The 54,890-nt window shown below is 63.8% G+C and carries 58 protein-coding genes (2 of these 58 only partly in view); 31 read left to right on the top strand and 27 right to left on the bottom strand.

Annotation, left to right across the window (positions count from 1 at the left end):
* Both hemN and L6639_RS17135 read left to right on the top strand, forming a co-directional pair.
* Positions 1-1,333 carry the 3' portion of an oxygen-independent coproporphyrinogen III oxidase gene (gene hemN / locus L6639_RS17140; protein WP_237862906.1) on the top strand. The gene continues 20 nt to the left of window position 1, outside the view, so 1,333 of the gene's 1,353 nt are visible here — the last part of the coding sequence; the start codon falls outside the window, past its left edge; its stop codon occupies positions 1,331-1,333.
* A 73-nt stretch (positions 1,334-1,406) separates the two neighbouring features.
* Entirely contained in the window at positions 1,407-1,604 is a 198-nt protein-coding gene (locus L6639_RS17135; RefSeq protein ID WP_237862904.1) for a DUF1858 domain-containing protein, read from the top strand.
* Between the two features lie 84 nt (positions 1,605-1,688).
* Here the strand turns inward: L6639_RS17135 and L6639_RS17130 are convergent, their stop codons facing one another.
* The gene (locus tag L6639_RS17130; protein WP_237862903.1) at positions 1,689-2,399 is read right to left on the bottom strand and encodes a Crp/Fnr family transcriptional regulator; all 711 of its coding nucleotides are present in this window, start codon (positions 2,397-2,399) and stop codon (positions 1,689-1,691) included.
* Positions 2,400-2,528: 129 nt separating this feature from the next.
* Between L6639_RS17130 and L6639_RS17125 the strand changes: the two genes are divergently transcribed.
* Together L6639_RS17125 and L6639_RS17120 are read left to right on the top strand one after the other, a co-directional pair.
* Positions 2,529-3,740, top strand: coding sequence for an NnrS family protein (locus tag L6639_RS17125; RefSeq protein WP_237862902.1), 1,212 nt, complete (start codon positions 2,529-2,531; stop codon positions 3,738-3,740).
* A 106-nt stretch (positions 3,741-3,846) separates the two neighbouring features.
* Positions 3,847-4,164: an antibiotic biosynthesis monooxygenase family protein gene (locus L6639_RS17120; protein WP_041953739.1), complete on the top strand. Its 318-nt coding sequence runs from the start codon at positions 3,847-3,849 to the stop codon at positions 4,162-4,164.
* A gap of 13 nt (positions 4,165-4,177) precedes the next feature.
* On the opposite strand, the gene L6639_RS17115 is transcribed toward L6639_RS17120, so the two are convergent.
* Positions 4,178-5,215: an AraC family transcriptional regulator gene (locus L6639_RS17115; RefSeq protein ID WP_237862901.1), complete on the bottom strand. Its 1,038-nt coding sequence runs from the start codon at positions 5,213-5,215 to the stop codon at positions 4,178-4,180.
* Positions 5,216-5,415: 200 nt separating this feature from the next.
* Between L6639_RS17115 and L6639_RS17110 the strand changes: the two genes are divergently transcribed.
* Together L6639_RS17110 and L6639_RS17105 are read left to right on the top strand one after the other, a co-directional pair.
* Entirely contained in the window at positions 5,416-6,036 is a 621-nt protein-coding gene (locus L6639_RS17110; RefSeq protein WP_237862900.1) for a response regulator transcription factor, read from the top strand.
* 189 nt (positions 6,037-6,225) lie between these two features.
* Positions 6,226-7,905 (top strand): mucoidy inhibitor MuiA family protein, encoded by a 1,680-nt coding sequence (locus L6639_RS17105; protein ID WP_237862899.1) that lies wholly within the window; start codon positions 6,226-6,228, stop codon positions 7,903-7,905.
* Positions 7,906-8,150: 245 nt separating this feature from the next.
* Here L6639_RS17105 and L6639_RS17100 read toward each other — a convergent pair whose 3' ends face one another.
* From L6639_RS17100 to L6639_RS17080, 5 genes are all read right to left on the bottom strand, one after another.
* Positions 8,151-9,122 (bottom strand): MBL fold metallo-hydrolase, encoded by a 972-nt coding sequence (locus L6639_RS17100; protein WP_237862898.1) that lies wholly within the window; start codon positions 9,120-9,122, stop codon positions 8,151-8,153.
* Positions 9,123-9,253: 131 nt separating this feature from the next.
* Positions 9,254-10,096 (bottom strand): carbohydrate ABC transporter permease, encoded by an 843-nt coding sequence (locus L6639_RS17095; RefSeq protein ID WP_237863342.1) that lies wholly within the window; start codon positions 10,094-10,096, stop codon positions 9,254-9,256.
* Between the two features lie 52 nt (positions 10,097-10,148).
* Positions 10,149-11,105, bottom strand: a complete 957-nt coding sequence (locus tag L6639_RS17090; RefSeq protein WP_237862897.1) for a carbohydrate ABC transporter permease — start codon at positions 11,103-11,105, stop codon at positions 10,149-10,151.
* Between the two features lie 130 nt (positions 11,106-11,235).
* A complete protein-coding gene (locus L6639_RS17085; RefSeq protein ID WP_237862896.1) occupies positions 11,236-12,579 on the bottom strand; it encodes an ABC transporter substrate-binding protein in 1,344 nt (447 codons plus the stop codon).
* 89 nt (positions 12,580-12,668) lie between these two features.
* Entirely contained in the window at positions 12,669-13,712 is a 1,044-nt protein-coding gene (locus tag L6639_RS17080) for a C-terminal binding protein (RefSeq protein WP_237862895.1), read from the bottom strand.
* Positions 13,713-13,973: 261 nt separating this feature from the next.
* On the opposite strand from L6639_RS17080, the gene L6639_RS17075 reads away from it, so the two are divergent.
* Positions 13,974-15,659 carry a methyl-accepting chemotaxis protein gene (locus L6639_RS17075; RefSeq protein ID WP_237862894.1) on the top strand — a complete coding sequence of 562 codons (1,686 nt, stop codon included), beginning with the start codon at positions 13,974-13,976 and terminating at the stop codon, positions 15,657-15,659.
* A 76-nt stretch (positions 15,660-15,735) separates the two neighbouring features.
* Here L6639_RS17075 and L6639_RS17070 read toward each other — a convergent pair whose 3' ends face one another.
* Complete coding sequence (locus tag L6639_RS17070) at positions 15,736-16,671, bottom strand: DMT family transporter (protein ID WP_237862893.1); 936 nt, start codon at positions 16,669-16,671, stop codon at positions 15,736-15,738.
* 93 nt (positions 16,672-16,764) lie between these two features.
* On the opposite strand from L6639_RS17070, the gene L6639_RS17065 reads away from it, so the two are divergent.
* On the top strand, positions 16,765-17,166 hold the full coding sequence (locus L6639_RS17065; protein ID WP_237862892.1) for a DUF1330 domain-containing protein: 402 nt from the start codon (positions 16,765-16,767) through the stop codon (positions 17,164-17,166).
* Here L6639_RS17065 and L6639_RS17060 read toward each other — a convergent pair.
* Both L6639_RS17060 and mgtA read right to left on the bottom strand, forming a co-directional pair.
* Positions 17,153-18,094 carry a DMT family transporter gene (locus tag L6639_RS17060; protein WP_237862891.1) on the bottom strand — a complete coding sequence of 314 codons (942 nt, stop codon included), beginning with the start codon at positions 18,092-18,094 and terminating at the stop codon, positions 17,153-17,155. The two genes, L6639_RS17065 and L6639_RS17060, sit on opposite strands and share 14 nt — an antisense overlap.
* 130 nt (positions 18,095-18,224) lie before the next feature.
* Positions 18,225-20,723, bottom strand: coding sequence for a magnesium-translocating P-type ATPase (mgtA, locus tag L6639_RS17055; RefSeq protein WP_377807816.1), 2,499 nt, complete (start codon positions 20,721-20,723; stop codon positions 18,225-18,227).
* Positions 20,724-20,915: 192 nt separating this feature from the next.
* Between mgtA and L6639_RS17050 the strand changes: the two genes are divergently transcribed.
* The 5 genes from L6639_RS17050 to L6639_RS17030 all read left to right on the top strand — a co-directional run bounded on the left by L6639_RS17050 (position 20,916) and on the right by L6639_RS17030 (position 27,248).
* Positions 20,916-22,184, top strand: a complete 1,269-nt coding sequence (locus L6639_RS17050; RefSeq protein ID WP_237862890.1) for an efflux RND transporter periplasmic adaptor subunit — start codon at positions 20,916-20,918, stop codon at positions 22,182-22,184.
* On the top strand, positions 22,181-23,407 hold the full coding sequence (locus L6639_RS17045; protein WP_237862889.1) for an ABC transporter permease: 1,227 nt from the start codon (positions 22,181-22,183) through the stop codon (positions 23,405-23,407). Before L6639_RS17050 ends, L6639_RS17045 begins: the two co-directional genes overlap by 4 nt.
* Entirely contained in the window at positions 23,400-24,083 is a 684-nt protein-coding gene (locus L6639_RS17040; protein ID WP_237862888.1) for an ABC transporter ATP-binding protein, read from the top strand. The genes L6639_RS17045 and L6639_RS17040 overlap by 8 nt, the downstream gene beginning before the upstream one ends.
* Positions 24,084-24,337: 254 nt before the next feature.
* Positions 24,338-25,630 (top strand): adenylosuccinate synthase, encoded by a 1,293-nt coding sequence (locus L6639_RS17035; protein ID WP_237862887.1) that lies wholly within the window; start codon positions 24,338-24,340, stop codon positions 25,628-25,630.
* A gap of 37 nt (positions 25,631-25,667) precedes the next feature.
* Positions 25,668-27,248, top strand: a complete 1,581-nt coding sequence (locus L6639_RS17030; RefSeq protein ID WP_237862886.1) for a hypothetical protein — start codon at positions 25,668-25,670, stop codon at positions 27,246-27,248.
* Positions 27,249-27,324: 76 nt separating this feature from the next.
* Here L6639_RS17030 and L6639_RS17025 read toward each other — a convergent pair whose 3' ends face one another.
* Positions 27,325-27,597: a hypothetical protein gene (locus L6639_RS17025; protein ID WP_237862885.1), complete on the bottom strand. Its 273-nt coding sequence runs from the start codon at positions 27,595-27,597 to the stop codon at positions 27,325-27,327.
* Positions 27,598-27,867: 270 nt separating this feature from the next.
* Positions 27,868-28,104 carry a hypothetical protein gene (locus tag L6639_RS17020; RefSeq protein ID WP_237862884.1) on the bottom strand — a complete coding sequence of 79 codons (237 nt, stop codon included), beginning with the start codon at positions 28,102-28,104 and terminating at the stop codon, positions 27,868-27,870.
* Between the two features lie 144 nt (positions 28,105-28,248).
* Between L6639_RS17020 and L6639_RS17015 the strand changes: the two genes are divergently transcribed.
* The gene (locus L6639_RS17015) at positions 28,249-28,674 is read left to right on the top strand and encodes a DUF5413 family protein (protein ID WP_237862883.1); all 426 of its coding nucleotides are present in this window, start codon (positions 28,249-28,251) and stop codon (positions 28,672-28,674) included.
* A 60-nt stretch (positions 28,675-28,734) separates the two neighbouring features.
* Positions 28,735-29,274: a DUF4112 domain-containing protein gene (locus tag L6639_RS17010; RefSeq protein WP_237862882.1), complete on the top strand. Its 540-nt coding sequence runs from the start codon at positions 28,735-28,737 to the stop codon at positions 29,272-29,274.
* 118 nt (positions 29,275-29,392) lie between these two features.
* Here the strand turns inward: L6639_RS17010 and L6639_RS17005 are convergent, their stop codons facing one another.
* The 4 genes from L6639_RS17005 to msrA form a co-directional block, all read right to left on the bottom strand.
* Complete coding sequence (locus L6639_RS17005; protein WP_027560969.1) at positions 29,393-29,686, bottom strand: hypothetical protein; 294 nt, start codon at positions 29,684-29,686, stop codon at positions 29,393-29,395.
* 212 nt (positions 29,687-29,898) lie between these two features.
* Positions 29,899-30,063, bottom strand: a complete 165-nt coding sequence (locus L6639_RS17000; protein WP_035731827.1) for a DUF3309 family protein — start codon at positions 30,061-30,063, stop codon at positions 29,899-29,901.
* 105 nt (positions 30,064-30,168) lie between these two features.
* Positions 30,169-30,588: a peptide-methionine (R)-S-oxide reductase MsrB gene (gene msrB, locus L6639_RS16995; protein ID WP_237862881.1), complete on the bottom strand. Its 420-nt coding sequence runs from the start codon at positions 30,586-30,588 to the stop codon at positions 30,169-30,171.
* A 30-nt stretch (positions 30,589-30,618) separates the two neighbouring features.
* Positions 30,619-31,320, bottom strand: a complete 702-nt coding sequence (gene msrA / locus L6639_RS16990) for a peptide-methionine (S)-S-oxide reductase MsrA (RefSeq protein ID WP_237862880.1) — start codon at positions 31,318-31,320, stop codon at positions 30,619-30,621.
* Positions 31,321-31,566: 246 nt separating this feature from the next.
* On the opposite strand from msrA, the gene L6639_RS16985 reads away from it, so the two are divergent.
* Entirely contained in the window at positions 31,567-33,255 is a 1,689-nt protein-coding gene (locus L6639_RS16985; RefSeq protein WP_237862879.1) for a caspase family protein, read from the top strand.
* 135 nt (positions 33,256-33,390) lie between these two features.
* Here L6639_RS16985 and L6639_RS16980 read toward each other — a convergent pair whose 3' ends face one another.
* The 6 genes from L6639_RS16980 to napE all read right to left on the bottom strand — a co-directional run bounded on the left by L6639_RS16980 (position 33,391) and on the right by napE (position 38,771).
* Complete coding sequence (locus tag L6639_RS16980) at positions 33,391-34,506, bottom strand: ATP-dependent DNA helicase (RefSeq protein ID WP_220003245.1); 1,116 nt, start codon at positions 34,504-34,506, stop codon at positions 33,391-33,393.
* A gap of 100 nt (positions 34,507-34,606) precedes the next feature.
* A complete protein-coding gene (locus L6639_RS16975) occupies positions 34,607-35,248 on the bottom strand; it encodes a NapC/NirT family cytochrome c (protein ID WP_237862878.1) in 642 nt (213 codons plus the stop codon).
* Positions 35,245-35,715, bottom strand: a complete 471-nt coding sequence (locus L6639_RS16970) for a nitrate reductase cytochrome c-type subunit (protein WP_237862877.1) — start codon at positions 35,713-35,715, stop codon at positions 35,245-35,247. The genes L6639_RS16975 and L6639_RS16970 overlap by 4 nt, the downstream gene beginning before the upstream one ends.
* Positions 35,712-38,225 carry a nitrate reductase catalytic subunit NapA gene (gene napA / locus L6639_RS16965; protein WP_237862876.1) on the bottom strand — a complete coding sequence of 838 codons (2,514 nt, stop codon included), beginning with the start codon at positions 38,223-38,225 and terminating at the stop codon, positions 35,712-35,714. Before napA ends, L6639_RS16970 begins: the two co-directional genes overlap by 4 nt.
* A 19-nt stretch (positions 38,226-38,244) precedes the next feature.
* On the bottom strand, positions 38,245-38,559 hold the full coding sequence (locus L6639_RS16960) for a chaperone NapD (protein ID WP_237862875.1): 315 nt from the start codon (positions 38,557-38,559) through the stop codon (positions 38,245-38,247).
* A 26-nt stretch (positions 38,560-38,585) separates the two neighbouring features.
* Entirely contained in the window at positions 38,586-38,771 is a 186-nt protein-coding gene (gene napE, locus L6639_RS16955) for a periplasmic nitrate reductase, NapE protein (protein WP_027532529.1), read from the bottom strand.
* Between the two features lie 213 nt (positions 38,772-38,984).
* On the opposite strand from napE, the gene L6639_RS16950 reads away from it, so the two are divergent.
* The 5 genes from L6639_RS16950 to L6639_RS16930 all read left to right on the top strand — a co-directional run bounded on the left by L6639_RS16950 (position 38,985) and on the right by L6639_RS16930 (position 44,467).
* Entirely contained in the window at positions 38,985-40,094 is a 1,110-nt protein-coding gene (locus L6639_RS16950; RefSeq protein ID WP_237862874.1) for an AraC family transcriptional regulator, read from the top strand.
* A gap of 80 nt (positions 40,095-40,174) precedes the next feature.
* Positions 40,175-41,413 carry an acyltransferase family protein gene (locus L6639_RS16945; RefSeq protein WP_237862873.1) on the top strand — a complete coding sequence of 413 codons (1,239 nt, stop codon included), beginning with the start codon at positions 40,175-40,177 and terminating at the stop codon, positions 41,411-41,413.
* A gap of 69 nt (positions 41,414-41,482) precedes the next feature.
* Complete coding sequence (locus L6639_RS16940; RefSeq protein WP_237862872.1) at positions 41,483-42,688, top strand: LLM class flavin-dependent oxidoreductase; 1,206 nt, start codon at positions 41,483-41,485, stop codon at positions 42,686-42,688.
* Positions 42,689-42,771: 83 nt separating this feature from the next.
* Positions 42,772-43,554, top strand: a complete 783-nt coding sequence (locus L6639_RS16935; RefSeq protein ID WP_237862871.1) for a helix-turn-helix transcriptional regulator — start codon at positions 42,772-42,774, stop codon at positions 43,552-43,554.
* A gap of 202 nt (positions 43,555-43,756) precedes the next feature.
* On the top strand, positions 43,757-44,467 hold the full coding sequence (locus L6639_RS16930) for a hypothetical protein (protein WP_237862870.1): 711 nt from the start codon (positions 43,757-43,759) through the stop codon (positions 44,465-44,467).
* Between the two features lie 118 nt (positions 44,468-44,585).
* Here the strand turns inward: L6639_RS16930 and L6639_RS16925 are convergent, their stop codons facing one another.
* Both L6639_RS16925 and rpsU read right to left on the bottom strand, forming a co-directional pair.
* Complete coding sequence (locus tag L6639_RS16925) at positions 44,586-44,822, bottom strand: DUF6894 family protein (RefSeq protein WP_237862869.1); 237 nt, start codon at positions 44,820-44,822, stop codon at positions 44,586-44,588.
* 123 nt (positions 44,823-44,945) lie between these two features.
* Complete coding sequence (gene rpsU / locus L6639_RS16920) at positions 44,946-45,239, bottom strand: 30S ribosomal protein S21 (RefSeq protein ID WP_237862868.1); 294 nt, start codon at positions 45,237-45,239, stop codon at positions 44,946-44,948.
* 438 nt (positions 45,240-45,677) lie between these two features.
* On the opposite strand from rpsU, the gene L6639_RS16915 reads away from it, so the two are divergent.
* The 3 genes from L6639_RS16915 (at position 45,678) to L6639_RS16905 (ending at position 46,480) form a co-directional block, all read left to right on the top strand.
* Positions 45,678-45,887 carry a cold-shock protein gene (locus tag L6639_RS16915; protein ID WP_237862867.1) on the top strand — a complete coding sequence of 70 codons (210 nt, stop codon included), beginning with the start codon at positions 45,678-45,680 and terminating at the stop codon, positions 45,885-45,887.
* Positions 45,888-45,984: 97 nt separating this feature from the next.
* Positions 45,985-46,227: a transcriptional regulator gene (locus L6639_RS16910; protein WP_237862866.1), complete on the top strand. Its 243-nt coding sequence runs from the start codon at positions 45,985-45,987 to the stop codon at positions 46,225-46,227.
* A gap of 37 nt (positions 46,228-46,264) precedes the next feature.
* Positions 46,265-46,480, top strand: coding sequence for a hypothetical protein (locus L6639_RS16905; RefSeq protein WP_377803182.1), 216 nt, complete (start codon positions 46,265-46,267; stop codon positions 46,478-46,480).
* A 39-nt stretch (positions 46,481-46,519) separates the two neighbouring features.
* Here L6639_RS16905 and L6639_RS16900 read toward each other — a convergent pair whose 3' ends face one another.
* Both L6639_RS16900 and L6639_RS16895 read right to left on the bottom strand, forming a co-directional pair.
* The gene (locus L6639_RS16900; RefSeq protein WP_237862864.1) at positions 46,520-46,702 is read right to left on the bottom strand and encodes a hypothetical protein; all 183 of its coding nucleotides are present in this window, start codon (positions 46,700-46,702) and stop codon (positions 46,520-46,522) included.
* Complete coding sequence (locus L6639_RS16895; protein ID WP_237862863.1) at positions 46,699-46,944, bottom strand: hypothetical protein; 246 nt, start codon at positions 46,942-46,944, stop codon at positions 46,699-46,701. The genes L6639_RS16900 and L6639_RS16895 overlap by 4 nt, the downstream gene beginning before the upstream one ends.
* A gap of 847 nt (positions 46,945-47,791) precedes the next feature.
* On the opposite strand from L6639_RS16895, the gene L6639_RS16890 reads away from it, so the two are divergent.
* From L6639_RS16890 to L6639_RS16875, 4 genes are all read left to right on the top strand, one after another.
* Positions 47,792-47,965 carry a DUF3606 domain-containing protein gene (locus L6639_RS16890; protein WP_237862862.1) on the top strand — a complete coding sequence of 58 codons (174 nt, stop codon included), beginning with the start codon at positions 47,792-47,794 and terminating at the stop codon, positions 47,963-47,965.
* Positions 47,966-48,043: 78 nt separating this feature from the next.
* Positions 48,044-48,850: a transglutaminase-like domain-containing protein gene (locus L6639_RS16885; protein WP_237862861.1), complete on the top strand. Its 807-nt coding sequence runs from the start codon at positions 48,044-48,046 to the stop codon at positions 48,848-48,850.
* 1,484 nt (positions 48,851-50,334) lie between these two features.
* Entirely contained in the window at positions 50,335-50,535 is a 201-nt protein-coding gene (locus L6639_RS16880; protein ID WP_237862860.1) for a hypothetical protein, read from the top strand.
* Positions 50,536-50,975: 440 nt separating this feature from the next.
* Entirely contained in the window at positions 50,976-51,212 is a 237-nt protein-coding gene (locus L6639_RS16875) for a hypothetical protein (protein ID WP_237862859.1), read from the top strand.
* Positions 51,213-51,222: 10 nt separating this feature from the next.
* Here L6639_RS16875 and L6639_RS16870 read toward each other — a convergent pair whose 3' ends face one another.
* A complete protein-coding gene (locus L6639_RS16870) occupies positions 51,223-52,278 on the bottom strand; it encodes a LacI family DNA-binding transcriptional regulator (protein WP_237862858.1) in 1,056 nt (351 codons plus the stop codon).
* Positions 52,279-52,426: 148 nt separating this feature from the next.
* Between L6639_RS16870 and L6639_RS16865 the strand changes: the two genes are divergently transcribed.
* The 3 genes from L6639_RS16865 to L6639_RS16855 form a co-directional block, all read left to right on the top strand.
* The gene (locus L6639_RS16865; protein WP_237862857.1) at positions 52,427-53,668 is read left to right on the top strand and encodes an ABC transporter substrate-binding protein; all 1,242 of its coding nucleotides are present in this window, start codon (positions 52,427-52,429) and stop codon (positions 53,666-53,668) included.
* Between the two features lie 76 nt (positions 53,669-53,744).
* The gene (locus L6639_RS16860; protein ID WP_237862856.1) at positions 53,745-54,623 is read left to right on the top strand and encodes a carbohydrate ABC transporter permease; all 879 of its coding nucleotides are present in this window, start codon (positions 53,745-53,747) and stop codon (positions 54,621-54,623) included.
* Positions 54,620-54,890: the beginning of a carbohydrate ABC transporter permease gene (locus L6639_RS16855; protein ID WP_237862855.1), read on the top strand. Its footprint extends 614 nt past the window's final position; only the first 271 of its 885 coding nucleotides appear in the window; it begins with the start codon at positions 54,620-54,622; its stop codon lies beyond the right edge, outside the window. The genes L6639_RS16860 and L6639_RS16855 overlap by 4 nt, the downstream gene beginning before the upstream one ends.

Here is a 54,890-nt window from a genome sequence, read left to right as displayed (position 1 = left end):
GAGCTATGGCGAAGAGAGATTGCCGCGCTACACGAGCTATCCGACCGCCCCGCACTTCTCGCCGGAGATCGGTGCCGACACCTACTCACGCTGGCTGTCCGAGCTTCCCTCAGGCGCCAGTGCATCGCTCTATCTGCACGTGCCGTTCTGCCGCGAGATGTGCTGGTACTGCGGCTGCCATACCCAGATCGTCCGCCGCGATGAGCTTGTCGCTGCCTATCAGCGGACCCTCCTCAGCGAGGTCACGCTGGTCGCTGATACCATCGGCCGCCGCATCAAGGTCGAGCATATCCATTTCGGCGGCGGTACGCCGACGATCATGGCGCCGGAGGCCTTTGCGGAAGTGATGGCAGCGATGCGCCAAGCCTTCTTCGTGCTGCCCTCGGCTGAGATCGCGGTCGAGATCGACCCGCGCACATTGACCGCAGAGATGGTCGAGGCCATGCGGCTCTCCGGCGTCAACCGCGCCAGCCTCGGCGTGCAGAGTTTCGATCCCCTCGTGCAGCGCGCGATCAACCGTGTCCAAAGTTATGAGCAGACCGCCTCCGTCGTCGATATGCTCCGGCAGGCCGGTATCGGGGGAATCAATTTCGATCTGATCTACGGTCTGCCGCACCAGACCATCGCATCCTGCCTGGATACGGTGCGACGGTCGCTCGAGCTCGCGCCCGACCGATTCTCCGTGTTCGGCTACGCACATGTGCCAAGTTTCAAGCGGCACCAGCGCATGATCAACGAGGCCCATTTGCCGGACGGCCTCGCACGCCACGACCAGGCCTGCGCCATCGCCAACGCGCTGAAGGAGGCCGGCTACGTGCAGATCGGCCTCGACCATTTCGCAAGACCCGACGACGCTATGGCCGTGGCCTACGAGCAGGGGACGCTGCGGCGCAACTTCCAAGGCTATACCACCGACAAGGGCGAGGTCCTGCTCGGCTTCGGCGCCAGCGCCATCGGACATCTGCCGCAGGGCTATGTCCAGAACGAGGTGCAGATCGGCGCCTATCAGCAGAGCATCGCAGCAGGTCGCCTCGCCACCGCGAAAGGCTATGGGCTTACGGACGACGACCGGCTGCGCGCTGACATCATCGAGCGGATCATGTGCGAGTTCGGCGCCGATCTCGGCGACATCTGCGCGCGCCATGGCGCCGAGCCAAAGGAGATGCTGCAATCGGCGTCGCGGCTCAAGTCGCTGATCTCGGACGGCGTGGTGAGACTGGACGGCGACCGTCTTGCGGTCGCCAACGATTCGCGCTTCCTGGTCCGCAGCGTCGCCGCCGCATTCGACGCGCATCTGGATCCGGGCAAACAGCTGCACAGCCGGGCTGTGTAGTCGGCAGCAGCTTGCGCTTCAACAAAGAACCTCCGGCCAACCCCGCTATCTTCATGTCGGAACGGAGTTGTCCATGCCCTTCGGATCCGACGATTTGGTCGATGACATCATGCGCACGGCGCCGCACACGATTCGGGTGTTCCTCGCCTTCAGGATGGCCTGTGTCGGCTGTCCGATCGCGACCTTCCACACCGTGGACGACGCTTGCCGAGAGCATGGCATCGACCGCGACAAATTTCTGACCGCGCTGAGCGATTGTGTGCCGGCGTGAAGTGGGTCGAAATCTGCGCCGGGCGCGCGGATGTCGGGCGAGGCAGCGCTTTCGCCGTAAGCGGAAGCGCCCTCACTCCTATTGTCAGGCGGCGCCGCTGTCCGGGCTCCGCTCCGCCAGCACGACAATCTTGTGCGGCTCGCGCAGGATGATGCGCTGCCGGCCGCTCTCGACGAGACCCTGGCTCTCCCAGCCGCTGAGGATGCGGCTGACCGTATGCAACGTAGTGCCGGTCATCTGAGCAATGTCCTGGCGACTGATCGGGAAGTCGATCTCGATGCCATGGTCGAGCTTCTTGCCGGATTGATTGGCGAGCCGCAGCAGCGCATGTGCGACGCGTTGCTCGACCTGCTGGGTCGACATTTCCAGGATACGGGTGTGGCTCTCCTGCAGCCGCTTGCCGACGGTTTGCATTGTGTTGGCGGCAAGCGCGGGAAACCGCTCGACCAGACGCGGCCAGGCCGACGTGGGCCAGATCAGGACGACGCTGTCGTCGACCGCGAGCGCGGTTGCCGGATAATGCGCAGCTCCGATCGCCATCGCCAGCCCAAAGGTCTCGCCGGGCGCGACATAGCGCACCACGATCTGCTCGCCGGTCGGCGTGGTCTTGGCCGCGCGGACATGGCCGTGCAGCAGCAGGAAGATCGACTGTGCGTCTGCGCCCTGCTCGAATATGGCGGTGTTCCTGGGATAGCGCGCAGAGCGGGCCTCGCGCAGGATCTCGTCAAGGTCATCAGGCTTGACGCCCGCAAACATCGGCAAATGCGCAACCAGCGATGTGTCGACTTTGGCCATTCTGCCTCCTTGGCATCAGGGAGTGTGATGGCACCAGCAATCATCGGGCAGTTTGCGATAGCGCAAAAACGCGCCGGCTGCGCAGCAGTATTTTTCCAGATAACGGTCTAAATCTGCTGGAGTTGTCCCATGGCTGGCGCTCGATCCCGTAATTTCCAGGGCTTTCAGCTGTTTGCGAACAGCTTTCGGCCCTTCTTCCTGTTTGCCGCCATTCAGGCCGCGCTGTCGATACTGGTCTGGTTGCCCATGTTCTATGGCGAGCTGTCGGTGACGTCAGCCTTCGCGCCGCGGGACTGGCACGTCCATGAGATGCTCTATGGCTTCCTGCCGGCCGTCATCACCGGGTTCCTGTTCACCGCGATCCCGAACTGGACCGGGCGGCTGCCGATCCAGGGCACGTCGCTAGGCGCGTTGGTGGTGGTCTGGCTCGCCGGACGTGCGGCGGTCGTGCTGTCTGCCGAGATCGGCTGGGCGTTTGCGCTTGCCGTCGATGCCGCCTTCCTGGCGCTGGTCGTTGCGGCTGCAACGCGCGAGATCATCGCCGGCGGCAATTGGCGGAATCTGCCTGTCGTGGGACTCGTGATGGTGCTGCTGTCAGGCAATTTCGCCTTCCATCTCGAAGCGCATTTCAGGGGTGCGGCCGATATCAGCATCCGAATCGGCGTCAGTGTGGTCGTGCTGCTGATCTCGCTGATCGGCGGTCGCATCATTCCGAGCTTCACCCGCAACTGGCTGGTCAAGTTCAATCCCGGCCGCGTGCCGGTGCCGTTCGGACGGTTTGACGGCGTGGTGATCGGATTGAGCGCGCTGGCGCTGATGACGTGGATCGTGATGCCGCTGAACACGATAACAGGCGTAGTCATGGCGCTTGCCTGTATGCTGCATCTGGTACGGCTGGCGCGATGGGCCGGTGATCGCACCGCACGTGAACGGCTGCTTGTGATCCTGCATGTCGGCTACGCCTTCGTGCCATCGGGCTTCCTTCTCGGCGCCCTTGCCGGCTTTGGCGTGCTGCCGCCGAGCGCGGGCATTCACGCCTGGATGACGGGGGCGGCCGGAATCATGACCCTCGCGGTGATGACGCGCGCGAGCCTCGGCCATACCGGGCAGGCGCTGACGGCGTCGCCGGCAACACAAGTGATCTATGTCGCGATCATCGTCGCGGCACTGGCGCGCGTCGCTGCCGTGGTTCTGCCCGCACATGGCGACGCGTTGCTGCACATCGCTGCCTGCGGCTGGATCGTCGCCTTCCTGGGCTTTGCCATTGCGTTCGGCCCGCTGCTCGCCGGTGTTCCCCGGCGCGCACTGGCCATCATGGGCGCGGCCGCCCCGGCACGCTGAAATTTGCGCTGCGGCGTAACAAACGCCGTCGTCGATCCGAAGCTTTCATTCGAGTTGCGTCGGCTGTTAGGTTGGCGCGGAAACGCGATTGAGGGATGGACCGAAAATGATCGGCGAAGTCGTGGTGATTGGCGGCCTGAATCTGCGGGATGGCGTTCAGATCGAGGAGTATGATCGACTGGGCGAGCGCATGTACAATATTGTCAGCGGCCTTCCAGGCTTTCTGTCGGTCAAATCGTTCAAGGCCGACGACGGCGAGGAGCTGACCGTGTTTCGCTTTGCTTCGGAGGAGGCGCTTGAGGCCTGGCGCACGCATCCGGAACATATCGAGGCGATGAAACGAGGGCATGCCGAGTTCTACGCCAGCGGCCGCTTGCAGATTTGCAAGGTCATCCGCGAAGTCGGCCCCTTCGAGCATGCCTGATTTGAGTGTGGGCTTAGGCCGCGGACGCTGATGGTGCGTCGGCCGGCCCGGCCGGCGGCCGCATGCCCCTACGCCACTCGGTGATGGTGCAGCCGAAACGGCCGCGGAACCAGCGGGCCATGGCGCTCTGCGCGGAGAAGCCGAGTTGCGTGGCGATATCCGCCAGCGGCCGGCCGGGGTCCTCGATCAACTGGATCACGAGATCGGCGCGTTGCGCGTCGAGGATCGCCGAGAAGCTGGTGCCTGATGCGGCGAGGTGACGGTGGATGGTGCGGCGGGTGCAGGCCAGATGCTCGGCGACGCGTTCGACCGTGCACTCGCCGTTCGCGAGCAGGCTGCGCACGACCTCGTCGACCTTCTCCTCCCAGCTTGCGGGGCGGTTTTCGATCGCCTCGATTCGCTTGCGTAAGTAGCTTGCGATCAGGGGATGCGCGCTCGGAATCCGGCGCTCCATGTCGTACGCCGACATCAGGATCGCGTCCTCGTCCGCGTTGAAGATCACGCGGCAGCCGAAGAAGTCGCGGTAGCGCTTGCGGTCGTGCGGCGGCGGGTAGTGCAGGTGCACCTCCTGCGGCCGCCAATCGCTGCCGAACAGCGACTGGATGATGCTGTGGACGCTGCCGAGCGCCATGTCGATCGACTGGCGGGGCGCGGTCGGTTGCCGACCGCGCAGGTGCAAGATGATGGTCACGGTCTGCTTGTCTCGGACGATTTCGAGCTTCATGCCGTCGTGATGGACATGGATGAAGCGGGAGAAAGCCTCGATCGCCTCGCCGACCGTCGCCTGTTCGCGTACGATCAGGCCGACGGCGCCGAAATTGGTCAGGCCGCCGCGCTCGGCGAGCCGCAAGCCGAAATCTTCGGCACCGGACTCCGCTGCCGATATCTCAAGCAGACGACGTAGGGCCGGGACCGCAATGGGTGTATCGGGCTTGTCCAGGATGGCCAGCGGCAGCCTGACCTTGCGCATCATCTGCCTGGGGTCGAGCCCGACCGACCGGGCGACCTCCGGATAACAGCTCAAGCCTGCGCTGCGAATGAGGTCGGTCATGCGACCCGTTCCTGTCAGCCATTCCCGCAGATGTCCCGAATTGTAAAGTTTCTGTCCCGATCCGTCAAATCCGGGAACCGGGTGGAACATACATAAGGGAAAGCGAAGCACCGGCGTGAATGCCGTGCTGATGCGGCGGGGCGCGATGAGGCCCCCGGCCGTCGCTGACCATTTGACCAAGACATTGCTGGATCGGGACTATGCCGGGGAACATGCTTTCCAAGGGTGAGGTATTCGTCATTGAAACCGACGCCGCCTCTCGCGAACAATTGTCCAACGCACTTCAACAGAGTGCCTATGACGTGATCTGCTTCGCCGACGGCGCGTCGCTGCTGTCGGAAGCAAAGGAGCGGATGCCGGCCTGCGTGCTGCTGGAGATGCCGCCAGATCGCTCCGCGCTCGACGTGCTCAAGCGCCTGCGCGAGGAAAATTGCATGGCGCCGGTGCTGATGACCGCGGCGAACGGCAGCATCGCCATGGCGGTCGATGCCATCAAGAGCGGCGCGGCCGACTTCATCGAGAAGCCCTTCCGTACCCACGATATCGTCGGCCGGATTGACGCCGCGATCGACGAGTCCGCGCAGCCCGATCTGGGCCGGCAGCGTTGGTTGCCCGGGTGCGAACCTCTGACCGCACGCGAAGGCGACGTGCTTGCGCATCTTGCCGGCGGCCTCACCAACAAGGAGGTCGCGCGCCGCATGCATCTGAGCGCGCGCACGGTGGAGGGCTATCGCGCCAGCATTTTGAAGAAGGCGGGCGCCAAGAATGTGACTGATCTGCTTCGCCGCATCTTCGGCCAGGGTTCGCCCAGCCAGGTCTGAAGCTTAGTTCCTTAAGCGACGTTGTGCCGCGGCGCGGTGACGCGTTCCGCGGCCACGATGCCGCCGCAGCGGCGCCCAACGGAAACCCCAATCGAACCAGTTCCTTCCCTGCCGCGTCTCACCACGATGGCGTGGCATATTTTCGCGCGTCCGGCTGGCGACGCGGCGATATCGGCAGGGAGAATTGTGATGCGCATCACCGCAAAATGTTTGGCAACGACGAGCCTGGTCCTGGTGACCGCAGCGCTCGCCTCGCCCTCATGGGCCGCCGATGTGGACGCCACATCGGCCATCGACACCGTCACCGTCTATCCTGATGGCGCGACGGTCACGCGCGTGATCGCGCTCGACCTCGCCCCCGGCGACTCGACCCTGGTCGCCAAGGACTTTCCGCTTTCGCTCGATCCGTCCTCCCTCCGCGTCGAGGGCGAGGCTGACGCCAGGCTCACCATCGGCACCATCGACGCGCGGCCGCCGCGCGCGGCGCCGCCGGTCAATCTGTCCGAACTCGATAAGCGCATTGAGGCGCTCAAGGACGAACGTGCCGACCTGCAAGGTGCGATCGATGCGGCGGCCGCCCGGCGCAAATTTGCACAGCGCTTTGCCGAAGCCTCTCCCGCCGGCCTCGGCGAGAAAGGCGAGGCGCGCCCGATCACCGAATGGCGCGCGGCGTTCACTGCGGTCGCCGAGGAAGTCGCGGCCGCTGAAACGGCGATCCGTGATGCCGCGCGAAAGCAGCGCGAGATCGATCGTCAGATCGCGCAGCTCGAAGCCGACCGATCGGCCAAGCCGCCGAACAAGCTCGAGGTGCGCATCGACGTCGCCTCCGCTACTGCAACCAAGGCGACGTTGCGCGTGACTTACAACGTCCGCAATGCGCGCTGGCTGCCGCTCTATGATGCCCGGCTCGACACCGGCGCCAAGGACCGCAAGCCGCAGCTCGAGCTGGTCCGCCGCGCGGAAGTGACGCAGTCGACCGGCGAGGATTGGTCAAATGTGACGCTCGGCGTCTCCACCGTCCGTATTGCCCGCGGCGGCAGCGCACCGGAGCTGGGCTCGCTGGTGGCGCAATATCCGCAGGTGCCAAAGCCGCGCGCGCTGGGCTCGGTCGCGGATACCGCCATGCCCGCGGCGGCGCCGATGTTGAGGAAGATGGAGGCGGCACAAGACAAGGAGCAATTTGATCTGCCGGCCCAACGTGCCGACGAACAGCAAGCGGTTGCGGAGATCGGTGACTTCCAGGCGACCTTCAAAATCCCCGGCCGCGTCAGCCTTGGTGCTGCGGAAGGAGCCAAGAGCTTGCGCATCGCCTCGATGAGCGTGCCCGCTGATCTTGCGGTCCGCGCTGCACCGGTGCAGGACCCCACCGCCTTCCTCGAAGCGAGCTTCAAGCAAACCGACGATACGACGCTGTTGCCGGGTAAGGTCGCGATCTACCGTGACGGCATCTTCGTCGGCCGCGGCAAGCTTGCGGGCTCAGCCAAGGACGACATCGTGCGGCTGGGCTTCGGCGCCGATGACAAGGTCAAGGTCGAGCGCGCGGTGCTCAAGCGCAATGAAGGCTCGGCAGGCCTCCTGGTCACGACGTCGAAGACCGACGAGCGCGCGTTCAAGACCACGGTCCGCAACGGCCACGATTTCCCGATTCACGTCGCGATCGAGGACCAGCTGCCGGTCAGCGAGAATGACGAGATCGTGGTGGAGATGCTGCCCGCGACCACGCCGCCGACGGCAAAGGACATACGCGACAAGCGCGGCGTGCTGGAATGGTCGTTTGACGCCAAGCCCGGCGAAGTCCGCGACATCAACTTCGCCTGGCGCGTCCGCTGGCCGAAGGACAAGAGCATGGTGATTGTGCCGTCGGGCTAGGATCTCTTCACCTCGCCCCGCACTCTCATTTGTCACGCCCCGGCTTGATGTTTAGCCCGGAGACATGGCTGACACCTGTTCGGACACATCACTGACAGGTTGGCCATTGGTCAAGCCGGGCGATGACAGCGTGATTGTGCGACGGCTTTCTCACGTCGCCTTCAGGAAATCCGCGACCTCGAGCAGCATGAACTCGTCGTCATCAGCCTCGTTAGGATCGCGCAGGCGCAATCGCGCGCCGCGTCTCACACGCCTTCGTAGACCAAGCGGGTGAAGTAGCCGGGGTCGACGAGGAACTGGCCCCATCTCGCGTCAAACGCAGCCGTCGGCTTGGCGGCGACCGTCTCGTCGCGCGTCTTGCCCTGCTTCTTCAGATTGCCGACATTGTCCCGGATCGCGACGAGCATGTCGCGGAAGTCCTGGAGCTCGGCCTTGTTGCTGACGGGCTTGCCGTGACCGGGGATGATGATGGTTTCATTGTTGGCCATGGCGAGATTGGCATCGGACGCCGCGATCATGCCGTTGATGCTGCCGCCAGTCGAATAGTCGATGAAGGGATAGATGTTGTTCCAATAGGTGTCGCCGGCGTGGAGGACATTGGCTTCAGTGAACATCACCGAGATATCGCCGTCAGTGTGCGCGGGCCCGTAATATTTCAGGGCGATGGAAGCGCCGTTGACCTTGAGGTGATGATCTTTGGAAAAAACCTGGGCCGGGACAGCGTTGGCGGGCAGGGCGAGGAAATTGTAGTCCCAATCCTCGACCCGCTGGACGACGGACAGGTGCTTGCGGGTATTCTCGTGCGCGATGATGTTCGCGCCTGCCTTGTGCAGCCATTCATTGCCGTCGGCATGGTCGAAGTGCCAGTGCGTGTTGATCAGATGCTTGATCGGCTCGTTGCCGAGCTCGGTCAACGCTTTGCTAAGCCGAGGTTGAGAGACGCCGATGCCGGCATCGACCAGAAGCTTGCCGTCGGATCCGGTCAGGACGGCAATGTTGCCGCCGGATCCTTCGAGCACGCTGATATTGTTGCGCAGCTTGTAGGTTTTGATCGGTGACGTCGCCGCGCTGTCCTTGATCAGGCTGACCAGGCCGCGCGCTTCGGCGTAGGCCTGCCGCGGGCTGAGCCATCCCCCGGTTGCCGCGAACGCGGCGCCGCCGAGGCAGCACAGGCAAAAGCCGCGTCGGGACATTGAATGGAGCTTTGGCGATCCCATGCGATGCTCGCTTGCTTGTGCGACGATCTACGGTGCCAAAGATCGACCCCGCCGTATGCGCGGCAAGGTGCGACGAAAGACGTGAGTGGTCTATCAGGATTGCACGGTCGTACGCGATCGCCCGCTGCTCATCATTCCTTCACCGCGCCTGTCAGCGACGACACGTAATAGTCCACAAACAGCGAGTAGAAGATCGCAACCGGCAGGGAGCCGAGCAGCGAGCCCGCCATCAGCGCGCCCCACTGGTAGACGTCGCCGGTGACGAGCTCGGTGAGGATCGCGACTGGCACGGTCTTGTTGGCGCCGCTCTGGATGAAGGCGAGCGCATAGATGAACTCGTTCCAGGACAGCGTGAAGGAGAAGATGCCGGCGGAGATCAGCCCGGGCACGGCAAGCGGCAGCGTGATCCGTCGCAAGATCTGCAGCCGCGTCGCGCCGTCGACCAGCGCGCATTCCTCGAGCTCATAGGGGATCGATTTGAAATAGCCGATCAAGAGCCAGGTACAGAACGGCACCAGGAAGGTCGGATAGACCAGGATCAGCGCGAGCGGAGAATCGAACAGGCCGAACTGCACCACCACGGTGGCGAGCGGGATGAACAGGATCGACGGCGGCACCAGATAGGCGAGATAGATGCCGAGGCCGACATAGGGACTGCCGCGGAAGCGCAGCCGCTCGATCGCGTAGGCTGCCAGCGTGCTCGCGACCAGCGACAGCGTCGTCGCCCCGATCGCAACCATCATCGTGGTCCACAGCCAGCGCGGATAGGCGGTGTCGAACAAGAGATGCTTGACGTGAGCCAATGTCGGCGAGGAGATCCAGAACGGGTTGTGCTCCTTGTAGTTCATTAGCTCCGCGTTCGGTTTGAACGAGGTGATCGCCATCCAGTAGAACGGAAACAGCAGGATCAGCACGAAGCAGCCGAGCGGCAGGTAGATCATCATTAGTCGCCGCAGCCCGGAATCCCAGGCCATGGTCTCTGGGGCTGCTTTCGCGTCGGCGACGGAGGAGGCTGGGGCGACGGCGTCAGTCATTGGCCTCTCCCTGCTGCCATTTGCGGCGCGCCAGGCCGAAATAGGAAAACAGCGTCGCGAACACCAGGAACGGGATCATTGACACCGCGATCGCCGCGCCCTCGCCGAGCTCGCCGCCGGCGATGCCGCGCTGGAACGCCAGCGTCGCGAGCAGATGCGTCGAGTTGCCGGGGCCGCCGCGGGTGATGGCGTAGACCAGCTGGAAGTCGGTGAAGGTGAAGATGATCGAGAAGGTCATGACGATGGCGAGGATCGGCATCATCATCGGGAAGGTGATGTAGCGGAAGCGCTGCCAGGCGCTGGCGCCGTCGAGCATCGCGGCCTCATAGAGCGAGGGCGAGATGGTTTGCAAGCCCGCCAACAGCGAGATCGCGACGAAGGGAATGCCGCGCCAGATATTGGCGGCGATCAGCGAGAATCGCGCCGGCCAAGGCGAGCCGAGGAAGTCGATATTGCTGGTGCGCCAGTGCAGCACGTCGACCAGCAGATAGGAGATGATCGAGAATTGCGGATCGTAGATCCACCAGAACGCCAGCGCCGACAGCACCGTCGGCACGATCCAGGGCAACAGGATGATCGCGCGCAACAGGCTCTTGAACGGAAAATGGTTGTTGAGCAACAGCGCCAGCCAGAAGCCGAGCGCGAACTTCCCGAAGGTCGCAATGCCCGTATAGACCACGCTGTAGAACACCGCGTTCCACCACAGCGGATCGCTGAGCAGATACTGGAAATTATCGAGACCGACGAAGATGCCTTTCTGGCCGATCGTGGTGTCGGTGAAGGCGAGCCAGATGCCGAGGCCGAGCGGATAGGTCAGGAACACCGCAAGCAGCCCGATCGCGGGCGCGAGGCACATCACGATCAGGAACGGCTTGTAGTCGAACAGCCGCACCAGCCAGTTCGCCTGCCGCTGGGCCAGCACGGGAGAGGAGAGGGTGGTCACGGACATCAGGGCGTTGTCCTGTTCTTAGGAGTCACTCCGCCGTCATTGCGAGCGAAGCGAAGCAATCCAGTCTGTCTCCGCGGTGAAAGTCTGGATTGCTTCGCAATTTTGTCACGGGCTCCTCGCAATGACGGCCTTACCTCTGCCGCCTAAAATACCGCTTGCAGCGCTGCTCGGCCTCTGCGGCTGCGGCCTCCGGCGTAGCCGCGCCGGTCGCGACCGATGCACACATCTGGATCAGCACGTAGTCGGCGCTGACCGCACCTGTCGCCGTCGAAATCGGACCCGCATAGCCATCGTAATAAGTGCTGTTCATGGTGTCCTTGAAGATCTTCACCTTGGGGTCCTGCGACCACACGGCGGCGTCGGCATAGGCGGCGAGCGGCTGCGCCCAATAGCCTGAGTTGGCGTTGAGCCACGGCTCGTACTGATCCTTCTCCAGCATGTATTGCAGGAAGGCCTTCGCCGCATTGGGGTACTGGCTGTGCTTGAACACCATGGCGTTCAGCGTCAGGCCCGCCATTGGGGAGATCTTGGCAACGCCCTTCGGCAGCAATTGATGTTCGGTATCGTCGGCGATTGCCTTGCTCGCCGGATCGTTCTTCAGGGAGAAATAGAGCGAGACGCCGTTGGCGGTCAGCGCGATCTCCTGCGCGGCATAGGCACGGTTGTTGCTGACATCGTTCCACGACGTCGTGCCGGCGATGAAGGTGGGATAGAGCTGCTTGACCCAGTTCAGCGCGGCGATCGTCTCCTTGCTGTTGATGATGACGTTGCCCTCTTCGTCGAGCAGGGCGGCGTTGTGCGACCACAGCGCCCAGCTGGCAAAGCCGTTGCCGTCGCCCTTGGCGTTGCCGAGCGCGAAGCCCGCGGGCTTGCCGGCCTTTTGCAGCTTCTGGCAGAGATCGACGATGCCGGCATGGTCTTCCGGCACCTTGTCGAAGCCGACCGATTGCAGGATCGACTTGCGATAGACCAAGGGACCTGCGGTGGCGCCGAAGGGCAATCCGATCCAGGTGTCGCTCTTGTTCTTCTTGCCGTAACGCTGTGCCAGCGGCAGCCAGCCGCCATATTTCTTGCCGGCATAATCGGCGACGTCGGTCAGCTCGACCAGCTTGTCGATATAGATGTGCGGCGCGTCGGAGAAGCCAATGATGATGTCGGGGCCGGCTCCGGAATTGGCTGTGACCGCGGTCTGCTGGGCGATGTCCTCCCAGCCGACGAAATCGACCTTGACCTCGACGCCGGTCTCCTTGGTGAATTTGGCCGCATTGGCGCGGAACACGTCCTCGTCGGCCTGGACGAAGCGGACCGGCCGCAGCATGCGCAGGCTTGCGCCCTTCTCGATCGGCAGTTTCGGAGCGGGGATGTCCGCGGCCTTGATCGCGGATTGAGCGTGCGCTGCAACACCAGTGGCAGCGACCGTTGCAGCGGATAGGCCCAGCGCCAAGGCATCACGACGTGTGATGTCGTTCCTCATCAGTTCCTCCCTGTCATGTTTCGCTTCCCGGCGTTGATCGCCGGTGAAGGGCCGTTTCGGACTTTCGGCGCAATTTCGCGCCGGCCGTCTTAGCTGTTCGGTCCGCGATCCATGCCGACGGGTTGCCAGCGGCGGAGTTCGGTATCTTGCAGCACCGACGGATTGACACAGCTTACCGGCCACATGCCCTGAAGCACCAGTGACAATTCGTAGCCTACGCGGCGCTTGCGCGCCTCGTCGAACCGTGCCGAGGCCGAGGCGACGTGGGCGGTCAGGGTCACGTTCTCCATGCTCAGAATCGGGTTGTTGTGCGAAGGCGGTTCCCTCTCCAGCACGTCGAGGGCGGCGTGCGCGATCCAGCCCTCCTGCAGCGCCTTGATCAGGCTTTCCTCGTCGACCGTGGCGCCGCGCCCGGTGTTGATGAAGATCGAGCCCTTCTTCATCTGCCGGAAATGCTTCTCGGTCAGCATGTGATGCACTTCGGGCCGGGCGGGGGCGTGCATCGAGACGAAGTCGGATTGCGACAGCACCTCGTTCAGCGTCGCCGGGATGACGCCGTGGTCCCACATCAGGGTTTCCTGGATGAAAGGATCGTAAGCCATCATGCGCAGGCCGAACGGAGCTGCGCGCTTCGCAACCGCACGCGCGACGCGGCCGAACGAGATGAAGCCGAGCGTTTGGCCCATCAGTCGTGGAACCTTCAGCAGCGCGGGCCGGCCCTCGGCCCAGCGCCCGGAGCGCACCATCTTGTCCTGCTCGACCAGGCGGCGGAAACCTGACAGCAGCAGCATCATGGCGTGGTCGGCGACTTCCTCGATGAAGGTGTCGGGAATGTTGGTGACGGGAATGCCGCGGGCGGTCGCCGCCTTGACGTCAACGCTGTCGACGCCGACAGAGCCGAGCGTGATGACCTTGCAGCTCTCCAGCGCGTCGATGATGGTCTTGGTGATCGGCATGCCCTTCGCGTAGATCGCGTCGGCATTCTTCGCGGCGGCGATGAACTCGGCCTCGTTGGCCGGTGCCTCGACGATCTCGGCATCGATCGGATCGAGCGCCTCGCGCTCGTACGAATAGTCGCTGCCGGCGACCGTGAAGCTCGCGCCCTTCGGCGTCACCACCCTGTATTTCGGCATTTTCTGCTCCCGATTTTGTTTGTCGGTTCTTGTTGCGACCCGCACCTTCTGGGGGGGCCTTTGCGTCTTTTACGCGAAATCGACAGGAGTGCGTACAATTCCCGGTTGTCGCTCCAGCGATTATTTGCCGTTTTTGCCGGCGTCGTCCGGGCTTCTACGGAGGCCTGTAAGGAACTTGCTAAGGGGTCGCCCCCTAAAGATTGATTCAAATCGATCGATTCACTCGCGCGCCCGCATCCCTTTTTCTCCGGAGCCCATCCCGTGAAGTTGAGCAATTTGAAGATCGTCCCCAAGCTTGGCATCCTTGTCGGCGTCACCTTGTTCGGCCTGTGCATCTCCGGAGTCCTGGCCGGCTACCTGATGAAGCAGGAGATGGTGAGCGCCCGTATCGATCAGACCAAGGCGATCGTCGATCTCGGCCGCAACTACGCGGCTGCGCTGAAGAAGCGTGTCGACGCCGGCGAGTTGACGAAGGACGCGGCCATGGCCGAGCTCCGTCGCTACGGCAATGCGATGACCTACGATAACGGTTCGGGCTATCTGTTCGGTACGTCCTATGACGGCATCACCCAGCTCGCGCCCGATCCGAAGCAGATCGGCACCAACCGCATGGACGTCGTGACCAACGGCCGCAAGCTGTCGGTCGAGCTGATGGAGGGCGTCAAGGCCAACGGCTCGATCCTGCTGTACTATGAATATGTGAAGCCCGGCCAGCCAACGCCGATCCGCAAGATCGGCTACGCGGTGGCCGTTCCCGGCTTCGACATGTATCTCGGCACCGGCGCCTATCTTGAGGACATCGACGCCAAGATGGGCCCGGTCTACTGGCTGCTCGGCCTTGCCGTGCTCGGCATCGTCATCGTTGCCGGTAGCGTCGCCTGGTTGCTCGGTCGCAGCATCAGCCGTCCGCTCGCCTTGCTTGGTGCCCGCATGAAGGATCTCGCCGACGGCAAGCTTGACGGCGACATTCCCGGCGTCGGCCGCGGTGATGAGGTCGGCGCGATGGCTTCGACCGTCCAGATCTTCAAGGACAACGCAGTCCGCATCCGCGAGATCGAGAAGAGCGAGCAGGACGCCAAGGATCGCTCCGCGGCGGACCGTCGCCGCGCGATGGAAGATATCGCCAGCGACTTCGAACGCAGCGTCAACGGCATCGTCCGCTCGGTCTCCTCGGCCGCAGCCGGCATGCAGTCGACGGCGCAGTCGATGACCGCGACCGCCAGCGACGCCTCCTCGCGCGCCGCGACGGTCGGCGCCGCCTCGCAAAAGGCCTCCGGCAATGTCGGCACGGTCGCGGCCGCCGCCGAAGAGCTGTCGAGCTCGGTGACAGAAATCTCCCGCCAGGTGACGCGCTCGACCGAGGTCGCGAGCCGCGCCGTCAGCGACGCCGAGCGCACCAATGCCACGGTGCAGGAGCTCTCGACCGGCGCCGAAAAGATCGGTGAGGTCGTCAAACTCATTCACTCGATCGCTGCGCAGACCAACCTGCTTGCGCTCAACGCCACCATCGAGGCGGCGCGCGCCGGCGAATCCGGCCGCGGCTTCGCCGTCGTCGCCTCCGAGGTGAAGGCGCTGGCCAACCAGACCGCCAAGGCGACCGAGGAAATCTCCGCCCAGGTCGCGGCGATGCAGACCTCTACCAGCGATGCGGTCGCGGCGATCGGCGGCATCACCCAGACCATCGCCGAGATGAGCGAAATCACCGCCGGCATTTCGGCCTCGATCGAGCAGCAGGGCGAAGCGACCCGCGAGATCGCGCGCAACATCCAGTCGGTCGCGGCCGGCTCGAGCGAGATCAACGCCCATATCGGCAGCGTCACCTCGGCCGCGGAAGCGACCGGCACCGCCGCCGGCGACGTGCTGACCAACGCCCGCGAGCTGGATCACCAGTCCGGCGCGCTGCGCAGCGCGGTGGACGGTTTCCTCGCCAAGGTTCGCGCGGCGTAAGCTTTTCGCGTTGGGTTGTGTTGGGTGGGCAAAGACGCGAAGCGTCGTGCCCACCTTTTCCTTTTGAGGCGCGAAATTACTTCACCGCCGAACCCTGGCGCGAGGCGATGACGACGCCGGCGAGCACCAGCGCGTAGCCGATCAGGTGAAACGGCTGGAGCTTTTCGCCGAGCAGCAGGATCGCCATCGCCGAGCCGAACACCGGCACCAGATGGAAGAACGGCGCGGCGCGGTTCGGCCCGATCAATGCGACGCCGCGGTTGAAGAAGAGATAGGCGAGCGTCGAGGGGAAGATCAGGATCCAGCCGAGCGTCATCAGCGTCACGGTGTCGAACTGCAGCACCCGGCCGCCCCATCCCTCCCAGATCGCCGTCGGCAGCAGTATGAAAGCGCCGCAGCAGGTGGTGAATGACAGGAAAGAGAGCTGATGAACCTTCGGCCGCCGCGGGATGAAGGCGGAGTAGAGCCCGAACGCGACCAGCGAAGAGGCGAACATGATGTCGCCCCGGTTGAACGAGATGCTCGCCAGCGCCGCCAGATCGCCGCGCAGGATGATGATGAGCACGCCGGCCAGCGAGATCGCGATGCCGGCGAGTTGCCCAGCCGTCAGCCGCACGCCAAACAACACCAGCGACCACAGCGCCACGAACAGGGGACCTGCCGACTGGATCAGCAGCGCGTTCAGCGCCTCGGTATATTGCAGCGCCCAGTACGAGATCGCGTTGTTGAAGGCGAAGCCGACCAGCGACAGGAACAGCATCAGCGGCAGGCTCTTGCGCAACGCCGGCCAGTCGCGCTTCAGATGCGGCCAGGAGAACGGCAGCAGGAGAAGGAACACGCCGAACCAGCGGATCGTCGTCACCGTCAGTGGCGGCACATGCGCGCCGACATGGCGGGCGATCACGATGTTGCCGGCCCAGAACAGCGAGCTCAGGCTGAGCAGCAGATAAGGCTGGTTGTTGAGCCAGCTGGCCGGATTGGCGGCGGTTGGCGCGGGCGATGCAATCGTCATTGGCGTCACGCACAACCATGCGCCGGATGGTCGTCATGACACAAGGCCCGCCGCCGCAATGCTACAATGCAGTCAAATCCTGAGGAGGTGCCATTGGCGGTCAATATGTTGAACATCCAGGGCCTGGAAGGGCTCGACCAGCACGCGCCGGTGGTGATGCTGAATCTGATGCGTTTCCACGCCCGTTCGCGCGATGGCGACGGGTCCGGCTGGGATGCCTATTTGCGCTACAGCGCGATCACCGTGCCCATGATCAAGGCGCGAGGCGGCACGCTGCTGTGGACCGGCGAGGCCAAGGCGATCGCGCTCGGCCCGCACGCGGGCAACAAATGGGATTTCGTCGCGCTGGTCTCCTATCCGTCCGTCGCGGCGTTCCTCGACATGATGACGTCGCAAGCCTACGAGCGTGATGCCGATCCGCATCGCGTCAACGGCTGTGCCGAGCATGTGATCATCGCCACGAGCGAGGCGTACAGCAAGTTCAAGGTGAGCTAGTCGCCTGCTTCCGCGATGCCACGAAAACGCCGGACAGCACCAGCGCGAAGCCGATGAAGTGGAAGGCCTGCGGCAGTTCACCGAGGAAGACCATGGCCATGATCGAGCCGAACACCGGCACGACATGGAAGAACGGCGCGGCGCGGTTGGCGCCGATCAGGCGGACGCCGCGGTTGAAGCAGAGATAGGCGAGCGTCGAGGGAAACACCGAGACGTAGAACAGCGTGAGCAGGTTCGGCCCGTCGAGCTTCATGACCGGGCGCGCGGACAATTCCCAGATCTCCAGCGGAATGAGACACGCGGCACCGGCGCCGAAAGTGAAGGCGAGGAACGACAGCCCGTGGATCGGCGGCCGCTTGAGGGTCAGCACCGAATAGAGCGCGAAGATGATCAGCGCGACGATGAAGATCAGGTCCCCCTTGTTGAAGGCGATGTTCGACAGCGTGGTGAGATCGCCGTGCAGCAGGATGATCAGCACGCCGCACATCGAGAGCAGCACGCCGAAGGCCTGCGCGCCCGTGAGCCTGATTCCGAGGATGACCAGCGACCAGAGCGCCACGATCAGGGGTGCAGCTGACTGCAACAGAAGTGTATTGAGCGCCTGGGTATGCTCCAGCGCCCAATATTGCAAGGTATTGAAGGCGCCGATGCCGGTGATCGACAGCACGATCATCAGACCGAGCTTGTCGCGGATGGCCGGCCAGTCCTGGGCGAGGTGCTTCCAGGCGAACGGCAGCACCAGCAGGAAGGCGAAGCTCCAGCGCAGGAAGGACAGTGTCACCGGCGGGATGTGGCCGGCGGCGAGCCGCCCCACAACCGCATTGCCCGCCCAGCACATCGCGGTGATGCTGAGCAGGAGATAAGGCTGGTTGGCGATCCAGCTGTGGCCCGATGATTCGGCGCTCCTGGTCTGGCCGGTAGCGGACATTGTAATTGTTATGGCCCCGCGTCATGCACCGAGGCTCCCGGCCCGGCCCTGCCCAAAGACACGGAAACGAGCCCGATATCAATGGCGCGCGGCGCATCGCCATCATGCGCAGGGCGGTGCAACAGGAACCTCAGCCGGTCGGTCCCGTGCGGATCGCGAACGGCTTTAGCAGCTCGGCGCAGCCGAGATAGACGACGACGAGAAGGGCGATGCCGGCCATCATGATCGGCGGCGGCGCGACGAAGCCGAACCAGGTCCCGAGCGGCGTGAACGGCAGAGCGATCGCGGCGAGCAGGGCGATCAGCGAAGACGCCGCAAGCACGGGATCGGGCCAGTTGCGCCAGGGCCGTCCATAGGTGCGGATGACGAAGATCACCAGGATCTGCGTCGCCATGGATTCGACGAACCAGGCGGTGCGAAATTCGTCCGGCGAGGCCTTGAACAAATAAAGCAGCGCGCCAAAGGTGAGAAAGTCGAACACCGACGACAGCGGCCCCATGATCGCGGCAAAGCGCACCAGCCGCGACATGCTCCACACCTGCGGCTTCGCCGTTGCCTGCGTCGAGACCCGGTCGAAGGGAATGCCGAGCTCGGAGAGGTCGTAGAGCAGGTTGTTGAGCAGGATCTGCGTCGGCAGCATCGGCAGGAACGGCAGCGCGATCGAGGCCGCCGCCATCGACAGCATGTTGCCGAAATTCGAGCTCGCGCCCATGCGGACATATTTGAGGATGTTGGCGAAGGTGCGCCGACCTTCCTCGACGCCGTCGGCGACGACTTCGAGATCCGACGCCAGCAGGATCATGTCGGCAGCGGCCTGCGCCACACCGGTGGCGCCGTCGACCGAAAGGCCGACATCGGCAACCTTCAGGGCCGGTGCGTCGTTGATGCCGTCGCCGAGGAAGCCGACCACATCGCCGCCGGCCTGAAGCGCCTTCACGATGCGCGATTTCTGGTCCGGCGCGAGCCGGCCGAACGCATCGGCGGAGCGCACCTGCACCGCAAGCGCCTCGTCGCTGAGCTCGGCAATGTCGGCTCCCGACAGCACGCGCTCGGCGTTGAGCCCGACCAGACCGGCGAGCCGCTTCACCACCACCGGATGGTCCCCCGAGAGGATCTTCAAGCTCACGCCGCCCGCCGCGAGCCGGGCGATCGCGGCCGCGGCCGTCGGCTTCGGCGGATCGGCGAAGGCGCAGAGACCTTCGAAGACGAGGTCGGTTTCGTCGTCGGTCTCGACCTCGCGCAGCGCGCCGCTCCAGGCCCGCGAGGCGATGGCCACGGTGCGCAGGCCCTCGGTTGCGAGCGCGTGGACGCGGGCCATTGCCGCGTCGCGCGCATGTTGGTCCATCGTGCACAATTCCAGCACGGCCTCCGGCGCGCCCTTGACGATCAGTCGCGCCCCTTCGGGGCCGGTTGCGAGCACCGATCCCAGCCGGCGTGAAAAATCGAAAGCCTGCCGTCCGGCGAGCGTCCAGCCTTGAGCAGCCTCCGGTCGGCCGGCGACGAGGGCGGCATCGAGCGCGCCACGGTCGCCGCCGAGCGAGGCAGCGATGGCGCCGAGCCGCGCGGCGCGTGCGTCGTCCTTGCCGGCGGCATCGAGGCTTCTGGCGAGCGTGATCTCGGCCGATGTCAGCGTACCCGTCTTGTCCGTGCACAGAACGGTCATGGCGCCGAGGTCGTGGATGGCGGCGAGCCGCTTCACGATCACCTTGCGCCCGGCCATGCGCAGCGCACCGCGCGACAGCGTCACCGTCGTGATCATCGGCAGCAGTTCCGGCGTCAGTCCGACCGCAAGCGCGACGGCGAACAGGAGGGAATCGAGCACGGGGCGGCCGAACACGACGCGGATGGTGAGCACGACCAGCACCAGGGCCAGCGTGGCGCGCGCGATTACGAGGCCGAATTCGCGTAGATCGCGTTCGAAGGGAGAGGGCGCCTGTGTCTCGGCGAGCGCGGAGGCCGCCGCGCCGAACACGGTGTCGCGGCCGGTCCTGACCACGAGCGCGATCGCTTCGCCGGTTTGCGCAACGGCGCCGCGGAACAGCGCATTCGAGGTGTCGTCGGGGCTGGCGCATGGCCCGGCCCGTTTCTGCACCGGATAGGGCTCGCCGGTGAGCGCGGCTTCTCCTGCGGTAAAGGCGGTGCTTTCCAGGATCAGCGCATCGGCAGGGATGATGTCGCCGGCGCGGACGCGCAGCAAATCGCCGGGCACGACGTGCTCGACATCGATATCGACAAACGCGCCGTCGCGGCTGACCTCGGCCTTCAGGGCCACCGAGCGGCGGAGAATCTCGGCGGCCCGGACCGCGTGTCCCTCCTGGATGGTGTCGAGGCCGATCGAGAGCGCGAGGATCAGGACGATGATGAGGCCGCCGATCTCGTCGCCGGTCAGCATCGAGATGATGCCGGCCACCAGAAGGATCAGCGACAACGGTTCGAGCAGCCGGCGCAGGATCGCGCGCGCCGCGCCCTCGATGCGCGGCGGTGCGTCGGTGTTCAGCCCGAAACGGTCGAGGCGTTCGTCGGCTTCCGTCGCAGACAGACCGGTGAGCCCGCAGCCCAGTCGACTGCAAAGCTCAGGGGGTGACAGACGCCAGAAATTGGCGTCGGCGCGGGTTGAACTGTCCAGCAAGCGAAGCTCCGGTTTCAGTGCGTCTCGTGGCGGCCAGATGCCTCTAAATTCGGCGTAACCTATTGACCTAAAGCAATCTCGATTTCCCACGACACGTTAGCGTCGCGAACAGTCACCCCGGCTTTGCCGGGCCAGCAATCGAAATCGAGACGTGAATCCCCGCTAGCGCGGCGCGATTCGCATGGCGTTGTCATGGTCGAGCAAACAATCACCCTGCCGCAGCATAAGAGCCGGCTTTCCGTCGCGGCGCTATGGTCGGGGTTCCTCGCTCACAAATGGTTCATCCTCGCGGTCGCAGTCCTGCTGGCTCTCGGGGCCTGGCAAAGCGTGCGCATGATTCTGGGACCGGCGGTCGTCGTCGATGAGGCGAGGCGCGGCCGCCTGATCGAGACGGTGGTGGCGAGCGGCCATGTCGAGACACCGTACCGGGTCGAGATCGGCAGCCAGATCACCGGCACGGTGCAAGAGGTACTGGTGCAGGAAGGCGAGAAGGTTAGCAAGGGCCAGCCGCTGATTTCGCTGGAGTCGCGCGAATTGAACGCAGCCGTGGTGCAGGCGCACGGCGCGGTGGCGCAGGCCGAGGCCCGCATCAGGCAGCTCGAGGAACTGACGCTGCCCTCGGCGAGGGAAGCGCTGACGCAGGCGAATGCGACCTTGCGAAACGCGCAGCAGACTTACGACCGCACAGCGCAGCTCGAGCACAACGGCTATGCGACGCGCGCGGCGCTCGACGATGCGCAGAAGACACTCGATGTCGCCAGCGCGGCGAAGCGCTCGGCCGAGTTTCAGGTCTATACCGCGAGCCCCGGCGGCAGCGATTACGTGATGGCGCAGACGCAGGCCAATCAGGCGCGCGCCAATCTCGACACGGCGGAATCCCGGCTCGGCTATGCCACGATCGCAGCGCCCCGTGACGGCGTCCTGATCACGCGCAGCGTCGAGCGCGGCACCGTGGTGCAGCCTGGCAAGGCGCTGCTCGTGCTCGCGCCCGTCGGCGACGCGCAGCTCGTGCTGCAGATCGATGAACGCAATCTGGGCAAGATCGCGCTCGGGCAGAAGGCGCTCGCCTCGGCGGACGCCTATCCGGACCGGCGCTTCGCCGCAGCGATCACCTACATCAATCCCGGCGTCGACATTTCGCGCGCCTCGGTCGAGGTGAAGCTGACGGTCGCCGACGCACCGGACTATCTGCGGCAGGACATGACTGTCTCGGTTGATATCGAAGTGGCTGCACGCGACGATGCGCTGATCCTGCCGCTGCGCTCGGTGCACGACGTCTTGTCGGGAAATCCCTGGGTGCTCGGCATCAAGGACGGGCGCGCGGCCCAAAGGCCCGTGAAGATCGGCCTGCACGGCAACAGCCAGGTCGAGATCACCGACGGACTCGCTGCCGGCGATGTCGCGATCCCGCAAAGCTCCGGCGTTCTGACCGGCCAGCGCGTGCGGCCCGTACGGCAATGAACCGCTGGCTGCCGTTCGAATGGACCATGGCCGTGCGCTTTCTGCGCGAAGGCCGGCTCCAGACCATCTTCATCATCGGCGGCATCTCGATCGGCGTCGGTGTCATCGTCTTCATGTCGGCGATGCTTGCGGGGCTGCAGGCAAACTTCATCAAGCGCGTGCTGACCTCGCAGCCGCAAATCCAGTTGCTCACGCCGGATCAGGTTGCGCGTCCGCTGCGCAACGGCGCAGGCGAGATCGAGGACGCGGTGGTGCAACGTCCGAGCCAGCGGGTGATCTCGATCGACCAATGGCCGAAGATCAGGGCCCAGATGCAGGCGATGCCCGAGGTCGTCGCGGTGTCGCCGACGATCCTCGGCTCGGTGCTCGCGGTGCGCGGCGATGCCAGCCGCTCCGTGAATCTGTCGGGCGTCGAACCGGATTCCTATTTCAAGATCGTCAAGGTGCCGGACTATATCGTTGCCGGCGAGCCGCGCCTGACCAGCGAGGACATCATCATTGGCATCGAGCTGGCGAAGGACCTGGGCGCCGCAGTCGGCGACAAGATCAATGTCCGCGCCGCCTCCGGCGCGACCCGCGTGCTCACGATTTCCGGCCTCGTCGATCTCGGCAACAAGAGCGTCAACCAGCGCGTCTGCTACGCCGCGCTCCGCACCGCGCAATCACTGCTCGGCATGATCGGGGGCATCACCACGATCGACATCACGGTCGGCGACATCTACGCAGCCGAAGACATAGCCCAGCGCATCCAGGCTGCCAACGTCGTCGAGGCCGACAGCTGGATCAAGACCAATGCGCAGTTCTTCACCGCGGTTCAGGCCCAGCAGAACACCAACACCCTGATTCGATTGTTCGTCGGACTTTCGGTCGCGTTCGGCATCGCCGCCGTGCTGGTGGTTTCGGTGATTCAGCGCTCCAAGGATATCGGCATCCTGCGCGCGATGGGGACATCGCGCGGCCAGATCCTGCGTGTGTTCCTGGTGCAGGGCGGCCTGCTCGGCTTCGTCGGTTCGCTGTTCGGCGCGGCGTTGGGCGCGTTCGCGCTGGTCTATTGGCACTCGGTCGCGCGCCAGGCCGACGGCACCGAATTGTTTCCGCTGATCCTGGAGCGGAGCCTGTTCGCCTACACGGCGCTGCTTGCCACCGTCACCGGCCTTCTGGCTGCGATGGCGCCTGCGGTCCGCGCCGCGAAACTCGATCCCGTGGTGGCGATCCGTGGCTAGCGAAATCCTCCGCCTCGAGAACGTGTGCAAGGCCTACAATGTCGGCCTGCCGACCGAAACAGAGGTGCTGCATGGCATCGACCTCGAACTAGACCATGGCGAGTTCCTGGCGCTGATCGGCCCTTCGGGCTCGGGCAAGAGCACGCTGCTCAACATCGTCGGCCTGCTCGACCAGCCGACATCGGGCCGGCTGCTGATCAAGGGCCGGGACATCGCTGATCTCGGCGACACCGAGATCACCCATCTGCGCGGGCACACCATCGGCTTCGTCTTCCAATACCATCTCCTGATCTCGGCCTTCACCGCGCGGGAGAACGTCATGATGCCGATGCTGGCCGATCGCGGCTTTGCATCGGCGGACATCGAGGCGCGGGCCGACCGGCTGCTGGCTCAGGTCGGGCTGGAGAAATTCGCCGGCAACCTCGCCAACAACATGTCGGGCGGACAGCAGCAGCGGGTGGCCGTGGCGCGGGCCCTGGCGATGAGCCCGGATCTCGTGCTTGCGGACGAGCCGACCGGCAATCTCGACACCAAATCGGCCGACGCCGTGTTCGAGCTGATGCGGCAGGTCAACCGCGAGAGCGGTACGAGCTTCCTGCTCGTCACCCACAATATGGATCTGGCCCGGCGCTGCGACCGCATCATCGAAGTGGTCGACGGCCGCATCCGCGCCTAACGTCGTAGAAGGCGCCCGATAAGGCGGATTTTTAGGGGATATCAAGGGCTTGGATCGCACCTTGGGCCCGAAAAAAGCCCCGTTCTTGCTTGCCTAGAGAGGCTGCTTCCTTTATCCGGTGGGGCTGCCTCGCGTGCGAACGGCCTTGGGCCGGGACTTCGGCTGGGCGCAGGCATGATTCCGGAAGAGTGGGTCCCGGTTTTCCGTTTGGATCGTGCCTTTTACAGAGAAATTCTTCGAAGGATTACCCGCGAATGGCCAATGTTGTCGTCGTCGGCGCCCAGTGGGGCGACGAAGGAAAGGGCAAGATCGTCGACTGGTTGTCGGAACAGGCGGACATCGTCGCGCGCTTTCAGGGCGGCCATAACGCCGGCCACACGCTGGTCATCAATGGCGAGACCTACAAGCTCGCGCTGTTGCCCTCGGGCGTGCTGCGCCCGTCGAAGCTGGCGGTGATCGGCAACGGCGTGGTGTTCGATGCGCAGGCCTTCCTCGACGAGGTCACCAAGCTGCGCGGCCAGGGCGTTGCGGTCGGCCCGGAGAATCTGCGCGTTGCCGAGAACGTGACCCTGATCCTGCCGCTCCATCGCGAGCTCGATGCGCTTCGTGAATCGTCCAATTCGGCGACCGCGATCGGCACCACGCGGCGCGGCATCGGCCCGGCCTATGAGGACAAGGTTGGCCGCCGCGCGATCCGTCTGATGGACCTCGCCGACCTCGACACGCTCCCACACAAGATCGATCGTCTCCTCGCGCACCACAACGCGCTGCGTCGCGGCCTCAACCTGCCGGAGTTCGACGGCAACGAGATCCTGAAGGAACTCAGCGCGCTGGCGCCGCAGCTGCTGCCTTATGCGGAGACCGTCTGGCGCCTGCTCGATACCGAGCGGCGTGCCGGCAAGCGGATCCTGTTCGAAGGCGCGCAGGGCGCGCTGCTCGACGTCGACCACGGCACCTACCCTTACGTCACCTCGTCCAACACGGTGGCGGCGCAGGCCGCGACCGGAACGGGGCTCGGCCCGAACGCGGTCGGCTACGTGCTCGGCATCTGCAAGGCCTATACGACCCGCGTCGGCCAGGGGCCGTTCCCGACCGAGCTCTTGAACGAGATCGGCGAGGAGATCGGCCGCAGAGGTCGCGAGTTCGGGGTCAATACCGGACGCAAGCGCCGCTGCGGCTGGTTCGATGCCGTGCTGGTCCGCCAGACCGTGCGGACCTGCGGCATCACCGGCCTGGCGCTGACCAAGCTCGACATTCTCGATGGCTTCGACACGATCGAGGTCTGCGTCGGCTACAAGCTCGACGGCAAGGAAATCGATTATTTCCCGGCCGGTGAAGGCGCGCAGGCCCGGGTCGAGCCGATCTACGAGACCATCGAGGGCTGGAAGGAGCCGACCGCGGGCGCGCGGTCCTGGGCGCAGCTGCCGGCCCAGGCAATCAAATATGTCCGCCGGATCGAGGAATTGGTGGGGTGCCCGGTCGCTCTGCTTTCCACCAGCCCCGAACGCGAGGATACTATCCTGGTGCAAAACCCGTTTGAGGCTTAACGATCTCTTACCAGGACGCGGGTATAGTTGAGTAGAAATGGCTGATTACTATCCGCTGATCGCCCGCGCTATTGCGGCCCTGGACCCCAACGCTCCCGGCGAGAGCCGGCGCGCGCTCTATGAACGGGCGCGCACGGCGCTGATCGCGCAGCTGCGCAGCGTGCAGCCGCCGCTCTCCGAATCCGAGATCACCCGCGAGCGGCTGTCGCTGGAAGAGGCCGTCCGCAAGGTCGAATCGGAAGCCGCCCAGCGCGCCCGCGAGGCCTCGCGCCCCGGCGGTGCTGCCCGCAGTGGCGGCAGCGGCGATGCGTTCCGCCGGGCCAGCGCCCGCGCGACTGAAAACAACCCGCCCCCATCCGCTCAGCCGGCCGCGCCGCCGCGCGCGCGTCCGGCCGCACCGTCGCCGCGGCCGCAGATCGGCGGCGACGATCAGGGCGATGCCCCGCGTCCGCCGCGCGCCCCGCGTTTTGATGCGCCGCGCCAGCCGGCTCCGCCGGAGCCGCCGCCCGGGCGCTCCTCTCCACGCCGCCCGCCGGAGGGCGGTCCGCCGCCCCCGCTGCCGCCGGCCCCTGGCGTGCGCGGCTTCCGCGACATCACGGCTGACGTCAACGACCTCGGCGGCGCTGCCGCGCAGGCCAACCGGGCCGCGCGCCGCACCTACGCCAACGTGCCTTCGCCCTCGCCGGAATTCGACCGGCTCGAGCCGAGCCTGGAAAACCGCGCCGGCGAAGGCGATGCGCCCTATTCCTATGACGAGTCGATCGAGGAGGCCGAGCGCTACACGCCGCAGCCGCCGTCGCCGCGTCCGCGCATCGCGCCCGACCGCGACGTCAAGAAGCGCGCCGGAAGGGGCTCGGTCTTCCCGTTCAAGAGCGCGATCGCCATCGGCATCGTGCTGATCCTGGTCGGTGCCGGCATCCTTTGGGGCAAGCAGCTGGTCCAGACCGCGACCAATCTGTTCAAGCCGTCGCCCACTCAGGTGGTGGAGGCGCCGAAGGATACGTCGCAGCCGCAGACCAAGCCCAAGATTCCGGATCGCGTCGGCCAGCCCTCGGCGAGCGACCAGCCCGCCGCACCGGTGGCGCAGAAGGTCGTGCTCTATGACGAGGATCCGTCCGACCCGAAGGGCAAGCAATATGTCGGCTCGGTGGTGTGGCGGCTCGAGCCGATCAAGGCGTCGGGCAACCAGAAGGCCGACGTCGCCGTCCGCGCCGACATCGAGATCCCAGACCGCAAGTTCAAGATGACGATGTCCTTCCGCCGCAACACCGACTCGTCGCTGCCGGCGAGCCACACGGCCGAGCTGACCTTCATCCTGCCGCCGGACTTTCCGAGCGGCAGCGTCTCCAACGTGCCGGGCATCTTGATGAAGTCGAACGAGCAGGCGCGCGGCACGCCGCTCGCAGGGCTCGCGGTCAAGGTCACCGACGGCTTCTTCCTGGTCGGCCTCTCCAATGTCGATGCCGATCGCGCCCGCAACGTCCAGCTCCTGAAGGAGCGCTCCTGGTTCGACGTCCCGCTGGTCTACGCCAACCAGCGCCGCGCCATCATCGCCATCGAGAAGGGCGCTCCCGGCGAGCGCGCCTTCAACGACGCTTTCGCGCAGTGGGGCGACTGAGCTCTTCACCTCTCCCCAGCGGCGAGAGGTGACGGCCCAACCGGGGGAGCAGCTGCCTACTTGGAATTTGCCGGCACTACTGCGCGGCGGCTTCCCGCTTGCGGGTTGCTGCTGCGGCGGCTTCGCGGTCCATCACGGCGCGGCAGCCGGGGCTGACATGCGACTTGTTCCGCACCATGCAGGCGGTGATCCGCGGGATATCAGGGATTTCACTGGAGCACAGCCGCATCGCATCGTCCGAGCACATCTGCTGCGCTTCGGGCGAGAAGGCGAGGCCGGGCGATGTCTGGAGGGCGATGGCAGTGGCGGCGAAGGTGAAGAGCGTGGCGATAGTCCGATAGCGTGTCATGAAAAATGCGTCCCCGAGTTGCGCGGATTTGAGCCGCTTGATTGTTGGGACGCCGCACGCGGCTTGATCTGCCGCATGTCACAGCCTTCATGCCGGGTGTTCATTCCCGGATGTGGTCGCTCGATTTTTTCTGATATTCGAATCGAAAAGTGCTGCGCCGCCCGACCTGAGTATGCGCGATTGCCGTGAAGCTTCAATGGGAGGCGCGAAGGAATTCGCAGCTGTTGCGCCTCCGTCACGCAAAAGGCGGCGCGAGCTCACATGCCGATCTTACATTCCATGGCTCGCGAACACCTTGCTGCACGATCGCGACAGTTTTGCCCGGTTGGCTTGCAGGCAGCCTTGCACCGCACCGTCATTGCCGAGATCCTTGCGACACAGTCGCGAGGCGTCGCGCGAGCACGCGTTCTGCTCCTGCGGCGTGCCCATATGGCCTTGCGCAAAGGCGGGTGCGCTCGACAGGGCGGAGAGGGTGATCGTCGCCAGCAACAACAGTTTACGGGACATCGGCGGCTCCAAATCTGACGGGTCAATTTCGGCTCCAGTCTGAACCCGCCGGCTTGCCACTTGTTCCCCCAAACAGCCCGCAACCCCGCTATCCAAGGTTCCCGGCCCGCTGCTATAAATGCCCTCGCGTATGAGGAGTCCTTGATGAAACGCTATCTGGTGTTCGCGCTCGTCGGTCCGTTCGTGGGCGGATTCCTGCTGCTGATGACGACGACCTACCAGTCCGGCTATTGGGCCGAGGCGCATCTCGGCGAGGTCGGCAAGCTGATCGTCGTGTTCTTCAAGACCCTGCAATACAGCTATCTGTTCGGCTTCCTGCCGTCGCTGATGATCGGTGCAATCGACGACATCCTGCTCCATGTCAGGCGGATCGGGCCGGTGTTGCGGATGCTGCTGGTCGGCCTGCTCGCTTTCGTCCTCGCCGCATTCACCTATGGCTCGCGCGGGTCGGATTCGGGCGCGGTGCAGTTGATCCTGTACGGCCTAGTCGGTCTCGTGCCCGCGATGCTTTCATCCTGGCTCGTGCATCATTACGTCGAGGAGCCGCGGCCGGCGACGGCGGCGAGCTAAGCCCGCGACCATCGGACGCGATGCAGCAACCTCTGCTGCGCTCGTGAGTTCACAACGGCCATGACCATGCAAGACGACGACATTCTCGCGCCGCGCAGGTCCCGTTCCGGGACGCATGCGCGCGGTCCGATCATCGACCAGGAGGGCCACGAGATCCGGCCTGAAACACTGGAGCAGGGGTTTCGCGAGTTCCGTGTCGAGTTCGGCCAAGGATTTGGCAATGGATTTGGCAATGGCAATCCGTTCGGCAATCTGACGCGGGAACAGCGGCTCGCGCGGCTCGAGGCGATCGCCAAGCTGCTCGATGTCGCCTTCGTCCTGCCCGGCACCAACATCCGCTACGGCATCGACGGACTGATCGGGCTGATCCCAGTGATCGGCGACATCATCACCACCGCGATCTCGCTGTGGTTGGTGCGCGAGGCCCGCGCGCTCGGCGCGCCCTGGTACATCACCGCGCGCATGCTCGGCAATGTCGCGGTCGACGGCGTGGTCGGCATGGTGCCGTTTGCGGGCGATGCCTTCGACGTCATGTTCCGCGCCAACATGCGCAATGTGCGCCTCTTGCGCCGCTGGCTCGACAAGCAGCCACGGATGTAGGTCTTCGCCACTCCCCGCAAGCGGGGAGAGGGGAAAGAGAGAGTGTCGCCCAAACGCAAAAAGCGCGATGACCTCAAGGCCATCGCGCTTTCTCCGCACATCGGAGTTTTGCTAAATCTTACGCCGCGTCGGCGTCGGTCTCGGCGGCCGGGGCCGGCTTGGGACGGCGCGGCAGCGGGAAGGCCTCGCTCTCGTAGAGCGAGCGGATGCCGTTCTGGTCGAAACGGGCTTCCTCGACCTGGAGATATGCGCCGTTCAGCGAATCCGTCGGCAACTGCTCCATCGCGAACTGCACGGCTTCGGCCGCAGTGCCGAACCGGCGGTAGGTGAAGCCCGCGCGCTTCTTCTTGCGGATGGCGGCGGGGAAGAGCTCGGCGGAAGTGTTGAAGTTGAACGGACGCAGTGGACGCATGGTCAAAGACCTCGTGATCTTCTCTGGGGCTTTAAGCGCGTGGGGTTTGGGAGGGCAGGGGCCGCAATCGAGCGGGCCCGCCGCATGTCATTTTCGACCCCTAATATAAGCCGATTTGACAAAATTGCGACCCCTGCGATGGGAGATGATGAATCCACGCATGGCAGGTCCGCAGAAGCGGAAATCTAAGTAAATTCAGTGGCTTGTATGGTTTATAGTTTACCAAGAAGCAGCAGGACGAGCAGCACCACCAGAACGACGCCGCCGATCCCCATGCCGGAATGGCCCATGCCGTAGCCATAGCCGCCGATCCGGCCGGACCAGCCGCCCAGCAGATAAATGATCACCAGGATGATCAGGATGGTCCCGAGTGTCATGGCGTCCTCCCTGGCGGCCGCCGGAATGCACGCATCGGCTGCACCGCTGGAAGAGAAAAGCACATCGCGCCGCCGGGTTCCATCGGGGAACCCGGCGGCGCAATCTTATTTCGGCTCGAGCTTCAGCGCCGCCGAATTGATGCAGTAACGCAGGCCGGTCGGCCCCGGTCCGTCGGGGAAGACATGGCCGAGATGGCCGCTGCATTTGGAGCAGAGGACCTCGGTGCGGATCATGCCGTGCGTCGTGTCCCGCTCCTCGTCGATATGGCTCTCGACCGCAGGCGCGGTGAAGCTAGGCCAGCCGCAGCCGGAATCGAACTTGGCGTCGGATTCGAACAGGACGTTGCCGCAGCCGGCGCAGACATAGGTGCCGGCACGGTGGTCGTGCTCATATTCGCCGGAGAAGGGACGCTCGGTCGCCTTCTCGCGCAGCACTGCGTACTGCATCGGCGTCAACTCGCTTCGCCACTGCTCTTCGCTCTTCATGACCTTGTCGTCGGTGGTTTTCGTCTTGGTGTCGGGCATGGGTCTCCCGTATTTCTGATGATCTCGAGATCAGTTGGTGGCCTTGCTGGCACTCACCAGCGTCGGCTTCTCAATGTAGTTATCCGCGAACAGCTTTTTCAGGTTCTCGACCTTCGGAATGTCGTTGAAGGCGATGTAGGGCTGGTTCGGGTGCAACGTCAGATAGTCCTGGTGGTAGGCCTCCGCCGGGTAGAAGCCCTCGAGCGTACCGACCTTGGTCACGATCGGCTTGCTGAACACCTTGGCGGAGTTGAGCTGGGCGATATAGGCCTCCGCGACCTTCTTCTGCTCGTCCGAGGTGGTGAAGATCGCCGAGCGATATTGCGTGCCGGTGTCGGGCCCCTGGCGGTTGAGCTGGGTCGGGTCGTGCGCCACCGAGAAGTAGATCTGCAGGATCTTGCCGTAGGAGATCTTCTTCGGGTCGAACTTGATCTCGACCGACTCGGCATGGCCGGTTCGTCCGGTCGAGACCGTCTCGTAGTCCGCAGTCGCCTTGGTGCCGCCGGCATAGCCGGACACGGCGTTGACGACACCGGCAGTGTGCTGGAACACGCCCTGCACGCCCCAGAAGCATCCGCCGGCAATGACAGCGGTCTGGATGCCGCTCGCGGGGGCTGCGTCCATGGCGGGGGCGGGGATCACGATGGCGTCTTCGGCGGCCCAGGTCGGTGCGGCAAAGCCGAGCGACAAGGCGGCGGTGGCGGCGAGCAGGGACAGGACGGAGCGGCGCATGGCGGATCCTCTTTCGGAAGGCCTGACAGTTTAGGGCGGTTGAGGGCTGGCGAACAGCCTGCCCGGCGTTTTCAGACACCTCAGATACGGACCGAGCCGGCGATTGTTACAGCCGGCGTGACACGAGTCCGTGAAAAAAAGCCGCTAACCCCGGTCCGGCTTGGCGGGTTGGGGAACTCCGGGCTAGATGAACCGGCACGATCGCCGTTCGACTTAAATTGTGGTGGCTGGAGCTGATCTGACAACATGCTGCGCGTCGTTCTCTTGAGCCTTGTCATACTCCTCGCGGGCATCGCGACCGCCGCGGCGGATCCGCAAGCCGGCGACGACCTCGCCACCTGCAGGGATCGCCAGGCCGAGACCCAGGCGCGGACGACGGCCTGCGAGAACCTGCTCAACGCCAACCGCGTCACCGGCAAGGACAAATCGCTCGCGCTCGTCATTCACGCCCAGGCGCTGATCAGCAAGCGCGATTATGACCACGCGATCGAGGCGCTGACTTCAGCCATCGAGCTGGATCCGGACAATGTCGGCGCCATCAACGTGCGGGGCATCGCCCATGAGCACAAGGGCGAGGACGACCTCGCAATGGCCGATTACAATCTGGCCATCCAGAAGCGGCCGAATTTCGGCTATGCCTACAACAATCGCGGCACCATTCAGCTGCGCCGGGCCGCGCTGCAGAGCGCGCTCGACGATTTCAACCTGTCGATCAAATACACGCCGAAATTCCTGCTCGGCTGGACCAATCGTGCCCGTGTGCGCACGGTGATGAAGGACTATGACGGCGCCATTGCCGATTTCGCCGAGGCGGAGAAGATCGATCCGACCGCGCAGCAGATCGCGGCCAATCGCTGCACCACCTACGGCCTGATGGGCAAATACGATCTGGCCTTCGCCGATTGCAACGGTCTGATCGAGAAGCAGCCGAGGAATGTCTACGCGATCAACAATCGTGCTGATGTCAGCATGTTGAAGGGCGATCTCGACGCTGCGCTGAAGGACTACACCACGGTGATCCAGATCAACCCGAACAATGTCCGCGCGCATTCCGGCCGCGGCCAGCTCTACGAGCGCAAGAAAGACCTCGCCCAGGCCCGCGCCGACTACCGCGCGGCCGCCTATTCGCTGACGAAATTCGACGAGTACGACGTCGCCCGCGCCCGCGCCACCGCGCAGCAGCGGCTCGCAGCGCTGACGCCGCAAACGCCGGGAGGCGCGCCCACCGGGCGCCGCGTCGCGCTGGTCGTCGGCAACGGCGCCTACAAGAACGTCCACGCCCTGCCAAATCCGCCGCGCGACGCCAAACTGATCGCGGGCGTGCTGCACGATGTCGGCTTCCAGACCGTGATCTCCGTCAGCGACCTGACCCGCGACAAGTTCTTCGACGCTTTGAAGACCTTTGCCGACGAAGCGGAGAAGGCCGACTGGGCGGTGGTTTATTACGCCGGCCACGGCTTCGAGATCGGCGGGGTGAACTACCTCGTTCCTGTCGATGCCAAGCTCGCGGTCGACCGGGACGCCGAGACGCAAGCCGTCGCGCTGGAGCAGGTGATTGCAGCGGTGGGAGCTGCGCGAAAAGTGCGCCTGGTGATCCTGGATGCCTGCCGCGACAACCCGTTCGCGCCGACCATGCAGCATACGCTGTCGCTGAAGCTGGTCGACAAGGGCTTTTCCAACATCGAGCCCGGCGCCGGCTTCATGGTGGTCTACGCAGCCAAGCACGGCGAGACCGCGATCGACGGCGACAACGGCGCCGACAGTCCGTTCTCCACCGCACTCGCCCGCGAGCTCAAGGAGCCGAAGGTCGAGATCCGGAAATTGTTCGACATCGTCCGCGACGATGTCTGGTCCGCCACCAAGCACGTGCAGCAGCCGTTCACCTACGGCTCGCCGCCGGGCAGGGAGGATTTTTATTTCGTTGCGGGGAAGTGAACGGCGCGATATCGGCGCCACATTCACGGTGCCGTAGGGTGGGCAAAGCCAAGCGTGCCCACGCGTTCATTGCTTGTGGAGAGAGATCGTGGGCACGGCGCATTGCGCCTTTGCCCACCCTACGGCAGCGGCGCTCTAAACCACGATACTCAACCGTTTCGCCGCCCGGGTGATGCCCGTATACAGCCACCGCGCCCGGCTCTCCTGAAACGCAAAGCTCTCGTCGAACAGCACGACGTCGTCCCATTGCGAGCCTTGCGACTTGTGCACGGTCAGCACGTAGCCGTAGTCGAACTCGTCATAGGGCTTGCGCTGCTCCCAGGCGATCTGCTCGATGCCGCCCTCGAAGCAATCGGCGCGCACCGAGACTTTTGTGACCTTGTGGCCAAACTCTTCATCCGGCGACAGTCGCATCGAGAGGATGCGCGATTTCGAGCGCGAGGTGTTGCGCGACTTGACGCGCCACAGGCCGCCGTTGAACAGGCCCTTCTTGCGGTTGTTGCGCAGGCACACCAGCTTGTCGCCGGCGACCGGAAAGACGTCCTCGATGTTCTGCCGTTGCCGGACCCGCATATTGTAGGCGCGCCTTGTGTTGTTGCGGCCGACCAGCACCTGGTCGGCGCCCATGACGCGATCGGGATCCAGTTCTTTCCGCGACACCACCTCGCTCTCGCCATAACGGCCGATGTCGAGCTCGCGGCCCTCGCGGACGTCCATCGACATCCGCACGATCGGATCGTCCTGGGCCTGGCGGTGCACCTCGGTCAGCATCGCGTCCGGCTCGGAATTGGTGAAGAAGCCGCCGCCCTGGATCGGCGGCAGCTGCGCAGGGTCGCCCAGCACCAGCAGCGGGCAGTCGAACGACATCAGGTCGCGCCCGAGTTCGGCATCGACCATCGAGCATTCGTCGATCACGATCAGCTTGGCTTTTGAGGCCGGCGCATCGTCCCACAATTCGAAGCTGGGCTGCTCCTCGCCGGATTCGCGGGCGCGGTAGATCAGCGAATGGATGGTGGAGGCGTCATCGCAGCCCTTGTTGCGCATGACGAGGGCGGCCTTGCCGGTGAAGGCGGCAAACTTCACCTCGCCGTCGACGCCCTCGGCGATATGCCGCGCCAGCGTGGTTTTGCCGGTGCCGGCAAAGCCGAACAGCCGAAACACCGGCGGCGTGCCGTTGCGGCCCGGTTTGGCTTTAAGCCAATCGCCGACGGCCTTGAGCGCGGCATCCTGATGCGGGGTGAAAGTGGCCATATCTGTCTTGAGGAGAGGCGAAACGATGCGATTCGCCGGATCTCAAAACTAACCATTCGCACCGCAGGTTCAAGCGGGGCAAATCCGTCTGCCTTCGGCCCTATTGCCAGCCGGGAACGCCGCGCATGTCGGGCAGATGGTGGGCGATGCCCTTGTGGCAGTCGATGCAGGTCTTTTCGCCGGTGAACAGGAAGCGCTGATGCGCCACTGAAGCCCGCGGCGATTGTTTGGTGATGTCCATGGAATCGGCGCTGTGGCAGTTGCGGCATTCCAGGGAATCATTGGCCTTGAAGCGTGCCCATTCATGCGCGGCGAGCTCGAGGCGCTTGTCCTGGAATTTCTCCCTCGTATCGATCGTGCCGAAGATCTTGCCCCAGACCTCCTTGGACGCCTGCATCTTGCGCGCGATCTTGTCGGTCCAGTTATGCGGCACGTGGCAGTCGGGGCAGGTCGCGCGCACGCCGGAGCGGTTGCTGAAGTGGATGGTCGACTTCAGCTCGGCATAGACATTGTCCTTCATCTCGTGGCAGCCGGTGCAGAATTTTTCGGTGTTGGTCAATTCCAGCGCGGTGTTGAAGCCGCCCCAGAAGATCACGCCGGCGGCAAAGCCTGCGAGCACGAGCGTGCCGAGCGCGAACACCGTGCTCGGCCGCGACAGCACGCCCCACAGCTCGAGCGCGAAATCCCACGCGCGCGCGATGAAGCCGCGTTTGGCTTTGGATTCATCAGCGGTCGTCGTCATCGCCGGCCACCGGGGCTTGCACGCGACAGCAAGGTGTCGATGTCCGTAAAGTCGTTGCTGACCGGCGGTGTTGCGGTGTTCTGCGGCACGTGACATTCGGTGCAGAAGAAGCGCCGCGGCGAGATCGACCCCAGGAACTGGCCCTCGCGGTCCATGAAGTGCGTGATCGAGACCATCGGCGCCTGCGATTCCGCAATGCGTGCCCGCGCATGGCAGGACAGGCATTTGTTGCCGTTGAGGTCGATCTGGTAGCCGTCGATCGTGTGCGGGATGACCGGCGGCTGCTCCGGATAGTTGCGCACCTCCCGCTCCGACGTGTTGCGGTTCGGCAGCATCGGCGGCGCCGGACCTTCGTCATTGAGCGGGGTCGGGCCGCGCAGGCCGGACGTCACCGTCTGCGCGGTCAGCGAGCTGGCGCCGGCGGCGATCGCGCAGGCGAGCAGGGCGATACCAAATCGCTTCATCATGACACGTTCACCCGCTCGATGCGCACGGCGCATTTCTTGTAGTCGGTTTGCAGCGAGATCGGATCGGTGGCGTCCAGCGTCACCTTGTTGATCAGCTTGGATTCGTCGAACCACGGCACGAACACCAGGCCGCGCGGTGGCCGGTCGCGGCCGCGCGTCTCGACGCGGGCGCGGATGAAGCCGCGGCGCGAGACGACCTTCACTTCATCGCCGCGGCGCAGCTTCATGTCCTGCGCGTCATCCGGGTGCATGAAGCAGACGGCTTCCGGAAAAGCCTTGTAGAGCTCGGGCACGCGGCGCGTCATGGTGCCGGAGTGCCAGTGCTCCAGCACGCGGCCAGTCGAGAGCCAGAACGGATAGTCGTTGTCGGGCGATTCCGCCGGCGGCTCGTAAGGCAGTGCGAAGATGCGCGCCTTGCCATCGGGGTAGCCATAGAACTGCACGTCCGCGCCCTGCTTGACGTAGGGGTCGCTGCCCTCGCGGAAGCGCCATTTGGTCTCCTGGCCGTTGACGACAGGCCAGCGCAGGCCGCGTTCGCGGTGATAGGTGTCGAACGGCGCGAGGTCGTGGCCGTGGCCGCGACCGAACGAGGCATATTCCTCGAACAGGCCCTTGTGCACGTAGAAGCCGAACGCCTTGGACTCGTCGTTGAGATAGCCCTGCTCGATGTCGGTCACGGGGAATTTGTCGACCTGTCCGTTCTTGTAGAGCACGTCGAACAGCGTCTTGCCGCGAACCTCCGGTTTCTTGGCGACCAGCTCCTCGGGCCAGACCTCCTCGATCTTGAAGCGCTTTGAAAACTCCATGAGCTGCCAGAGGTCGGACTTGGCCTCGCCGGGCGCCTGGACGAGCTGGTGCCAGAACTGCGTGCGCCGCTCGGCATTGCCGTAGGCGCCTTCCTTCTCGACCCACATCGCGGTCGGCAGGATCAGATCGGCGGCGAGTGCCGTCACGCTCGGATAGGCGTCCGAGACCACGATGAAATTGTCGGGGTTGCGAAACCCGGGATAAGTCTCTTCGTTGGCGTTCGGGCCGGCTTGCAGATTGTTGTTGACCTGCACCCAATAGGCGTTGATGAGGCCGTCCTTCAGCATCCGGCTTTGCAGCACCGCGTGCGCGCCGGGCTTGTTGGGAATGGTGCCCTCGGGCAGCAGCCAGAGATGCTCCGCCTTGTCGCGATGCTCCTTGTTGGTCACCACCATGTCGGCGGGCAGGCGGTGCGAGAAGGTGCCGACCTCGCGCGCGGTGCCGCAGGCCGAGGGCTGGCCGGTCAGCGAGAACGGGCTGTTGCCGGGCGAGGAGATCTTCCCCGTGAGGAGATGGATGTTGTAGACGAGGTTGTTGCACCAGACGCCGCGGGTGTGCTGGTTGAATCCCATGGTCCAGAACGAGACCACTTTTGTCTTCGGATCAGCGTAGAGCTCGGCGAGCGCTTCCAGCCGGTTCAGCGGCACACCGGACATTTGCGCCGCCTTCTCCAGCGTGTACTCAGAGACGAACTTGACGTATTCGTCGTAGGTCATGTCGGTGGAGTCGTTGGCCTTGGCCGCGCCGGTGGCCTTCTTCTGCAGCGGATGCTCCGGCCGCAGGCCATAGCCGATGTCGGTCTGCCCGCGCCTGAACACGGTATGCGCGGCCACAAAATCCTTGTTGACCCGGCCCGTCTTGATGATGTGGTTGGCGATGGCGTTGAGCAAATAAAGGTCGGTCTGCGGCTTGAACACCATGCCGATGTCGGCGAGGTCGAACGAGCGGTGCTCGAAGGTCGAGAGCACGGCGACGCGGACATGCGGCGCAGAGAGCCGTCGGTCGGCCACGCGCGTCCACAGGATGGGGTGCATCTCCGCCATGTTGGAGCCCCACAGCACGAAGGCATCGGTGGCCTCGATGTCGTCATAGCAGCCGGCCGGCTCGTCGATGCCGAAGGTGCGCATCATCCCCGCGACGGCGGAGGCCATGCAGTGGCGTGCGTTGGGGTCGATGTTGTTGGTGCGGAAGCCGGCCTTGAACAGCTTTGACGCCGCATAGCCTTCCCAGATCGTCCATTGTCCGGAGCCGAACATGGCGACGCCGTTTGGGCCGCGCTTCTTCATCGCCTCCTTCCACTTCGCCTCCATGATGTCGAAGGCTTCGGTCCAGGACACGGGCGTGAACTCGCCGTTCTTGTCGTACTTGCCATCAGTCTTGCGCAGCATCGGCTGGGTCAGGCGGTCGTGGCCGTACATGATCTTGGAGAGGAAGTAGCCCTTGACGCAGTTGAGGCCGCGGTTGACCTCGGCCTTGGTATCGCCGTGGGTGGCGACGACGCGATTGTCCTTGGTCGCGACCATCACCGAGCAGCCGGTGCCGCAGAAGCGGCAGGCGGCCTTGTCCCATTTCAGTTCGGCGACGTCGCGCTCAGCGACGAGATTGGCGGCGAGCGACGGCACCGGCATGCCCGCGGCAGCGGCCGCAATTGCGGCGGCCTCGAGCTTCAGCATCTGGCGGCGGTCGAGCTTTGGCGATGTCATGGGATGGCTCTCCCGTCCCTTAGGCGGTTTCAATGGCGTGGAAGACGAGCGCTGCGGAATAGACGTCCGGCAATGACTGGATCGTGTTGAGCAGGGTGCCGAGGCTGCCTGCGTCAGGTGCTTCGGTCACGACGATGAGCTTGCCGCGTGGATCGCGGCCGTGGATCTCGCAGCAGGGAAGGGCGGTGATCGCGGCGTCCAGCTCGGCGAGACGCTCAGGGCGCGCCTGCACGATGATGCTGGCGATCTCGCAGCCCGGCGGCGGGATGATGCGCTCGGCGCTGAGCACCCGACCGGTGATCAATGCGCGGCGGTTGAGTGTGGCGTGAGCCATGATGCCTGTCTTTCGCTGTGAGGGGATCAATGCGGGGAGGGCGGCGGGCCGGGAGGGCCGGCGAACATCTGGTAGATCCAGACACCTAAGCCGTAAGAGCCGACCGTTCCGACCGCGAGGACGGGCATCACAACCGCGGTCAGGAACAGGAACGCAAAGATCTCCATGCGCTTACGGCGCACGCGCGAGGTCGTGTCGTCAGGGGCCGACATATTCGGTCTCTTCGGGGTGTCCGGGGAATCGGGACGGCATCCGGGCCGTTGCCTTGCTGCATTTTTGATGCAGCAGGCCGGCTGACGCGTTGATCTGGATCAACCGTTCAAGTTGCGGATGTCGCAGTCGCCGCGCCCGCAAGCGCAATTTTGGATTGTGCACGCGCGAAGGCGATGCGAAAATTGAGCTTCTGATGGAGACGGCAGGGTGTGATGGGGCTCACGGCCATCGATCTCGGGCTTCGCGGCGCGGCCAGCGGCGTGTTCCTGTTGATCATTCTTGCGGCGCTGCTGCGTCGGGCCACCAGCCAGCAGGCTTTGCTGGGCATGGCCATGTCGGCGGGCGGCGTGTTTTATGCCATCGCGACCGCTCCGTTCTTTCCCAAATCGTCATGGTGGTGGGTGTTGCCGATCATGTCGGCACAACCGGCCTTGTTCTGGCTATGGGCACGTGCGGCGTTTGACGACGATTTCGTGCTGAGGCGATGGCACGGCGCCATGTGGCTGGGCATCGTGGCCGTCGGCTTTGTGCTCACGCTGGGCTGGGCTTACTCGCCCGCTTTGGCCGGAGCCGGCGGCAGAGGCCTGGCGTTGGTCAATCTGGCGCTGGCGCTCGCGGCCGCGGTGCAGACCGTCAAGACCTGGCGTGCCGATCTGGTGGCGCGGCGCCGCCGCCTGCGGTTGGCGATGCTGGCGATCAATGTCGGGCTCATCGTGGTCTTCGCCGGTGCCGGCTTCGCCGCCATTCCCGTCGCTGTCCCCGGCGCGCCCGGCAGCCTTCCCACCGCGCTCGTCCTGTTCGTGGTGGCGATGATGGCCGGGGTAGGTACTCTCGCCACGCCGCCGGCCGTGCCCGCCAACGATGCCACGGCGGCCATCGCGTCCGGCGATGCGCGCGGCACCGATCGTGCTCCGACGGCTCGGGTCGTGGTTGACCCGATCCTGTTGCGGCGCCTCGACCACCTGATGAGCGTGGAGCGAACCTATCGGCAGGAAGGTCTCGCGATCGGGGCGCTGGCGGCCCGGTTAGAGGTTCCCGAGCATCGGCTGCGCCAGGCCATCAACGAGGGGCTGGGCTATCGGAACTTCAATGCGTTCCTCAACCGCTATCGCATCGAGGATGCCAGGCTGGCCCTCTCCGATGTGACGCAACGGGAGGTCCCGGTGCTGACCATCGCCATGGATGCGGGCTTCCAGTCGATCGGACCTTTCAACCGCGCCTTCAAGGCTGAGACCGGCGTCACACCGACCGAATTCCGGCGCGAGGCGCTGAGCCGGCCGGTCATCGCTGACATCGGCGAGCCGCAACGAGAAATCGGCTAGCCGATTCTTGGATCGGGCGAGAGAGACGTACCCCGGTTGGGCAGAGTGTACGAAAGCCCTGTCCAGCCAGCGAGAGCCCCATGTCACATGCGAGCGCCGTCACCTCCGCACCCGAACGGCTCCACGCGCTCGATGCGCTCAGGGGGATCGCGCTGCTGCTCGGCATTGTCCTGCACGCGACATTGTCGTTCGTGCCGGCCTCGCCCCGGTTCTGGCTGATCCAGGACACCCATCCAAGCCTCATGCTCAGCCTGCTGTCTTTCGCCATCCATGTGTTCCGGATGACGACGTTCTTCCTGATGGCCGGCTTCTTTGCCCGCATGAACTTTCATCGCCGCGGCGCCTTCGGCTTCGTCACGGACCGGTTGCAGCGGATCGCCCTGCCGCTGGTGATCGGCTGGCCGCTGCTGTTCGTGCCGATCGCCCTGGTGATCACCTGGGCGGCGGACTTTCCGAATGGCGGTTCGATCCAATGGGCGTCCCGCTGGCTGCCGTCCTTGCCGAATTTCCGCCTGACCCATCTCTGGTTTCTCTATGTGCTGCTGCAGCTCTATGCCGCCATGCTGCTGCTGCGCGGCGCGATCGTCCGGCTCGATACGTCGGGCTCGCTGCGGGCGGTTGTTGACCGCCTCTTCGCTGGGATCATCCGCAATCCGCTGGCGCCGCTGGTTCTGGCGATCCCCATCGGCATCGCCTTCTGCCTCGATCCACGATGGGTCAATGTGATGGGTGTGCGGACGCCGGATCACTCGCTCATCACCAATGCGCAGGCCTGGATCGGCTTCGGCAGCGCCTTCGGCGTCGGCTGGCTGTTGCATCGGCAGATCGGTCTGCTGCGGATCCTCGAGCGGCGCTGGCTTGCTTATCTCCTGCTCGCGCTCTGCCTGATCCTGATCAGCTTCGTCTTGTCCGGCGTGATGTTGTCTGCTCCGGGTGCGCCAAAACTGCCCTACAGCTTCGCCACGCTCCGGCTGGCCTCCGCCATCCTCTATGCGCCCGCGATCTGGATAACGACCTTCGCGGCCCTCGGCCTTGCGCTCCGTTTCATGTCCGGCTTCAGCCCGACCCGGCGCTATCTCGCTGATGCCTCCTACTGGCTCTATCTGATCCATCTGCCGATCGTGATGGCATTGCAGGTCGCGCTGTCGCAGTTCGACTGGCCCGCTTTGGTCAAGTTCGCAATCATTCCCGTCGTCGCGATTCCGTTGATGCTCGCGAGCTATCACCTGATGGTGCGCTTCACCTTCATCGGCGTGGCGCTGAATGGCCGCCGCGTGATGAGGCCCGTTCTCCCGCAAGGCGGAATTGCGACTGCGTAGACAGCGCCGCCTCACGCATTAAGATGCCCGCAACAAGAATAAGCGGGCAAGAAAACTGGGAGAGGCGTCATGAAGTTCGGCATCTTCTATGAGCTGCAACTGCCGCGGCCCTGGGTGGCCGGCGACGAGCTCGCCCTTTACCAGAACGCGCTCTCTCAGATGGAACTGGCCGATCGTCTCGGCTACGACCATGCCTGGGTGGTCGAGCATCACTTCCTTGAAGAATATTCGCACTCGCCTTCGCCGGAATCGTTTCTTGCCGCCGCGAGCCAGCGCACGAAAAACATCCGGCTCGGCCACGGTATCCTCCAGCTCACCACCAACCATCCGGCGCGCGTCGCCGAGCGCGTCGCGGTGCTCGACCTCTTGTCCAGCGGCCGCTGCGAGTTCGGCATGGGCGAGAGCGCGTCCATCACCGAGCTCACGCCGTTTGGCCGCGATATGGAGACCAAGAAGGAAGTGTTCGAGGAGGCCGTTGCCGCGATCTTCCCGATGTTCAGGGATGCCGGCTCCGAACATCACGGCAAGTATTTCGATATCCCGTTGCGCAATGTCGTGCCGAAGCCCGTGCAGAAGCCGCATCCGCCGCTATGGATGGCCTGCTCGCAGCTGCCGACCATCGAGCGTGCCGGCCGCCACGGCTTTGGCGCGCTCGGCTTCCAGTTCGTCAGCGCCGATGCCGCGCATGCCTGGGTGCACGCTTACTACAACGCCATGACCAAGCGTCTCGCAAAGCTCGCTGACTACGAGATCAATCCGAACATGGCGCTAGTGTCGTTCTTCATGTGCGCCAAGACGGATGAAGAGGCGCGTGCGCGCGCCGACGGCGCCACCTTCTTCCAGTTCGCGCTGCGCTTCTACGGCGCCTCGCAGAACCGCCAGCGGCCGGCGCCCTACACCGTCAACATGTGGGACGAATACAACAAGTGGAAGCGCGAGAACCCTGAGGCGCAGGAGGCCGCGCTGCGCGGCGGCCTGATCGGCTCGCCCGAGACGATCCGCAGGAAGCTGAAGCGCTTCCAATTCTCGCATATCGACCAGGTCATTCTGCTCAATCAGGCCGGCAAGAACAGCCACGAGCACATCTGCGAATCGCTCGAGCTGTTCGGCCGCGAAGTGATGCCGGAGTTCCAGAACGACCCGGCCCAGGCCGAATGGAAGCAGGGCGTCATGAGCGGCGAGATCAAGTTGGAAGAGATCGACACCGAGGCCTTCACTGACCGCTACGGCAAGCTCGCGATCAATGTCGCGCCAGTGAAGGCGGCGGCAGGGTAGGGGGCGCACAATCGGGACGGCGCCTTCCGACGATCCCCCCTTGCTGCTATCTTCCGCCAAAAGAACTTTTGCGGAGGAACCCCATGCGGCCCCACACGATGGCCCAAACTCCTGCGGCGGGCGATGTCACGCCCGCGGTGCTCGCCATCGGTCGTCCCGACTTTCCAAGCATCCTGATCGACACGTTGCGAAGGCAGGCTGGCGTCGGTCATTGCATGGTGTTCGCGCTGACGCGCGCGGGTGCGGCGCGCTGCCTGCTCGATGCCGGCAATATCCCGACCGGCAGCGATCTCGGCGCCGCCTATGCCGGGCAATTCCACCAATCCGATCCCAACCGTGATGCGCTTTTCGAAGGCGAGGGCGGTGCACCGATCATGCTGCCGTCCTTCGCCCCGCGCATGTACGGCGCGCGCTACCGGAAAATCTTCTTCAACGATTCCGATATCGTCGACAAATGTGCCACCGCGATCTGGGCCGGCGACACCTGCTTCTACGTTAATTTCTATCGGATCACCGCCCAGGGGCGCTTTGCCGATGCCGAGCGTGCACGGCTGCAGGCCATCGCGCCTGTCATCGCCGCCAGCGTCGCCCGTCACTTCCAGCCGGCTGCAACGCCCGACCAGAATCTCGCCGCGTTGTTCGCGACACGCGCGCCGCTCGCCGCGCTGACACCGCGCGAGCAGGAGGTCTGCCGCCGCATCCTCTCCGGCCTCAGCTCGGAGGCGATCTCGCAAGAGCTCGGCATCAGCCTGCATTCGACCCTGACCTATCGCAAGCGCGCCTATGAGCGGCTCGGCATCTCCTCGCAGAGCGAATTGTTCGGGATTGTATTGCGACTGCTGGCTGGGCCTGATCGCTTGAACTGAAATGGTAAGCGAAGTCCACGGCTCCCTGCTTCCGAAGGCAAAGTGGAAACCTGGTCCGCGCTCGCGAGCTTGAATTGTCCGGCTATCGGGATAGACCGGAATCGATTGGCCGAGCGCGAAATCGCGTCTGATCCGTTGCAGATATTTCCTGGTAACGCTACCGTTCACTCCGGTCAAACGCATAGGGCGAAGAGCCGAGGGAATGCCTACAGAAGTCGTCGGAGGACGGTTCTTTTGCAAAGCGTCCGGCGTCCGTCTGTCGGATTTCACCGCCGTCGATTGCGAGTTCAGTGGGTGCGTCGCCCGCCGTGGTGAGGGGGCGCCGCTTAACCTGTTTGAGCGGATAGACCTTGAGCGGGCTTCGCAGATGAATTGCTCGATATACGAGGGGGTGTTCCGTGACGTGTCTCTGCGAGGTCTCAAGCGACTCGGAGACGCCCCGCTATTTCTTTGGGGATGCGTTTTCGAGCGGGTTGTGCTTTCCGGTCGCATCAGTGCCGCGAAGATAAACGGAAGCCTGCTCTCGCGTTCCAAGGCGACCACTGAAGAAAATCAACGACGTCGGGAAGCTCACGATCTCTTTGTGAAGGAATTCTATGCCACGTCCGACTGGGCGCTCGACATCGCTCAGGCCGAATTTCCAGGTGGGATCAGCTTCGAAGCCATCCCGGGGGACAAGATAAAGCTCGATCCCGAGCGACACGTGTTGGTAACGCGGAACGCTCTGGCCGCATCGAACTGGCAGGCCCTGGACTTCGATGGCACCGCTCTGAATATCGGGCTGGGACGGTTCGAACGATCCTCGATGTTTGATAGTATCGTGCTCGCCGCGCGATCAGACCGGAAATGGTTTAAGCGTGACCTTGCGGTCCTTGCCCGTTTGCGAGACGCGGGCATAGCCAGCCTGGCATAGATCGCGGTCCTGGCCGCGGGCGATGTGGGAGTTCATGATCCTAGGCTTCGAAAAAGCCGGCCAATTCATGAGCAGTTTGCGTCGCCCGGGAACTGATCAGGCTGAAGCTCCGCCAGCCCTACTGTGTTGTTCTGTTGCCGCTGAAGATGAACGCCGCCTGAAACAGGCTCCCGCTGTCGGTTCGCACCTCGACTGCAACGTCTTGACGTTCATCCAGGCTCGCGAGATCGCGCGCCAGGCCTGCCAGCGTCTCGGCTGCTTCTACCTCAGCTTCACGCTGAGTTGGAAACTCCAGCCCTTCCTCGTCGGGATAGAGCCCGGTGCTGTCCCTGATGTCGAAATAATAGCGCGTCACCGCATCACCCTTTGATGTGGTCCTGCTTCAACACGAGCGTCAACGGGGCGTTCCTGATCGAGGAGGGTGCCGCCAGGCTCAATCCGAGGCTGATAGGGACAGCGCATCTGTCGCTTCTCGCCCTTAGGAAATCAGAGCTTTCTGGCTGGCGGACGCCGAAGTCTGCGGAAGGGGTGGCTTGCGTTCGGGGAGCTTCTTCTTCGGAGGTGCCGGCAATAAGCCTTCCCTGATGGCCTGCTTCCGGGCGAGCTTGCGGGCTCGCCGAATGGCTTCGGACTTCTCGCGCGTCTTTCGCTCGGAAGGCTTCTCATAGGCACGCCGCTGCTTCATTTCGCGGAAGACGCCTTCCCGCTGCATCTTCTTCTTCAGAACGCGAAGCGCCTGATCGACATTGTTGTCGCGAACAAGAACCTGCATTGAAACTCCTCGCTGGGCTGCGAAATGAGGTGATCCTGCACGCAGCCGATTGCGCAGGAGACTTGTTACAAATGGGAGAATGAGAGTGACCGCGGATGCCTTCGCCGGCCTCGAACGAGCAGGTTTGCACGTTACGGCGATGCGGTTCAGTGGCAACGACGAGACCACCCTCGCGCGGCCAAGTCAATCGATAAAGGCCTCTCGCGCGCGCCGGCGTTCTGCCTGGAACTAGGCCCGCGCAGCGTCAAAACCGCAGGATTGAAAACAAATTGGCTGCCTTCCTTGTAAAAGCGCAGATGATGTGTATATTGACGTCATTCGATTAGCCGCTGTGCCTTGTTGAACGTGCCCGCGGGCTCCTTTTCCAAAGACATCGACGAAGTTGAAACGTCCGCGTGATTGTCGCGCGGCGCGCGCGTGCGCGCTTTGGAGAAGAACATGACGACAGGTACCGTGAAGTGGTTTAACGGCCAAAAAGGCTTTGGATTCATCCAGCCGGACGATGGCAGCAACGATGTGTTCGTTCACATCAGCGCGGTCGAACGTGCTGGCCTTGCGGGCCTCGCCGAGGGGCAGAAGGTCAATTTCGAAGCCAAGACCGACAAGATGCGGGGCAAAGTCAGCGCAGAGAACCTCTCGCTGGCCTGATTTCGTAGCGCCGTTTCACGGATGTACTGAAACGGCCGTGGTACCCGCTCGATCCCTGGATTGAGCGGGTTTTGCCCATTGCATGACGGGGTGAAGGATGAGCGCCAGGAAATCGGCAGTACCGTCGCCCGAAGCAATTGCACGCTCCCAGCGTCAGCGTCTGGCGGCAGAAGAAGGTGTACGGGCGATCGCGGATGTCGAGCGCCAGGGCCTCGAGGTTCGCAAGAACATGGCGCGACTGCGCGAGTTGCGGCAGGCCAAGGAAGCCGCTGACGCCGCTGCAGCGGAAGCGATGCCGGCGCCGGCGCCCAAGAAGCGCGCAAGGAAGTCGCCAAAATAACCCGCTTCAATGACCGTCCCAAGCCGGAGTGCTGATCGTGCCCAGAGCCAAGTCGGACGGTGGTGGAACCATTACCTTTACTCTCGCGCACGGGGCGGCGCGACAGATATGCAGACTGACGACGACATTTCAGACCGACAAGCAGGCCTTCAGCTATCTCCACAAATATCGCACGGAGTTCGAGCAGATCGCGCGGGCGCGCCTTGCTTCCGGAGAGCTTGAAGACGGGATCGTCGTTCTCTCGATGCTTTAGACCCGGACCAGGGTGACACGAGGCCATCTGCAGAAGAGGCTATTTCGAAGCATCCTTTGCGTGGGCTTCCCTTGCCAGACGCTCCGCCTTCAGGCGTTCGCGATTTTCCTGAAAGGATTGCTCCGCTTTCGCATAGTCGGTCTGTGGCTTGGCCTTGCTGGTCGCCTTGAATGATTTGTTGGCTTCCCGCACGTGGCGGGCATTCGCTTCGTTCCTGATCATTGTCCCTCCAGGAGCTCGAGTATCCTCCCCCTGAACGCCGGAATCCTCGCGACCTGCGCGCGGTAGGCTGAAATCGCCCTGTTGGCGAGCATGAGCTTCCTTCGCTCGCCCTTGCGCAGCTGCTGCTCGATCGAATTCAGAAGGATGTCCTCGGACTCCGCCGCTCCTCTCAACTCGCCGGACTTCTCAAGAAAGCTCCAGGCGATGTCGAACGACTCCTCGAGAGCGCTGACAAGTGTCATGGTTGTCAACTCCGCCGCATGACGCCCGTTCCCTACCCTCATGAGCAGGGATTCACAGCCCTGGGCCGGTCTGCACCGACGGCCGCGTCGGAAGCGGCTCTTTCTAACGCTAACACCTGAGTTCAAGATGGTGGCTGCAAGCCAGGCGACGTCAGCCACTTGTTGACCTCGCCGGCAACGTCAAGCTGCCGCGCTTTCTGCAAAAGCTCCGTGCGGCGAACGCCAGAGGGCATTTCCTTGGCCTGTTGGCGCAAACTGATCGCTTCTTGCGCCAGGCGGTATTCGAACGTGCTCGATTGCTCCGGAGATCGTCGAGTTGACATGCTCATGCTCCGCTGTAGGGGGTGAGCGGGAGCGCGACTTGCGTTCACATCGCCGATAGATGCTAAGGGGCCGCTCGATGGTCGTCGGACTGTGCGCTGTTATCAGCCGGATAGCGAGCGCTTTGTTTTGGTTCCAGCCAGGAACCATCCGCGATTGCTGCTGTGCCGGGTGAACGGGAATCCGAAGCGCGATCGCCCGCCGGTTGAACCTTGCGTCATCCCATCAGACAAACCTACATCGGGATTTTACAATCTCCCTCCCGGGGCTGGAGAGCCGCCGCCTGCGCTTCATTTAAGCGGGCGGCGTTTTTGTTGCATGCGACCTTCCGGGGTTCTTCCGGTTGCCCTCCAATTCGTCCAAGGACGAGATAATTATCAAGGCAGTGGAACACGGGTTCCTTGAGAAGGTTGGCTTCGTGGCGACAGAATCTTCGCGAGCAGCGGGACAGTCACCATCGCGGCCGGAGCGGCGTAATGCCCGCTTGGTCGCGATCCGGTCTACTCCTTCATCGCGAGAGATTCACATGTACAGGCGCAAGCCGACATACTTCCGCAATTCGCTGGATTTGAGAGACAAAGTGCAGGTCAAGCTCCTGCGCAAGCGGCTCAAGCTATCGGATGAGCAGTTTATCAGCGTCGTTCGCAAGTCTGGCAGTTCGATCTCGGCCATCACCAAGGAAGCCTCTACCTTGAAGTGACGGCCGGAGGTCACCCTTGTCAGCGCGATCATCCACGCAGCCAATTCGAGTCGATGCAATCGGGGTCAGGCCAAAAGCATGAAGATCGGTGTTGGCTTCGAAATAATCTACGACTTCGAGCAGGTCACGCCGTTGATTGCCGTGGTCGGGATGCACTTTACCCGGGCATCCGACATCATTGTGCCGGATTACCTCACCACCGAGCCTGCCGTGCCGATCACGCCCTACCGCGATGGCTTCGGAAACTGGTGCAACCGGCTCGTTGCGCCCGCCGGTCGCATGCGCCTTGCTGCCGAAGGGACGGTGCGCGATAGCGGATTGCCCGACATGATCGCGCCGTCCGCCACGCAACACGCGGTGGAGGATCTTCCATCTGATACCATCGTCTATCTGCTCGGCAGCCGCTACTGCGAAACCGATCGGCTCTCCGACATCGCATGGAAGCTGTTCGAGCAAGTGGCGCCGGGTTGGCCACGGGTCCAGGCGATCTGCGATTTCGTGCATGATCGCATCGCGTTCGGCTACGAGCACGCGCGGCCCACCATGACCGCTTGGGAAGTATTCAACGAGCGCAAAGGCGTCTGCCGCGACTATGCGCATCTTGCGATCGCATTGTGCCGCTGCATGAACATTCCGGCGCGCTATTGCACCGGCTATCTCGGCGACATCGGCATCCCGCCGCCCCACGCTGTCGGGGATTTCGCAGGCTGGTTCGAAGCCTATCTCGGCGGTCGCTGGTACACTTTCGATCCACGCAACAACACTCCGCGAATCGGCCGCGTGCTGATTGCTCAGGGCCGCGATGCCGCAGATGTTCCGATTACCCAGACCTTCGGGCCCAACACACTCGTCAGCTTCAAGGTGTGGACGGATGAGCTTGCGTAAGGCGCGCACCTTGGACAATCGGCGAACCATCGGTTGAGATTGATCTCGCTTGCTGTCGAGAACGCTGCTAGACTGTTGGTATCACCGCGCGCTACGTGGCTGTTATCGGTGACTGAGAGCGTCGCGCTCCCGCCTTGACCCGAGAAAAGGCGGTCAGATGTCAAATCCCGAAAAATCCGACATTCGTGAGTGGCCCGTACCACCGTTGCTGGTGCCCGTCTTCCCTGCGCTGCTGATTACGATCGCGGCCATTTTACAGCGGTAAGCTCGTTCGATCACCATGCGTCAAAATGCAGGCGCTGGAGCCAGTTCAAGCCAAGCGGGAGCCGAAGATGGCAAACACAGCAATCATCAGGGATGCTTACGGAGTTCCAGCAATCTTCGTTGGCTCGAAAACGGGCCGGGACGATGCGCCCTTTGTTTTCGTGAGGGTCGGAGGTGAGGAGCGCCGGATGCGTTGGTCCGAGTGGGATGCTCTTCCGGCCTGGACCGGCGAGCGTCCGTCCTGGGCCAGCAAGAGCAAATAGCGATGGGATATTCGGCATGAAGAAGGCTCGACCAGTCACTTGGACGGCAGCGCTGTTGCTCGCATCGGCAATCGGCGCATCGGCGTTAGCGGCTTCCGTCAAGGAGCCGAGTTGCCGAGCGATCGAGAGCACCAGTGCGCGCCTCTCCTGTTACGATGCGGCGTTTCCGCCAAAGACCGCGAAACCTGCCGAAAACGGCATCGCCGCGTCGTCGGGAGACAAGGATCCATTCCTTGCGGAAGAGGCCCGAACAGCTGCAAAGCTGAAGAATATTTGCCGCGGCTGCTGAGTCTCGTCGATCGCGCGGGCGAGCCCGATCGACTGCGCTCCAATTCAGAGGCCCGATTGAATGACGGAAGAAGATGCGGGAGGTCGCAGGGTGGTCCGCCAACGAAGGCGGGCCCTTCGCTTGGCCACCGCGACATTGGAGGACAAGGCAGACAGCTCGGCGAGTCCCAAGGAACGCCAGACACGAAAGCATCGCCTGCTTGACGGGCCTGCGGAGTTTAGAGCTGTCCGCGTCGATCGTTCAAACAAGACTTCAAGCAATGATGATTGACCGGACGTGGTCGCGGCAGACGGGTTGATTCGACACAGAGCTGTGATAGCGCATGCAATATCAGGGTATTGAATACACGGTCGTCCAGACGCTCAATCCATCGGGCTGGAAATGGTCGTTTGAGCGACATGGTCGATCCCCCAAAACAGGGATCGCCTTCAACCGAGCGGAGGCTATCGTCGCGGCTCAACGTGCGATCGGCCAATTGCTCAGGGCTCAGCGGGTCCGCGGCTAGCACTCGGCAATTCGCGCATGGTTCCTGCTCGGACCCAAACAATGCGCTCGCTATCCGGCAGGTAAAGGCGCATTGTCCCGCTACCACCGCGCCGCCCTTAGCATCTATCGGTGATGTGGACGCAAGTTGCGCTCCCGCTCAACCCCGCAGCGGAGCGTCAAATATGTCGGCTCATCGATCCCCAGGACAATCCTCGACATTCGAATATCGCCTCGCGCAAGAGGCGATCAATCTCCGCCTGCAGGCCAAGGGGATGCCGCTCGGCATTCGCCGCACGGAGCTCTTGCGAAAGGCCAGGCAGATCGATGTTGCTGGAGAGATCAACGAGTGGTTGACCTCGCCCGGACTTCGGGCGCCGTCCTAGATTTTGGACTGGTCCTTGCCCGAGGTGACGGACTTCAGCCCGCCGTGTCGAAGCCGACCTTTGCCTGGTCAGGTGCGGTCTGCGTCTCATTTTTTGCAGCTTCAGGGAACGCGGCTGGAAGAGCGGCTTTAAGCTTGACCACCTTTTCGGATATCTAGGCGACTATCGGTGACTGAGAGCTTGTTGCTCCCGCCTCCAGGCCGCGGGACGTGCATGTGCAACGAGTGCGACCGAATCGACAACGAGATTGAACAGTTCCGCAGGTTGATAGCCCCGGGAATGGACTCGCTTAGCCTGGCGATGATCCGATGCGCCATCGAAATGCTCGAGGCTGATAAGGCGGCCGCGAAATGCGAGGGCAGCCCACCGAAGTGACGCTGCAACGGGTGGAGCCGGGCAACCAGGCTCATGCATGACGCGAGAGCCGCCTGGACCGGGCCATGAAGCAGAAGATGGACTCACCGTGTGTAGCGGCGCATAGTCGTGGCATGAAAACCTATTTCACGCCGCGGCTTCTGGAAGTCATCGTGACCCCTCAGGAGCCTGCGCTATGGAAATGGCACGTTTCCGAGGCAAACGTCGAGTTGGCGCACGGGTATGCGACAAGCCAACAGGTAGCTCAGAGCAGCGGTGATCGCGCTCTGTTTGCGATACTTTCTGTAGCGCTTTCAAAATGACCGTTGGCAGCTAGGTGTTGCGAGCCGATGGTGGACACGTGCTGTCGCGCAATGCCAACTTCGCGGGAAGCTCGATATCCTTGCGTACCGCTGACTTCTCCGTCGTCATCAGTGCAATCAGCTCGGCGGCGGCGCTGGCGCCGAGCTCCCGACGCGGCTGGACAATGGTGGTCAACGTCGGTTCGCAATAATCGGCATAGGGAATGCCATCAAAACCGACGACAGAAAGGTCGCGCGGGACCCGCAGTCCCCCCGCGTGCACGGTCTTGATCAGGCCGATCGCCATCTCGTCATTGGCGGCGAACAATGCGGTCGGACGGACCTCCGGGCTGAGCGCAAGCAGCGCGCGCCCGGCCTCGACACCGGTTCGAAACGTGAAATCGCCGGGCATGATCAAGCCGTCGACGGCAGCAATGCCGGCCTCTTTCAGGGCCTGCCTGTAACCTTCGAGGCGCTGTCGTTCCAGGATCGTCGATTGCGGTCCCGACAGATAGGCGATGCCGGTGTGCCCGAGTTTGATCAGATGCCGCACCGCCTCGCGTGCGGCACCGACATTGTCGATGCAAATCTGCGGGAAGCTCGCACCGGGAATATACTCGCAGGCTCCCACCAGCGGCACGTGCGCATCGCGCAAGTCGCGGTCGCGACTCCGTATCACGTGACCGCACAGCAGCAGCACACCGTCGGCCTGACCGGCACACACCAGATCGACGTAGCGCGCCTCCTTCTCCGGCGGACCGGCCAGATTGGCAATGACGAGACCGTAACCGGCGGCCGACAGCGTATCGTCGATGCCCTGCAGGATCTCGGCGAAGAACGGATTGGCGATGTCGGGCACCGCCACGAGCACCACCATGGTCTTGCGGACGCGTAGATTCCTCGCCGAGATGTTCGGCGTATAGGACGTGTCGCGGACCGCGGCGAGCACGCGGTTGCGGGTATCCTCGCTCACGACCGCCGGCCGCGCCAGCGTCCGGCTCACTGTCGCAACAGAAACGCCCGCGAGCCGCGCAACATCGGCGATCTTCGCGGGCGGCCGACGTGTCTCCTTGGTGCGCTTGGCCATCTGCTGATCCAGATCTAGGCGGCTTGGACATGCTGTGCCATCGCCGCGCTTGCAAAATCCTGCGGTTGTGATACGATCATATGTAATCGATTACATAAGCCTGTAAAGGGTAATCGGCCCGCAAATGGGCCTACACGGGAGGGAAGTCATGAAGCGCACACTGCTTGCCGCGGTGGCTGTTGCCACGACGGCGCTTGTCTCGTTGCCTGCCAACGCCGAGGAGATGAAGGCGGAGGTGATCCACTGGTGGACCTCCGGCGGTGAGGCCGCCGCCGTGAAGGTGTTCGCCGACCAGTTCACCAAGGCAGGCGGCACCTGGATCGATAGCGCGGTCGCCGGCGCGGCGAACGCACGAAACGCAGCGATCACCCGCACCGTCTCCGGCAATCCGCCGACTGCCATGCAGCTCAACACCGGCAAGCAGTTCGACGAATTGGTGGAAGGCGACTTGCTCGCCGATGTCGATGCGATCGCCACCGAAGGCAACTGGAAAAATGTAATGCCGGCCGCGATCATTGCCGCGGCGACCCGCAACGGCAAGATGTATGCGGTGCCGATCAACATCCACGGCCAGAACTGGCTCTGGTACAACAAGGCGGTGCTCGCCTCCGTCGGCGCCGACGAGCCGAAGAGCTGGAACGACGCGCTTGCCGTTCTCGAGAAGCTCAAGGCCGACGGCAAGGTGATCCCGCTGGCCTTCTCGGGCCAGAAGAACTGGGAACAGAATCTGTTCAACGCGGTCATGATCGGTGTCGGCGGCGCGCAGATGTGGACCGGCATCCTTGGCAAGCGCGACGCGGCGCTGGCGCAGAGCGCCGAGTTCAAGACGGTCGCCGTCACCTACAAGAAGCTCAAGGACTATGTCGATCCTGGCGCGCCCGGCCGCAATTGGAATGACGCAACCAACATGGTCATCCAGGGCAAGGCCGGAATGCAGATCATGGGCGACTGGGCCAAGGGCGAGTTCGTCGCCGCCGGCAAGGTCCCCGAGAAGGATTACGGCTGCACCGTGCTATCCAATGGCAACGGCGGTTATGTGATGGGCGGCGATGTGTTCGTCTTCCCGAAGGCAAAGGATCCTGCCACCACCAAGGCGCAGATGACCTTGGCGAGGCTGATGCTGACGCCGGAGACGCAGATTCAGTTCGCGCTGAAGAAGGGCTCGATCCCGGTGCGGAGCGATGTCGACACGTCAGCCCTGGACGCTTGCGCCCAGAAGGGCATGCGCTATGTCGCAGACAAGGCCCAGCAAATGCCGTCCGGCGACATGTTGGCGCCGCCCTCTCTGACCGGTGCGCTGCAGGATGCCATCTCGCAATATTGGAACACCAATATGAGCGCCGATGAATTCTCCGCCAAGGTTGCTGCGGTGCTGAAATCCGCCGAGTGATGCATCGCAAGGGGCGGCCGGCACATGGTCGGCCGCCGCTCCCGGTCCGTCGATCCCTCTCCAATCCGGCGATACGATGCGTCTTTCGCTGACCTCCAAACTGTCCGTCATCTCGGCGCTCCTGCCGGCGCTGATGGTGATGCTCGTCGTCTATATCGGTGCCACGAGCTGGACGGCGTGGATGTCGCTGACCAATTCGCGGATGCTGCCGAACAACAATTTCGTCGGCTTCCGGCAATATCAACTGCTGTTCACCAACGATCGCTGGATCACCTCGGTCCACAACATCATCATCTACGGCGTGCTGTTCGTCTCGCTGGCGCTGCTGATAGGGTTCCTGCTGGCGGTCGCGATCGACCAGCGGGTGCGGGCCGAGGACACCATCCGCTCGATCTACCTCTATCCCTATTCGATGTCCTTCGTGGTCACGGGGCTGGTGTGGCAGTGGCTTCTGAACCCGACCCTCGGCGTCCAGTATGTGCTGCGCAGCTGGGGTTTCGCGGGCGCAACCTTCGACTGGATCGTGCGGCCGGAGACGGCGATCTACTGCCTGGTGATCGCCGGCGTCTGGCAGGCCTCGGGCCTCGTGATGGCGATCATGCTGGCCGGTCTTCGCGGCGTCGACGATGAAATCTGGAAGGCGGCAAGGGTTGATGGCCTGCCGAAATGGCGGGTCTACATATCCATCATCATCCCGATGATGGGCGCGAGCTTTGCGACCGCCACGGTGCTGCTCTCGACCGCCGTCGTGCGCCTCTACGACCTGTCGGTGTCGATGACCAATGGCGGCCCCGGCATCGCTTCCGAAGTGCCGGCCAAGTTCGTCATGGACCATCTGTTTGAGCGGGCCAATATCGGGCTCGCAACCGCGGCCGCCACCACCATGCTGGTGACCGTGATCGCAGTCGTCGCGCCCTATCTTTATTGGCGCGCGCGCAAGGGAGAGGTGCGATGAGCGCGATCGCTCTCAGCTCTGTCAGGCCGAGGCGCGTCAACCCGGCGCGTTGGGGTCTCTATGCGTTCATCCTGATCACTGCACTGTACTTCCTGCTCCCGCTTTACGTCATGATCGTCACGTCCCTGAAACCGATGGCCGAGATCCGGCAGGGCCATCTGCTCGCGCTGCCGGCCTCGCCGAGCCTTGCGGCATGGGTCAGGGCCTGGACGTCGGCCTGCACCGGGCTCACCTGCGAGGGCATCAGGACCGGATTCTTCAATTCGC

Origin of the sequence: Bradyrhizobium zhengyangense (assembly GCF_022012555.1) — a bacterium.
Classification (GTDB): Bacteria; Pseudomonadota; Alphaproteobacteria; order Rhizobiales; family Xanthobacteraceae; genus Bradyrhizobium; species Bradyrhizobium zhengyangense.
The sequence above is the reverse complement of the archived record's forward strand: the minus strand, read 5'-3'. Positions and strand labels throughout refer to the sequence as shown.

Coding starts and splice junctions, on each gene's coding strand:
- L6639_RS17005 (WP_027560969.1), bottom strand. CDS start 29,686: ATGCGTCCACTGCGTCCGTTCAACTTCAACACTTCCGCCGAGCTCTTC.
- L6639_RS17060 (WP_237862891.1), bottom strand. CDS start 18,094: ATGTCCGCTACCGGCCAGACCAGGAGCGCCGAATCATCGGGCCACAGC.
- rpsU (WP_237862868.1), bottom strand. CDS start 45,239: ATGCAGGTTCTTGTTCGCGACAACAATGTCGATCAGGCGCTTCGCGTT.
- L6639_RS16910 (WP_237862866.1), top strand. CDS start 45,985: ATGAGCGCCAGGAAATCGGCAGTACCGTCGCCCGAAGCAATTGCACGC.
- L6639_RS16865 (WP_237862857.1), top strand. CDS start 52,427: ATGAAGCGCACACTGCTTGCCGCGGTGGCTGTTGCCACGACGGCGCTT.
- L6639_RS16985 (WP_237862879.1), top strand. CDS start 31,567: ATGCTGCGCGTCGTTCTCTTGAGCCTTGTCATACTCCTCGCGGGCATC.
- L6639_RS16870 (WP_237862858.1), bottom strand. CDS start 52,278: ATGGCCAAGCGCACCAAGGAGACACGTCGGCCGCCCGCGAAGATCGCC.
- L6639_RS16945 (WP_237862873.1), top strand. CDS start 40,175: ATGTCACATGCGAGCGCCGTCACCTCCGCACCCGAACGGCTCCACGCG.
- L6639_RS17025 (WP_237862885.1), bottom strand. CDS start 27,597: ATGACACGCTATCGGACTATCGCCACGCTCTTCACCTTCGCCGCCACT.
- L6639_RS17000 (WP_035731827.1), bottom strand. CDS start 30,063: ATGACACTCGGGACCATCCTGATCATCCTGGTGATCATTTATCTGCTG.
- L6639_RS16895 (WP_237862863.1), bottom strand. CDS start 46,944: ATGACACTTGTCAGCGCTCTCGAGGAGTCGTTCGACATCGCCTGGAGC.
- L6639_RS16930 (WP_237862870.1), top strand. CDS start 43,757: ATGCCTACAGAAGTCGTCGGAGGACGGTTCTTTTGCAAAGCGTCCGGC.
- L6639_RS16975 (WP_237862878.1), bottom strand. CDS start 35,248: ATGACGACGACCGCTGATGAATCCAAAGCCAAACGCGGCTTCATCGCG.
- L6639_RS17050 (WP_237862890.1), top strand. CDS start 20,916: ATGGTCGAGCAAACAATCACCCTGCCGCAGCATAAGAGCCGGCTTTCC.
- L6639_RS16880 (WP_237862860.1), top strand. CDS start 50,335: ATGTCGGCTCATCGATCCCCAGGACAATCCTCGACATTCGAATATCGC.
- L6639_RS17080 (WP_237862895.1), bottom strand. CDS start 13,712: ATGCCGAAATACAGGGTGGTGACGCCGAAGGGCGCGAGCTTCACGGTC.
- L6639_RS16900 (WP_237862864.1), bottom strand. CDS start 46,702: ATGATCAGGAACGAAGCGAATGCCCGCCACGTGCGGGAAGCCAACAAA.
- L6639_RS17090 (WP_237862897.1), bottom strand. CDS start 11,105: ATGTCCGTGACCACCCTCTCCTCTCCCGTGCTGGCCCAGCGGCAGGCG.
- msrB (WP_237862881.1), bottom strand. CDS start 30,588: ATGCCCGACACCAAGACGAAAACCACCGACGACAAGGTCATGAAGAGC.
- L6639_RS17120 (WP_041953739.1), top strand. CDS start 3,847: ATGATCGGCGAAGTCGTGGTGATTGGCGGCCTGAATCTGCGGGATGGC.
- L6639_RS16875 (WP_237862859.1), top strand. CDS start 50,976: ATGAAGCAGAAGATGGACTCACCGTGTGTAGCGGCGCATAGTCGTGGC.
- L6639_RS17070 (WP_237862893.1), bottom strand. CDS start 16,671: ATGACGATTGCATCGCCCGCGCCAACCGCCGCCAATCCGGCCAGCTGG.
- L6639_RS17135 (WP_237862904.1), top strand. CDS start 1,407: ATGCCCTTCGGATCCGACGATTTGGTCGATGACATCATGCGCACGGCG.
- L6639_RS16970 (WP_237862877.1), bottom strand. CDS start 35,715: ATGATGAAGCGATTTGGTATCGCCCTGCTCGCCTGCGCGATCGCCGCC.
- L6639_RS16950 (WP_237862874.1), top strand. CDS start 38,985: ATGGGGCTCACGGCCATCGATCTCGGGCTTCGCGGCGCGGCCAGCGGC.
- L6639_RS17115 (WP_237862901.1), bottom strand. CDS start 5,215: ATGACCGACCTCATTCGCAGCGCAGGCTTGAGCTGTTATCCGGAGGTC.
- L6639_RS17125 (WP_237862902.1), top strand. CDS start 2,529: ATGGCTGGCGCTCGATCCCGTAATTTCCAGGGCTTTCAGCTGTTTGCG.
- napA (WP_237862876.1), bottom strand. CDS start 38,225: ATGACATCGCCAAAGCTCGACCGCCGCCAGATGCTGAAGCTCGAGGCC.
- L6639_RS17035 (WP_237862887.1), top strand. CDS start 24,338: ATGGCCAATGTTGTCGTCGTCGGCGCCCAGTGGGGCGACGAAGGAAAG.
- L6639_RS17085 (WP_237862896.1), bottom strand. CDS start 12,579: ATGAGGAACGACATCACACGTCGTGATGCCTTGGCGCTGGGCCTATCC.
- L6639_RS17130 (WP_237862903.1), bottom strand. CDS start 2,399: ATGGCCAAAGTCGACACATCGCTGGTTGCGCATTTGCCGATGTTTGCG.
- L6639_RS17010 (WP_237862882.1), top strand. CDS start 28,735: ATGACCATGCAAGACGACGACATTCTCGCGCCGCGCAGGTCCCGTTCC.
- L6639_RS16960 (WP_237862875.1), bottom strand. CDS start 38,559: ATGGCTCACGCCACACTCAACCGCCGCGCATTGATCACCGGTCGGGTG.
- msrA (WP_237862880.1), bottom strand. CDS start 31,320: ATGCGCCGCTCCGTCCTGTCCCTGCTCGCCGCCACCGCCGCCTTGTCG.
- L6639_RS17020 (WP_237862884.1), bottom strand. CDS start 28,104: ATGTCCCGTAAACTGTTGTTGCTGGCGACGATCACCCTCTCCGCCCTG.
- L6639_RS17030 (WP_237862886.1), top strand. CDS start 25,668: ATGGCTGATTACTATCCGCTGATCGCCCGCGCTATTGCGGCCCTGGAC.
- napE (WP_027532529.1), bottom strand. CDS start 38,771: ATGTCGGCCCCTGACGACACGACCTCGCGCGTGCGCCGTAAGCGCATG.
- L6639_RS17110 (WP_237862900.1), top strand. CDS start 5,416: ATGCCGGGGAACATGCTTTCCAAGGGTGAGGTATTCGTCATTGAAACC.
- L6639_RS17095 (WP_237863342.1), bottom strand. CDS start 10,096: ATGGCCTGGGATTCCGGGCTGCGGCGACTAATGATGATCTACCTGCCG.
- L6639_RS16935 (WP_237862871.1), top strand. CDS start 42,772: ATGCGGCCCCACACGATGGCCCAAACTCCTGCGGCGGGCGATGTCACG.
- L6639_RS17100 (WP_237862898.1), bottom strand. CDS start 9,122: ATGGGATCGCCAAAGCTCCATTCAATGTCCCGACGCGGCTTTTGCCTG.
- L6639_RS16885 (WP_237862861.1), top strand. CDS start 48,044: ATGAAGATCGGTGTTGGCTTCGAAATAATCTACGACTTCGAGCAGGTC.
- L6639_RS16890 (WP_237862862.1), top strand. CDS start 47,792: ATGTACAGGCGCAAGCCGACATACTTCCGCAATTCGCTGGATTTGAGA.
- L6639_RS16940 (WP_237862872.1), top strand. CDS start 41,483: ATGAAGTTCGGCATCTTCTATGAGCTGCAACTGCCGCGGCCCTGGGTG.
- L6639_RS16860 (WP_237862856.1), top strand. CDS start 53,745: ATGCGTCTTTCGCTGACCTCCAAACTGTCCGTCATCTCGGCGCTCCTG.
- L6639_RS17045 (WP_237862889.1), top strand. CDS start 22,181: ATGAACCGCTGGCTGCCGTTCGAATGGACCATGGCCGTGCGCTTTCTG.
- L6639_RS16915 (WP_237862867.1), top strand. CDS start 45,678: ATGACGACAGGTACCGTGAAGTGGTTTAACGGCCAAAAAGGCTTTGGA.
- L6639_RS17015 (WP_237862883.1), top strand. CDS start 28,249: ATGAAACGCTATCTGGTGTTCGCGCTCGTCGGTCCGTTCGTGGGCGGA.
- L6639_RS16980 (WP_220003245.1), bottom strand. CDS start 34,506: ATGGCCACTTTCACCCCGCATCAGGATGCCGCGCTCAAGGCCGTCGGC.
- L6639_RS17105 (WP_237862899.1), top strand. CDS start 6,226: ATGCGCATCACCGCAAAATGTTTGGCAACGACGAGCCTGGTCCTGGTG.